Origin of the sequence: Sphingomonas sp. CFBP 13603 (genome assembly GCF_014892665.1) — a bacterium.
Taxonomy (GTDB): domain Bacteria; phylum Pseudomonadota; class Alphaproteobacteria; order Sphingomonadales; family Sphingomonadaceae; genus Sphingomonas.
Window position 1 is genome coordinate 345,368 of the sequence record NZ_JADBIA010000004.1, and the last position, 57,671, is coordinate 403,038.

A 57,671-nucleotide genomic window follows, 5' to 3' on the forward strand; every position below is an offset into this window, starting at 1 on the left:
GCCTTCTACGCCGACCTCAAGGATCGCGCAGCACGGCACGGCCGCGATCCGGACGCCCTCGTCATCCTGCCCGGCTTCACGATCACGATCGGCGACACGGACGAGGACGCACGCGAGATCCAGCGCGCGCATCGACGCGCCGACCAGAGCTTCGACCAGGCGCTGGGAGAATTCGGTCGCGCGTTCGGCTGGCATGATTTCCGCCAGTACGACCTCGATGCGCCGTTTCCGGCGGCGGCGCTCGATCATGCGAAGACCAGCTTCTTCACGCAGGCCAAGCGCATCACCGAGATCGCGGTCGCGCGCGGTTTCTCGTTGCGGGACACGATCGAGTTCGTCCGCGATCAGCACACAGGGCCGTTCGTCGGATCGGCCGAAACGGTGGCCGCCGAGATCGCCCGCTGGTTCGAGGGGCGGGCATTCGACGGGATCAACGTTCATGCCGGTCACCCCAGCCAGTTCAGGCGGTTCACCCAGGAGGTCGTACCGCTCCTGCAACGGCGCGGACTGTTCCGTACGCAGTACGAAGACACGACGCTGCGCGGCAATCTTGGTCTTCCCGCGCCGACGCTCAGCGCTTGACCCGTGCCGCCATCGGGGAATTGCCCTGATCGGCCGCCACCGAACTTGCCGACCGACCGGCGGCATCCTGGATCGTGCGGTCGGCGCCGGCCGCCAGCAGCATGTCGACCTGGCGCGTCCGGTTGAAGAGCGAGGCCATCATCAAGGCCGTCTGCCCGGCATTGTTGCGGGCGTTGACGTCGCACCCTGCCTTCAGCAGGCGCGTGGCGATCGCGTCCTCACCCTTGAACGCCACGCCCATCTGCGCAGTATTGCCCTGGTCGCGATCCGGGCGGCACGCGTTCGCGCCCTTGGCGATCAGCGCATCGACCGTCGAGAGCTGCCCGTTATACGCGGCCAGGATCAACGGCGTGAAACCGCGATCGTCATAGGCATTGATGTCGGCGCCGGCCTTGAGCAGCGGATCGATCATGTCGGTTCGGCCAAGTCGGGCCGCGTCGAACAGCAATTGCTGGCGGCGTTCCGGCGATGGCGCGGCAACCGGAGGCGATGCGGGGCGATTGGCAGGCGCCGCTTGTGGCGCTGCAACGGCGGCGATCGCCGCGAGAAATGTCAGCATCGTCAGTCTCGTTTCTTGAGAGGCATGCGGCAGGGGGCACGGATCACGCCGCGCCCCCTGCCCCGCGTTCAGCGACGTGTCGTCTGCGCCGGGTTGGCTGCGCGGTATTCCGCGGCGGCGCGCGACACGTCCGCCATCGGTACGTTGACCGCGGTTGCGAGGCGCGTGCCGAAGTCCTGGTCGGCCTGGTAGAAGTAGCTGACCATGATCGTCTTCGTGCGCGCCGAGGTCACGACGTTCAGGTCGCCCGCCAGGTTGGTGACGAGATCGGTCCGGTCCTGCGGCTTCAGCGCACGGTAGAACGCGCCGGCCTGCGCGAAGTTGTCGGTCTTCGAGATCGGCTTGGCATCGACCACCGCATCGACCTTGTAGGTCGACTGGCGATACCCGGCCGCAGTCGTCTTCGCCGCGGTCTGCGCCGGAAAGTAGTTCACGTCCGAAGACCGCGTGCCGTGATCGAGCGTGCCGTCCTGGTAGTTGTTCACCACCGGCGCGCGCGGCCGGTTGACCGGCAGCTGGAGCGCGTTGGCGCCAAGCCGGTAGCGCTGCGTATCGGCATACGAGAACAGCCGCCCCTGCAGCATCCGGTCGGGCGAAGCCTCGATCCCCGGCACCATGTTCGACGGTGCGAACGCCGACTGCTCGGTCCATTCGAAGAAATTGTCGGGCACCTTGTTCAGCACCATCTCGCCGACCTTCTTGAACGGCACGTCGAGCCATTCCTTGGTGTCGTCGAACGGGTTGTACGACAGCTTGGCGAACTCCGACGCCTTCATCGTCTGCACCATCAGGTCCCAGGTCGGGAAATTGCCCTTGGCGATCTCGCCGTACAGGTCGTCGGTGAGGTAGTTCCACGATGCGGTCGCGACCTGTGCGCCGTTGAGGTTCTTCACCCCCTGGCGGCTGATCCAGCGAAACTTGGCGAAGATCGTCTCGCCCTGTGCATTGACCAGCTTGAACGCATGGACGCCGTTGCCGTCCATCGTCCGGTACGACGCGGGCGTGCCGAGGTTCGAATAGACATGCGCGAGCATGTTGGTCGCCTCGGGCGTCGCCGAGAAGAAGTCGAACAGGCGGTTCGGATCCTGCTTGTTGGTGATCGGCGAGGGCTTGAGCGAATGGATCATGTCCGGAAACTGGATCGCGTCGCGGATGAAGAAGATCGGCAGGTTGTTGCCGACCAGATCCCAATTGCCCTGGTCGGTGTAGAACTTGGTGGCGAAACCGCGTGGGTCGCGCATGCCCTCGGGGCTGCCCGACGGGTGGATCACGGTCGAGAAGCGGACAAACACCGGGGTCTGCTTGCCGGGCACGAACAGCGACGCGCTGGTGATGTCGGCGATGCTCGCGGTCGCGGTGAACTGGCCGAGTGCACCGGTGCCGCGCGCGTGGACGACGCGCTCGGGGATACGCTCACGGTCGAACCGGGCGAGCTTCTCGATCAGCGTGGTGTCCTCGAGCACGACCGGGCCGAGATCGCCGGCCGCCTTCGAGTGACGGTTCTCGCCGATCGGCGCACCGTTGTCGCGCGTCATCTGCGGTGCCGCCGTGCTGCCGGCATTGCCCTTCGCGTCGACGGTGCCGGCGACGCCGGCCTGTGCGAGCGGGGGCTTGCCTGCCGACACCGGTGCGGCGGCGGTCGTCATGCGGGTTTCGGCCTGCGTCTCGGACGGTGCCACCTGCGCCGCAGCCGGCAGCGCGATCGCGTTTGCCGAAACGGCGGCAAGCAAAATCGCGACCGCAGCCGTGCGGCTTTCAAAACTCTTCATCGGAACCCCTTGTTTATGCCCGCGACATTCGCCGGCACGACCGTGCAGACGGCGCGTTGCGAGGCTCATGGTCGAGCGGCCCAGCCCGGCCAAACAGGGATTTGTGATCACACCCATCGAGCCCCTCACTCGATCCCGTTTTCCGATCTACCTGCACTGCGCGAAGTGACCGGGGTCTCCCACGGATCCTTGGTCGGTCGTCGGGTGCCATATCCAGTTCGGCCTTGCTGCACTGCCGCACGTCGCTTACGCTGCGACTGTGACTGCCCACCGTTCCAGGACCGCCTTCATGGCGACTCTGCTGGCGTTTCTTGCCGTGCTGGGGATGAGTGCGCTCGGCGGATGGCATGCCGCTACGTTCCATAGCGACGAGACGGAACTGACGATCTCCGCGGACCATGTTCACGTCGCGGACGTGATGGACGATCACGACGACAACGTCGTGCATGTCGCCGCGCATGCCGTCAGCCATGCATTCGGAATTCCCGCCAATACCGCGCCGTCGGTCCAGCTCGCCCGCGTCGTTCTGGCATGGCGGACGATCGACAGTATCCTGCCTGCGGGAACCGGCCCGACGTCACCGTTACGCCCCCCACGAGTCTGAGCCTCGCGCGCCAGGATGCGTGCCAGGTTTCACTCGTGCAGGATGACAATGGATGAACGATATTATCGGCCGGTGGCGCATGCGTGCGCTTGCCGGTTCGTTCGCGGCGCTCAGCGCTGCGGGCATGGCGGGGACGGGTGTGGCATGCGCCGATCCCGCGCCTCCCTTCGCGGTGCTTCTGCGCCAGACTGCGGCCTCGCCGAGGGTCGCGATCCTCGACGCCGGAGTCGAGCAGGCCGAGGGGCTCGCCGAACAGGCGCGCGCGCGACCCAACCCATCGATCAGCGTGTATGGCGAGAACTTCGGCGGCTCGTCGCCCTATGGCGGGTTCGGCCGGACCGAGACGACGCTGCAATACAACCACCCGTTCGAGCTGGGCGGCAAACGTGCCTCGCGGATCGAGGCAGGACGAGCCGGTATCGCCGCAGCGCACGCGCGCGGCGTCGAAGGGCGTGTCGCCTATGCCTATGAGCTGGCCCGCGCCTATGCCGGCGCCGAAATCGCCGATCGCCGGATCGCGCTGGCCGAGGACGAGGTCGAGGAAGCCACCGCCGACCTGAAGGTGGCGAGAGCACTGGTCGCGGCCGGCAAGGAAGCACGGCTTCGCCAGCTCCGCGCCGAGACCGAACTGAACGCGCTCCAATCCGACCTGGAGGCGGCAAAGGCCGGGCGGACCGTGGCGTTCGCGCAGCTATCGGCACTGGCGGGGATCGAGACGCCCTATACGAGCCTGTCGGAATCGCTGCTCGACCGGCTTGCGGCCCGCCCCTCGACCGGCCCGATCGATCCGCTCGCCACCGTCTCGGTTCGGGCCGCGCAGGCCGACCGCGATGCGGCGGAACGGCGGATCGTCGTCGAACGCAAGCGCGCTTTACCCGACGTGACCGCGCAGATCGGGGTGCGTCGGCTCGAGATCGACAATGCGACCGCGGTCGTTGCGGGCATCTCGTTGCCGCTCGCCATCTTCGATCGCAACCGCGGCAACATCGCCGCCGCCGAAGCCGAACTCCGCGGTGCCGAGGCCCGTGCCCAGGTCGTGCGGCTCGATGCGCGCGCGGCCGCCGGTTCGGCTCAAGCGCTGATCGACTCGGCGGACCGTCGTGCCACCGCCGCCGACCGCACGCTGGCGACCGCCGAGGAGACATACCGGCTGGCCCGGATCGCGTACGAGGCGGGCAAATCGCCGCTGATCGAACTGCTCGCCGCCCGCCACGGGCTGGGCGTGGCGCGGGGCGTCATCCTCGACGCCGCCGCCGCACGCCTCGACGCCCGCGCCGGATACGCCCGCCTGTCGGGCCGGACCATCACTGGAGACTTGCTCCCATGACCAAGACCCGTCTCTACGCCGGTACCGCCCTCGCCTTGGCGGTTGCCGCCGGGCTGGGGTTCGGCGCCGCACGCCTGACCACGCCGGCTCCCACGGCGCCTCCGACCGAAGCTGCCGCAACGCCGCCTGCGTCCGTCGATGCCGTACCGATCACCGCGGAAGCGATCCGCATCTCCGAGATCGGCGTCGCCCCCGCCGCATCGGGCGAGCTCGATGCCGCGATCCCCGCGTCGGCCACCGTCGAGGCGACACCGGATGCCGAGGCGATACTGACCGCACGGGCGGCGGGCACCGTCACGCGGATCCTTAAGCGGATCGGCGATCCGGTGCGCGCGGGCGAAACGGTCGCGCTGGTCGAAAGCCGCGAGGCGTCGTCGATCGCCGCCGACCGCAGCGCCGCGTCGGCACGCGTGACGCTCGCCGGTCGGCAGTTGGTGCGCGAGCGATCGTTGCTCGCCCAGGGCGTCAGCCCGCGTGCGGACTATGAATCAGCAGAAGCCAACCTCGCCGTCGCGCAGGCCGATGCGCGGCGCGCAAGCGCAGCGGCGGGTGCCGCGCGTGTCACCGGCGATGGACGATCGGTCGCCGTCATCAGCCCGATCACCGGCCGGATCACCGCCGCTCCCGCCAGTCTCGGCCAGTATGTCGCGGCCGAAACCGCGCTGTTCCGCGTCGCCGATCCGCGACGTCTGCAGATCACCGCCAACGTTCCGCCCGCCGACGCGGGTCGCGTTCGCAGCGGCGACCGCGTGGAACTCACCACCAACGATGGGCAGACGATCGCGGGACGGGTCCGCTCGGATACCGGCGTCGTCGATCCCGAGACGCGCGCCGCGACGATCGTCATCGTACCGACGGCCGTCATTGCACCGACTGGGGGCGGCGCGACGCTCGTGCCGGGGCAACTCATCCAGGCGCGGATTTTCGCGAGCGGCGATGCTACGCGGAGCGGCGTGATGGTGCCGCAGGATGCGGTCCAGACGATCGGCAACCGGACGGTGGTGTTCGTCAGGACCCCCGCCGGCTTCAAGGCGCAGACGGTCCAGGTCGGCGCACGCAGCGGCGGGCTGGTCGCGATCGTATCCGGGCTCGCCGCGGGCACGCCGATCGCGACGAGCAACGCGTTCCTGCTGAAGGCCGAACTCGGCAAGAACGAGGGGGGCGAGGAATGATCGCGCGCATCCTCGACCTGTCGGTCCGCGGCCGCTGGTTCGTCGCGTTCCTGACCGCGCTCGTCGTCGCGTTCGGCGCATGGCAGATCACGAAGCTGCCGATCGACGCGGTGCCGGACGTCACCAACCGGCAGGTCCAGATCAGCACGTTCGCGCCCACGCTGGGGCCCGTAGACATCGAGAAACAGGTCACCTTCCCGGTCGAAACCGCGCTGGCAGGGATTCCGGGGCTCGAAATGACCCGGTCGATCAGCCGCAACGGGTTCAGCCAGATCACCGCCGTGTTCACCGACGCGACCGACATCTATTTCGCCCGGGCGCAGGTGACCGAGCGGCTGGCGCAGGCGCGCGACAGTCTTCCCGCGACCATTCAGCCACGGCTCAGCCCGCTCGCCACCGGGCTCGGCGAGATCTTCATGTATTCGGTCGCGTATAATCACCCCGACGGCAAGGGGGACGAACACCGTGCAGGCAAACCGGGGTGGCAACCCGGTGGCGCGTATCTCACCCCCGAGGGCGAGCGGCTCACCACCGAACTCGAAAAGGCGGCGTATCTGCGCACCGTGCAGGACTGGATCATCCGTCCGCAGATGCGCGGCGTGGCGGGTGTCGCGGGTGTCGATTCGAACGGCGGCTATGTGAAGCAATATGTCGTCGAGCCGAACCTCAATGCGCTGTCGACGTATGGCCTGTCGGTCACCGCACTCGCCGACGCGCTCGAACGTGCCAACGTCTCGGCCGGTTCGAACTACATCCGTCGCGCCGGCGAGAGCTTCCTCGTCCGTGCCGACGCCCGGCTGAAATCGGTCGCCGATATCGAGGATGCGGTGGTCGCGACGCGTGGCGGCAACCCGGTCCGCGTCCGCGACGTCGGCCAGGTCGTGATCGGCGGCGCAGTGCGCACCGGATCGGGCAGCCTGATGGGCTCCGAAGCGGTCATCTCGACGATCCTGATGCTGACCGGCGAGAACAGCCGCGTCGTCGCGACCCGCGTTGCCGACAAGCTGGTCGCGATCAACCGCGTCCTGCCACCCGACGTCACCGCGCAGCCGGTCTACAACCGATCGAAGCTGGTCAACGCGACGATCGCGACCGTCGAGAAGAACCTGATCGAAGGCGCGCTGCTCGTCATCGTCATCCTGTTCCTGCTGCTCGGCAATGTCCGCGCTGCGCTGATCACCGCAGCGGTCATCCCGATCACGATGCTGATGACCGCGGCGGGGATGAACGGCCTCGGTGTCTCGGGCAACCTGATGAGTCTGGGCGCGCTCGACTTCGGGCTCATCGTCGACGGTGCGGTGATCATCGTCGAGAACGCGTTGCGCCGCCTCGCCGAGCGGCAGGAGCATGAAGGACGCCTGCTGAGCCGCGACGAGCGGATGGAGGAAACGACGCTCGCCGCGCAGGAGATGGTCAAGCCGACCGTGTACGGCCAGGCGATCATCTTCCTCGTGTTCGTGCCGCTGCTCACCTTCCAGGGAGTCGAGGGCAAGACCTTCGCACCGATGGCGATCACGCTGATGGTCGCGCTGGCGTCGGCGTTCATACTGTCGCTGACGTTCGTGCCGGCGATGATCGCGCTGGTCGTGACCGGCAAGGTCAGCGAGACCGAAGTCGGGCCGATCCGCTGGTTCAAGGCCAGATACGCGCCGATCCTGGAGAAGGCGGTCGCCCGCCCCGTGCCGTTCGTGCTGGGCGGCGTCGGCGTGTTCGTCGCCGCGGTGCTGATGTTCGGGATGCTCGGCGAGGAGTTCATGCCGCAGCTCGACGAGAAGGACATCACCGTCACGAACTTCCGCGTGCCCTCCGCCTCGATCGACCAGTCGACGCAGATGCAGCTGCGGATCGAGGATGCGCTGAAATCGCTGCCGGAAGTGGCGCTGGTGTTCTCGAAGAACGGCAACGCCGATCTCGGCACCGATCCGATGCCGCCCAACGCGTCCGACACGTACGTCATTCCCAAGCCGCAGCGCGAATGGCCCGAGGGCGTGACCAGCAAGGCCGACATCCTCGCGCGGATCGAGGCGAAGATGAAGCCGCTGATCGGCAACCGCACGGAGATCCAGATGCCGATCCAGATGCGCTTCAACGAACTGATCGCGGGCGTCCGCTCCGATGTCGCGGTCAAGCTGTACGGCGACGATCTGGAGGCGATGACCGAACAGGGGGCAAGGATCGCCGCGGCGCTGCGGACGATCCCGGGAGCGGCGGACGTCCAGGCCGAACAGACAGACGGTGCGCCGACCTTCGATATCCAGGTCGATCGCCAGGCGGCCGGGCGCTATGGCCTGCCCGTCGAGGAGGTCGCGAACACCGTTGCCGCGGCGCTCGGTGGGCGCGAGGCGGGCGTGCTGTTCGAAGGCGATCGGCGGTTCGACGTCGTCGTCCGCCTGCCCGATGCCCAACGCGATGACATCGAGACGCTGGGATCGATCCCGGTGATGCTGCCGGCGGTGGACGGCCAGTCGGCACGCTCGATCCCGCTGCGTGAGGTCGCGCGGTTCCGCTATACCGAGGGACTGAACCAGATCAGCCGCGAGAACGGCAAGCGGATGGTCGTCATCCAGGCGAATGTCCGCGGCCGCGATCTGGGTGGGTTCGTAACCGAGGCGCAGGGCAAGGTGGCCGCCATCGCCCTGCCGCCCGGCATGTACACGCAGTGGGGTGGAACCTTCGAAAGCCTGCAATCCGCACGGCTCAGGTTGGCGATCGTCGTGCCGATCTGCTTCGTGCTGATCTATGCGCTGCTCTACATGGCGCTGGGCGGTTTCGTCCCAGCAGCGATCGTGTTCAGCGCGGTGCCGATGGCGTTGGCGGGCGGCGTGTTCGCGCTGCTGCTGCGCGGCATCCCGTTCTCGATCACCGCGGCGGTCGGGTTCATCGCGCTGTCTGGCGTCGCAGTGCTCAACGGCCTCGTGATGATGAGCGCGATCCGCAAACGACGTGATGATGGCGAAAGCGACGACGCGGCAGTCGTCGGCGGCGCCATGGAGCGCGTCCGCCCGGTATTGATGACCGCGCTCGTGGCGAGTCTCGGCTTCGTACCGATGGCGCTGGCGACCGGCACCGGCGCGGAGGTGCAGCGACCGCTCGCGACCGTCGTCATCGGCGGGCTCGTCACCTCCACCATCCTGACGCTGCTCGTGCTCCCGGCCATCACCGTGCTGGCGGCGAGACTGGTTCGACGAAGGGGCAGGCTCGCCGAGGCGTGATAGCGCCCGATCCGACGAGCCGGGCACCTATCGAGCGAGATACGACGTGGCGTCCGGTCCCCCTGCACCCGGCGGAAATCGCGCACGCAGCGCTTCCCTCGATCGGGCGATCGGCAATTCGGTGCTTCCAGAAGGTCTCCCTGCACAATACGGCGTATCGCTGCCGCGAGCCGCGGTGATTTCCGGGTGGTCCGGTTTGGAGGCGGGCATGGCGAGCTTGGCAGGCGAGACGACGGCGGCCGTATCCGCAACCACGCGCGGCGCCGCCGCCGCCCCCGCTGCGACTGCGACTGCGACTGCGACTGCGACTGCGATTGGGCGGTTGATGAGCATCGACGCGCTGCGTGGGCTCGTCATGCTGCTCATGCTGCTCGATCACCTGCGCGAGACGTGGGTCCTGTACATGCCCGTCAGCGATCCGGTCGATGCCCGGACGGTCATGCCCGCGCTCTTCTTCACACGCATCACCAGCACGTTGTGCGCCCCGGTCTTCGTCGCGCTGACCGGGCTGTCGGCGTATCTATACGGCCAGAAGCACACGCCGGCCGAAACATCCGCGTTCCTGCTAAAACGCGGGCTGTTCCTGATGATTCTCGAACTCACCTTCGTGAACTTCTCGTGGCGCGCCGAACTGCCGTTCCAGTTCGTGTTCCTTCAGGTCATCTGGGCGATTGCGCTGTGCATGATCGCGCTCGCCGCACTGCTGCATCTTCCACGCAAGGCGATCCTGATACTGGGGCTGGCCATAGTCGGTGCGCACAACCTGCTCGACGGGATCGTCCTGCCGCCCGATCATCCGCTCTACGTGCCGTGGGGCGTCGTTCACGAGCGTTCGGTGACGCAGTTCCTCGGCATGACCATCAAGATCAACTATCCGGTGCTACCCTGGATCGGCGTGATCTGCCTCGGCTGGTCGATCGGTCCCTGGTTCACGATCCTCGCCGCGGACGAACGGCGGCGGCGGCTGAGGATACTCGGCATCGCGATGGTCGTCGGGTTCACGCTTTTGCGGCTGTTCAACGTCTACGGCGATACGCCGTGGTTCGTGGTGCCGGGCGATCGCCTGCGCACTCTCATGAGCTTTCTGGCACTGACCAAATATCCGCCTTCGCTGCTGTTCCTGTTGCCGACTCTCGGGATCGGCGCGATCCTGCTCGGTGTCTTCGAAAGGCTGGAAGGCCGGCGTGTATCGCATTGGCTGTCGGTACTCGGCGGTGCGCCGATGTTCTTCTACCTCTTCCACCTCTATCTGCTGCGGATTCTCTATCTGTCCGCACTGGCGATCTTCGGACCCAATCACGGCGCGATCTTCGGGTTCGATTCGCTCGCCTGGGTATGGGTCTGTTTCGCGGCACTGATCGTGCCGCTCTATTTTCCGACCCGCTGGTTTTCCGACCTGAAGCGGCGCCGCAAGGATATCTGGTGGCTGAAATACCTGTGAGCCCGCGTGGCGGGCCAGACGGTCCCGGCCTGCGCACCCGCTTCGATTGCGTGAGGGTTTGCCGCCTGCCCCGCGTATGACAGGGAAAGATCCGGAGCATGCCATGAAAGATCCTGTCGACGCCTGCCTAGCCTCGATGGCCGCCACGCCGATCCCGGCCCGGTTGTCGTCGATCGAGACCGATGTGTTTGCCGCGATCGACAACGCGGCACGCGACGATGCCGGACGACGCAGCATCGGCAGGCTCTCGATCGGTGCAGCACTCGCACTCGGCCTGGTCGGAGGCGGCGTGGTCGGCGGCACCGTGCAGCCCGCCATCGCCGGCCCGATGAGCACCGACTCGCTGGCCCCGTCGACCTTGTTGCTCGGCCGATGACGGCGGCCGTGCGGCGCAATCTGCTGACGATGTTGCTCGCATTGCTGGCGGCACTCGCGGGTGTCGTGATCGGTTGCCGGATCATGCTGCCGCACGGCCATCGCGGGTCGGAGATCCACGCGCTGATCCACGCGAACATCGAACTCGATGCGCGGCAGGACGCCGCGATCGACGCGCTCGAAGCCGATTTCTCGGTCACCCGGCAACGCTACGAATCGCAGCTTCGCGCCGACAACGCGCACTTGGCGTCCGCGATCGCCGAAGAGCATGGCAACGGGCCGAAGGTCGCCGCCGCGATCGATCGGTCGCATCACGACATGGGGGAGCTGCAGAAGGCGACACTCGCGCATGTCTTTGCGATGCGCCGCGTCCTCCGTCCGGACCAGGCCGCGACCTTCGACACAGTCGTCGTACGGGCGCTGACCTCGGCCCCGTGAGCGCCGACCTCGATGCACTGGCGGATCCTGACCTCGTCTCGCTGTATCTGGCGACGCGCGCGCAACGCGTGTTCGCGACGATCGTCATGCGACACAAGCAGCCGCTCTACCGGTTGATCGTCGCGCAGGTCCGTGACGCCGACGAGGCCCTCGATCTGGTCCAGGAGACGTTCGTCGCCGCGCATGGTGCGCTGGCTCGGTTCGATACGACGCGGTCGCTTCGCGCGTGGCTTGCCCGGATCGCGATCAACAAATGTCGCGACTGGGCGCGGCGGCGGCGCGTCCGGAACTTCCTGTCACACATCCTGCCGCTGCACGCGACGCGCGATGTCGTGGACGACACCGTGAACGTCGAAACCGCGGCAATCGGTCGCGACACGCTGGCGCGGACGCTGGATGCGATCGGTCGGCTGCCCGCGGCGCTACGCGAACCGCTGCTGCTGTGCACGGTCGAGGACCTGAGCCAGGCCGAGGCGGCGGAGGTGCTGGGGATCAGCGTGAAGGCGGTCGAAACGCGGGTCCGGCGTGCGCGCGCTGCACTTTCGACGTCCGCTTGAGGGCAGCGGAGCCGGGCCGCGTATACTCAGCATGAAACTCTCGCGTAAGGCCCAGCATGATTGACCAAGATCGCCGCCGCTTTCTTCGGAACGCGGGATGTGGTGTCGGCGCGCTTGCGGTGCCGTGGCTGCCGGCCTGGGCGCAACCGGTGACGGCCGGCACGACCACGCCGCTGCCGACCGTCTCCGGCGACACGATCGCGCTGAAGGTCGCGCACCAGATGATGACGATCGACGGCAAGCCCGCGCACGGAATCGGTATCAACGGCACCGTGCCGGGTCCGCTGATCCGCCTGCGCGAAGGCCAGACGGTAAAGCTCGCGGTCACCAACGATCTCGACGAGGAAACCTCGTTCCACTGGCACGGCCTGCTGGTGCCGTTCCAGATGGACGGCGTGCCGGGGATCAGCTTTCCCGGCATCGCCGCGCGCACGACGTTCACGTACGAGTTCCCGCTGATCCAGTCCGGCACCTACTGGTATCACAGCCACTCGGGATTGCAGGAGCAGATGGGCCATTACGGTCCGATCGTCGTCGATCCCGCGGGCACCGATTCGATCGCGTCGGACCGCGAGCACGTCATCCTGCTGTCCGATCACAGTCCGCTGCATCCGCACGCGATCTTCAAGAAACTGAAGCAGCAGGGTGGCTATTTCAATTACCAGAAGCAGACGCTCGCCGGGTTGCTGAGTGGCAAGGATCAGCCGCTGAAGGACCGCACGATGTGGGGCGGGATGCGAATGGACCCGACCGACGTGTCCGACGTCACCGGATCGACCTACACCTACCTCGTCAACGGGCACGGCCCCGCGGATAACTGGACCGCGCTGTTCCAGCCTGGCGAGCGTGTCCGGCTGCGGATCGTCAACGCGTCGGCGATGACGATCTTCAACGTGCGTATTCCCGGTCTCAAGCTGACGATCGTTCAAGCCGACGGTCAGAACGTGAAACCGGTCGCGGTCGACGAGTTCCAGATCGCGGTCGCCGAAACCTACGACGTGATCGTCGAGCCGGCCGCACCGATCGCCTATACGCTGGTTGCCGAGGCTTGGGACCGGTCGGGCTTGGCACGCGCCACGCTGGCACCACGCGTGGGAATGATCGCCGCCGTCCCCGCGCTGCGTACGCGACCGCTCGCGACCATGAAGGACATGGGCATGGGCGATATGCCGGGCATGTCAGGGATGGAGGGCATGTCCGGGATGAAGGGTATGGAACACCACGCGGCACCCGCCAGTACGCCAGCCGCGAAGTGCCTGCCCGAACATGCGGCGATGGGGCACTGCACGCCCGACGAACCGATGGGCGAAGGTGGGATGGCCGGCATGAGTCACTCTATGCGCGATTTCTCCAACGCACCCGGGTTGCCGAAAACGCCGACCGTCCAGACGGTGGCGCCGATGCCGATGGATCGCACCGGTGAACCGCCCCAGGGACTTGGCGACGTCGGCCATACGGTGCTGGTCTACAGGGATCTGGTCGCGCTGGAGCGCAATCCCGATCTGCGCGCGCCGTCGCGGCAGATGCGGATCCACCTGACCGGCAACATGGAGCGCTATATGTGGGCGTTCGACGGCGTGAAGCTGAACGAGGTCAAGGCACCGATCCCGTTCCGTGCGGGCGAGCGCGTCCGCGTGACGCTGGTCAACGACACGATGATGGCGCACCCGATCCACCTCCACGGGCATTTCTTCGAACTGGTGACCGGACACGGCGACCATGCGCCGCGCAAGCATACGATCAACGTCGCCCCCGGCGGCACCGCGACGTTCGATCTTACCGCGGACGCGATCGGCGACTGGGCGTTCCACTGTCATTTTCTCTATCATATGCACGCCGGGATGATGCAGGTCGTCACGGTTCGAGCCGACGACGCACCGGGAGCAGCGGCATGAAGACGCTCCTGCTGACCGTGCCGATCCTTATGGTCGCAACGCCCGCAGCGGCGCAGATGCACGACATGGCCGGGATGAAGATGCCCGGCATGACGATGCCCGCGAAGGGGCCAGCAAAACCGGATGTAAAACCGCACGCGGAGCCGAAGGCGGCCGCGAAGGCCAGGGCGGTTGTGAAGGCGAAACCCTCGGAAAAACCGAAGCCCATACCGAGAAAGACTCACGCCGAGGTCGCCAAGCCGATGGCAATGCCCGGCATGGACATGACGGCGCCGGCGGGACCACCGAGTTCGACATCGGCAGCGCCCCTGTCCAACGCATGCCCGCCTGAACACGCAGCGATGGGGCATTGCACGCCTGCGGCACCGTCATCCGAGCCGGCACCGGTAGCGCCCTCCGGTACCGATCAGGCCGCCGGCGACGCCCCGCCCCCCGCCCCGCCCACAACGCTTGCCGCCGCACGGTTCTACGATCCCGCGACGATGGCGACGGCCAACCGACTGATGCGCGACGAGCATGGCGGCATGCGGCTCAGCCAGGTCATTTTCAACCTCGCCGAGGTGCAGGTCCGGAACGGCCGCGACGGCTATCGCTGGGACGGCGAAGGCTGGTTCGGTGGCGACATCCACCGCCTGGTGGTCAAGACCGAAGGCGAGGGCAGCTTTGCCGACAGGGTCGACAACGCGGAAGTGCAGGTGCTCTATTCGAAGGCGCTGGATCCCTATTGGAACCTCCAGGCCGGCGTCCGCCAGGATCTTGGCGCAGGTGCGAAACGGACCTATGCCGTGGTCGGCGTGGAGGGACTCGCGCCGTACTGGTTCGATGTCGAAGGTACGGTCTTCCTGTCGGACAAGGGTGACGTGCTCGCGCGAGGCGAGGCATGGTACGACCAGCGCATCACGCAACGCGCGATCCTCCAGCCGCGCGTCGAAATGAACTTCGCCGCGCAGGACATGCCGGGCAGCCGGATCGGCGCTGGGCTATCGACCGCCGAAGTCGGTCTCCGCCTCCGCTACGAGATCAAACGCGAGTTCGCGCCCTATGTTGGCGTATCGTGGGAGCGTCGCTACGGCGCGACGGCACGCTTCGCTCGTGCCGATGGCGACGACACCGGCGGCATCGCGCTCGCGCTGGGGGTTCGTGCATGGTTTTAAGCGCGGCGGCGTTTCGGTTTCGAAGATTCGAGCATCGGACCCGCACGCGAACGTCGAACAGCTATCTCCCATGCGGAACAGCGAGCACTCAACCACTACATAAAACGCAGTAGTGCCGGGCAAACCTTGCCGCGCACTCACTCCTAGTCTGGATACGGCCCCTTCCCGCCTTCCGCGATCAGTTGGTCCGTGCGCGCTTCGATGACCGGAACCGGCACCGATCCCATTTCGAGCATCGCGTCGTGGAACGCGCGGATGTTGAACTTCGCGCCGAGCTTGTCCTGCGCCTTTTTCCGCGCCGCCTGGAACGCCATCTGCCCCATGTAATAGGACAGCGCCTGCCCCGGCCACGCGATGTAGCGATCGACCTCGGTCTCGATCTCGTGGTTGGACAGCGCGGTATTGTCGTGCAGATAGTCCTGCGCCTGCTTCCGGCTCCAGCCCTTGGCATGGATGCCGGTATCGACCACCAGCCGTGCCGCGCGCCATGCCTGATAGCTCAGCATCCCGAACAGGTCGTACGGCGTCTCGTACATCCCCATGTCCTCGCCGAGCGTTTCGCAATACAGCGCCCAGCCCTCGCCATAGACCGACAGATACGTGTCGCGCCGGAACGCCGGCAGGGCCTTGTTTTCGGAAGCGAGCGGCATCTGGAACGCATGCCCCGGTGCGCTCTCGTGCAGCGTCAGCGCGACCTGCGAATAGAACGGCCGCGACGGCAGGGCATAGGTATTGACCAGATAGATGCCCGGCCCACCACGCCCGCCGGTGTAGAACGGCGCGATGTCCGCGGGCACCGGCTTGATCGCGAACCGGCTGCGCGGCAGGTGGCCGAACCACGACGACGCCTTGCCGTCGAACGTCTTGGCGATCCACGCCGCGCGGTACAGCAGGTCGTTCGGCGTCTTGGGATAGAATTGCGGATCGGTGCGCAGGTGATTGAAGAACGCCTGCAGGTCGCCCTGGAACTTCACGCTCCGCATGACACCATCCATCCGCGCGCGGATCTTGGCGATCTCGGCGAGCCCGAGCGTATGGATCTGCTCCGGCGTGAGGTCCTGCGTGGTGTATTCGTGGACCTTCGACTGGTAATAGGCCTTGCCGTCGGGGAGGTCGTACGCCGCCAGCCCCTCGCGGGCATGCGGGATGTAGTCGGTGCGCAGGAACTTCAGCAGCGTCGCATAGGCCGGCACGACCGCCTGCGAGATCGCCGCCGCGCCCTCGGCCCTCAGCGCAGCCTGGTCGGCGGCAGGGATCGTCGAGGGGAATGTCTTGAACGGCTCGTAGAACGGCGACTCCAGCGGCGTCTTCGCCTCCGCGACCTGCGCAACGCCGATATCGCGCCCCGTTAGAGTCACTCGCGCCGGCGTGAACCCGCGCGCGAGCCCGGCGCGCATGTTGCCGGTCTGCTGTTCGAAATAGCGCGGGATTTGCCGCATCATCGCGATGTAATCGCGATAGTCCTTCACCGACTTGAAATTGCCACGCGCGCCCTCGGCGACATCGCCCCAGAAGCTCGTGTCCGCGGTCAGCGGCTTTTCGTAGTCGCGGTAACGTTGCTCGGCGAGCAGGGCTTCGATCTGTTGCGCATAGACGGCGTAATTGACACGGTTGGCCGGCGAGAGGCTGACGGGGGCGATCGCCGCCAGTTGGCGCGACACGTCGGTCCAGCGCGCGAGGCGGTCGGCCTGCGCCTTGGGGCCGACGTCCGGCAGGCGGGGTGCGGCGTTCGGGTTGTCCTCGCCCTGCGCAAACTGAAGTTGCCGCCATGCATATTCCGACGTGTAGAGTGCCTTGAACCGCGCATCCGCAGACGTCGCCGCCGCAGCCGCCTTTGGAGCCTTGGCCGGCTTGGCCGGCTTGGCCGGCTTGGCCGGCTTGGCCGGCATCGCCGCCCCCGCCGTGGAGCCTAGCGCAAGCAACAGGATCAGTGCCTTCATCGTCATTCTCCTGGAACCAGCGCCATGATGTCGCGGTACAGCGCAGCCGGTATCACCACGCCCTCGGTCAGACTCCGCGCCCGCGCCGCGTAACGCCGCTGCGACGGCAGGCGCGCGCCCTGCTCTTCGATCGCGCCGAACATCGCTTCCGCACGCGCGAGATGCTCGGTCACGGCACTGCCGAGGAACCCGGCGGGATCGATCGCGATGATCAGTTCGCCGCCGATCGGCGACCCGCCACGTGCCGCGTCCGCCTTCAGCGACTCCCGGCTGGTCATGTCGCCGATCAGCGGCCCCGCAAGCAATTCCACCATCGCCGCCAGCGCCGAGCCCTTGTGCCCGCCGAACGTCCGCATCGCGCCGTTCAGCACCGCCGCCGCCTCGGTGGTCGGCTGCCCATCTGCATCATAGCCCCAGTCGTCGGGCACTGCCTTCCCCGCGCGCCGATGCAGTTCGATCTCGCCGCGGGCGACCGCACTCGTCGCAAAGTCGAACACGAACGGTTCGCGCCCCGGCCGCGGCCAGCCGAACGCGATCGGATTGGTCCCGAAGACCGGCTGCGTGCCCCCCGCCGGCGCTACCCAGGCATGGCTCGGCGTGACCGCTATTACAACGAGGCCATCCTGCGCGAGCGCCTCGACCTCGGGCCACAACGCCGCGAAATGCACCACGTTGTTGAGTGCCAGCGCGGCGATCCCGTACCCTTGCGCCTTCTTCGCCAGCAGCGGTCGGCCGCGCTCGAACGCGAGTTGCGCGAACCCGCCGTCGCCATCGACGCGGACCAGGGCTGGCGCCGGTTCGCTCACCACCGGATCGGCATCGACCGCGACGACGCCCTTCGCGATGCTGTTCGCCGCGACCAGCAGGCGGTAGATGCCGTGGCTCGCGCAGCCATCGCGCTCGCCGGCGACCATCGTCTCCGCCACCGCCTCGGCATGCGCGCGTGACAGCCCTGCCCCGAGCAGGACTTTGCACGCCAGTGCCCGCACCTCGTCGAGCGTCATCCGCACGTCTTCGCTCATGCGGCGGCACCCGGCTTGGCGGTCACGATCCGCACACCGAACACGGGCCCGGCGGACGATCGATCATGCGGCACGAACCGCACCTTCACGCTCGCCTTGCCGTTCGTCATTCCGACCGGCAGCGGATAATCCACATCGAAGAACTTGCCCGGCTTGTCCGCCTCGAGATGCTGGGTCGCGACCTTCACATTGTCGACCAGAATATCGAAATCGCGCGCGCGTTCGTCGCCCCAATAGGTCGCCTGCAACACCAGCGGCCCTGCGCGGGTCTTCATCGCGAACTCGAAGAATCCGCCCGACCGCGCATCGCGCCCATTCCGCCCGCGATAGCTGACCGGATACGAAATCTCCGACGTCAGCGCATGATCGCGCTCGGGCTGCATCTCGCCCAGATGCATCACGTCGACCGACCGTGCGGCGATATCCTTCAACCGCGCCTGTTCGGTCAGGAACGCCGCCTCCTCGGTCTTCCACGCGGTCTCGCTGAACCGCTTGAAATACACCGCGCTGCGCCGGTCGTACTGGCTGTAGAACGGGACGAAGTTCAGGTCGCCGGGCCGGATGATCCCGTGCGTCGCGTAGGTCGCGTCGCCGGTCGCGGTCGGCGTGAACGCGGCGAGCAGGTCCGCGCCGACCATCGCCGGATCGGCCTGCTCCCATTTCGCCTCGGTCGAGCCAAGATCGGCGGCCATCACCATCGGCCCACGCAGCACCGCGACCGTATCGAGATCGCCCGGCGCGCTCTCCAGCCGCAGATCGAGCGGCACGGTGATCGCGACGACATCGCCCGCCTTCCACCGCCGCTCGACGACCGCATAGCCCTTCGCGATCACCGGCACGACCGTGGTGCCGTTGACCGTCACCGTCGCGCGCCCGTTCGCCCAGCCCGGCACGCGCAACGCGATCGGAAAGCGGCCCGGCCTGCCAAGCCTGGTCAGCGTCAGTCGCGATTCCGGCTCGTAGGGATAGCGCGTGTCCAGCGTCAGCACCGCGCCGCGCGCCTTCCACTGCGCCTCCGCCGGGATGTAGAGATTGACCAGCAGCGTATCGCCGCCCTCCCAGAAGATCGCCTCGCCGTGTTTGGCATGGCTCTCCATGCCCGTACCGACGCAGCACCAGAACGCGTCGTCCGCCGGTGTCGAATACTCGCGCGCCGACCCCGTCATCAGCGGCGTCATATAGGTGAAGCCCGCATTCTTCGGGTTCTGCGCGGCCATGATATGGTTCAGATGCGCGCGCTCGTAATAGTCGAACATCGCGCCGTCCGGCGCCCAGCCGTATAGCTGCTGCGTGAGCTTCAGCATGTTGTAGCTGTTGCAGTGCTCGCACGTCTGCTCCGTGATGTGCGTGGCGATGCTGTCGGGTTCGGAGAAATACTCGCGGTCGGCATTGCCGCCAATCACATAGCTGTGGTGCTGCGTGACGGTATTCCAGAAGAACCGCGCGGCATTCGCAGGCGCGGGCTTGCCGGTCAGTTCGTGGATCCGCGCCAGGCCGATTAGCTTCGGCACCTGCGTGTTGGCATGGAAATTGGCCAGCTTGTCCTCACCCGCGACCATCGGATCGAGCATTTTCCGATCGTAGAGCCGTTCCGCGACATCGAGCCAGCGACGATCCCCGGTCCGCGCCGACAACTCGGCGAAACTCTCGTTCAGGCCGCCATATTCGCACCCCAGCAACTGCTGCATCTGCGCATCGTCGAGGGCTGCGAACACCCTTGCGAAATACGCGCCGAGTCCGGTCGCGACAGCCAGCGCCTGCGTGTTGCCCCACGCCGCGTGCACGTCGAGCAACCCCGCAAACACCTTGTGCACCGTATACAAAGGCGACCACGAGCCGTTGAGATCGAACCCGCCCGACTTGATCTCACCGCGCATCACCTCGGGGAAGATCTCCTCCCCATCGACGACCGTCCCGTCCTTACGCTTGCGCCCCAGCGCGCCGATATACCCCGTCCCGCGCTTGGCCTGCGCCCGTGCCAGTTCCGCGACGACGTACTCGGCCCGGACACGACATTCCGCGTCACCGGTCTGCGCATGCATCAGAACCAGCGCGGTCAGGTAATGGCCGAGCGTATGCCCGGCGATCGTATCGCTTTCCCATCCGCCGTACAGTGGCGCCTTGGCGGGCAGCCCGGCATAGACCATGAAATTGTGCAGCAGCCGATCCGCGCTCAACCGCAGCAGATACGCGCGATTGACCTCGACCGCGGTCGCGTAGACGGATGGTCGCAATCGTACCGCGGACAGCGGCAGGGGCTTGGCCCGCGGCGGCAACAGCGTCGTCGTATCCTTGCCGAACGCCTGTTCGCCCACCGACAAGAGCGCCACCGCCGTCGTCCCCATCAACACATCCCGGCGGCTCGCAAGCATAATCATCTCCATTCGGATATCGTATACTATACATTGAAGTGCGGGGTGCAAGCGCCGACTTGCCAGCTCGGGCCGAGCATAGCCCGCCTGCCGCTCTCCGTCAGCGCAGACCTCAGCCTGCCCAAACAGCATTCCACGTTGACGCAGTGCAGCATCGCACCTAACAGCCCGCGCTCGCCAATACGCTAAGCCTCACGAGGCGCAGCCTAGCTCAGCGCTGGAGGCGCCGCGTGACAATGACCATGACTTTCGCCGATCTCGCCCTTGCGCCATTTTTGCTGCAGGCGCTCACTGAAGAGGGCTATGTCAGCCCGACCCCGATCCAGGCGCAATCGATACCGATGCTTCTGCAGGGTCGCGACATGCTCGGTATGGCGCAGACCGGCACGGGCAAGACCGCAGCGTTCGCGCTGCCGCTGCTGCACCGGCTTGCTGCCGATTCTCGGCCTGCACCCAAAAATGGTGCTCGTATCCTCGTCCTGGCGCCAACGCGTGAGCTGGTGTCGCAGATCGCCGCAGGCTTCGAGAGCTTTGGCCGCCATCTGAAGCCGCGCGTGACGACGATCTTCGGTGGCGTCAGCCAGTTCCACCAGGTCAAGGCGCTCGAGGCTGGCGTCGACATCATCGTCGCGGCACCGGGCCGGCTGCTCGACCTGATCGACCAGGGCCTGTGCGACCTGTCGCAGCTCGAGGCGCTGGTGCTCGACGAGGCGGATCAGATGCTCGACATGGGCTTTGCCAAGCCGATCGAGCGGATCGTCGCGACGCTGCCGGCGGATCGCCACACCTTGTTGTTCTCGGCGACGATGCCGAAGTCGATCGCCGCGCTAGCCGAGAGCCTTCTGAGCGATCCGGCAAAGGTCGAGATCGCCCCGCCATCGACCACCGTCGACCGGATCGAGCAGTCGGTGATGTTCCTCGATGCCGGCGACAAGAAGGCCGCGCTGCTGGCCCTGTTGCAGACGCCGGACATGGGCCAGGCGGTCGTCTTCACGCTGCAGAAGAACATCGCCAACGAGGTTTGCGCCTTCATCGGCGAGGCTGGCATCACCGCTGAAGCGCTGCACGGCAACAAGTCGCAGGGCCAGCGCGAGCGTGCGCTCGACGCCTTCCGCGCCGGGACCGTGCAGGTTCTCGTGGCCACGGATATCGCCGCACGCGGGATCGACGTCGACACGGTAACGCATGTCTTCAATCACGACCTGCCCAGCCTCCCGGAAAGCTATGTCCACCGGATCGGCCGGACCGGTCGCGCAGGCCGCAGCGGTTTTGCCATCACGTTGTGCGACGCAGAACAGCGCGCCTGGCTTCACGACGTCGAGCGCGAGATCGGTCGCACCCTGACCGTTCAGGACGATCACGAATGGCATTGCGAAGTGGCGCGCCACTCGACCAAGCGCGCGCCGGTACTGGGCGGTGGCCCGGTCAAGCAGGTCAAGCCGACGAAGGAGCGCGTGCGCAAGGTCTGGACCGAGGAAGAGAAGATCGCCGCGCGCATGGCGGCGATGGCGTAATACGCTCTTCGGCGGCCATTCGAGCTGCGGCGTCTGCCGCAGCAGGTCGCTAGATCTCCACCGCGAGGCGAACCGATACGGTACGGGGTGCGCCCGGATAATTGGTCGTGCGCGCCACCGGCTGTTCGATGTAGAACGTGTCCGCGACGTTCCGGACGATCAGGCCGAGGCGGTAGCGGTCCGCGATCCGGTAGTCGGCGGTCAGGTCGACGCGCGTATAGCCCGGAATCCTGTAGGTGTTCGCAAGGTCTCCCTCGCGCTCGCCGACTCGCGTCGCACCCGCGCCCAGCATCACACCTGCCAGCGGGCCATGCGCGATCCGATAGGTGGTCCACACACTCGCGCTGAACTCGGGCACGCCGCGTAGACGGTTACCGACCGCGATCACGCTGTCGCGCGTCACCGTCGCATCGAGATAGCCGGCGCTGGCGATCATCCGCCAGCCCGGCAGAACCTCGCCGCTGAGGTCGATCTCGGCACCACGCACGCGCTGCTGCCCGGTCACAACGACGAAGCCGCTATTGTCGGGATCGGCGCTCGACACGTTGTTCTTGGTGATGTCGAACACCGCGGCGGTTGCGATCAGGCGGCCGTCCGCCGGGGTCAGCTTGATGCCGGCCTCGTATTGGCGCCCAGTTTCGGGCGGGGCAGAGCCGCCGCCGAAGATGCTGGCGCTACGTGGCCGGAACGAGGTCGACCAGTTGCCATAGATCGCGAGCACCGGGTGCGGATGCCAGACCAGACCAAGCCGCGGCGATGCGCGCCGGCCGTTCTCGACGGTGCGGGCGCCGTTGTCGACGGTCGTCTGGTCGACATCGTCCCAGCGTACGCCCGCGAGGATGTCGGTCGTGTCGCCGATGCCGATCTGATCCTGGACATAGCCTGCACGGTAGCGGGCATCGACCGCGATCGTCCTTGCCGGCACGAATGCGCCGGGTTGCGCGCCCTGCACCGGATTGGCGATGCTGATGCGGGCCAGCGTCGCACGCGCTTCGCTGGTGTCGCGGTGTGCGTCGACATACTCGAAGCCGGCGAGCAACAGATGATCCAGCGGACCGGTGCGGAAGCGGACCAGCGCCTCGCTCTGACTGGTGGTCGCGGAAACCTGCTGGACCTGCTTCACGCCGCGACGCAGGACGAACAGCCCGTCGGTGCTGAGCCCCGTGAAGTCGGCGACCGTCCGCCCGCTGTCCCCCGACTGGCGCGAGACGATCTGGCGCAGCGTCAGCCAGTCGGCGACGTCGTGCTCGATGCGACCGCGGATGGTGTGCGAGCGCCCGTAGTTCTTCGACCAGGGCTCACCGAAGCCGCGCCCGACCGGGCCCGCGACGGTGTTGCCGACGACGACCAGGCCGCGGTCGCCGGGGCTGGTCTGATAGGTGTAATCATAGTCGATATCGGCGCGCGTCTTCGTACCGGGACGCCATGCGAGCGTCGGCGCGAAGAAGACGCGGGCGCCGTCCGCCTGGTCATCGCGGAAGCTGCCGGTCTTCTGCCCTGCCATGCTGACGCGCGCAGCGAGCGTGTCGGTGAGCGGCCCGGTCACCGACAGCTGTCCCCGCCGCAAGCCGAAATCATTGGCCTGCACCGCCGCCTCGATCCCGAAATCCTGCGAAGGGCGGCGGGTGACGATGTTGATCGTGCCCCCCGGCTCGCCGCGCCCGTAGAGCACCGATGCAGGGCCCTTCAACACCTCGACCTGCGCGACGTTGGCGAGATCGCGAACCGTCTCGGTGAAGTTCTGCGCGGGGCTGAGCAGGATGCCGTCGATCGCGTAGGAATTCACCTCGAACCCGCGCACCATGAACAGCTCCGAGCGATTGCCCTGCGTGCCGCCCTGCTGGACGTTCGACACATTGGCGACAGCATCGCCCAGCCGCGTGATCTGCTGTTCGTCGATCACTTCGCGCGGGATCACCTGGATCGCCTGCGGGATATCCTCGATCCGGGTCTGCGTGCGGGTGGCGCCGGCTGCCCGCTCGGGACGGACGCTGTGGCGACGCCCGGTCACCAGGATCTCGTCGAGCAGCGAGCCGTCCTGCGCCGCGGCTGAAAGAGGTGCGAGCGCGGCAAGGAGACTCGAGGCAAGCAAGGCGTAACGGACGTGCATCAATAGATATCCCGACGGTACAAGGAGGTGGCGATCATCGTTTCGACACGATCGTCGCCGAGGATCGCCCGGAGTGCGGCATCGACTTCGCTCGCCATCCCGGCGAGACTGCCGCAGACGTAGAACGCGGCGCCGCGGTCGGCCCAGTCGACGATCCCGGACGCGTTCTCGTAGAGCAGGTGCTGGACGTACCGACCGCACCCGGCGTCGCGGGAGAACGCGCGATCGATTCGGGCGAGCGTCCCACGGCCGAGCAGCCCGTCGAGTTCGTCTGCGAACGGCCGGTCATGGCCTGCGCTGCGTTCGCCGTAGAACAGCCACGCGGCGCCGCCACCGGTCCGCGCACGGTTTCGCAGATGTGCCATCAGCCCGGCAAGGCCGGTCCCGTTGCCGATGAGTACGAGTGGCGTGGCCGGGTCTTCCGGCGCGGCGAACCCGGGGTTCGCGCGGATGCGAACCGGGATCGGATCGCCGATCGCCGCGATCTTCGTGAGCCAGCCCGAGCCGATCCCCAGCCCGCCATCCGCCGCAGGACATTGCCGCACGAGCAGCTCGACCATCCCGGACGCTGCGATCGATGCCACCGAATAATCACGGTGCGGCAGCGGTTTCAGCGCGTCGGGATCGACCATGCCATCCTCCGGCAGGATCGCGGTGGCGAGTGCGTTGCGCAACGCGGCATCGTCGGTCGCATCGCAGGCCGCGAGCACGCGGTCGATCCGCGCGGGATCGTGGCGCGGCTGGATTTCTGCGATCGCGCCCGGTGTCCAGTCGGCGTCGGCCGGCGCGGCCAGGACGACGCGGTAGACCGGCGCACCCGGGCTGCCCGGATTGACCAGCGTGCGTTCGACCAGCGGCCACGGCGCATAGGCGGCGGGCTGCCAGTCGGACTGTGCGGCATCGGCACCGATCGCGTGCAGCTGTTGCTGCCAGTGGCGCTCGCCGTCGGGATCGTCGCCGTCGAGCTCGACCAGGTCGAACAGCCGCCGCGCGCCGCTGGCATGCAGCCACGCATCGACGCGGTGGCCGAACGCGCAGAAATCGACATATTCGCGGTCGCCGAGCGCGAGCAACGCATAGTCGACGCCCGACAGATCGGCAGGCATCGCCATGACCGAGCGCTCGAACGCGTGCGCCGGATCGGGGGCATCGCCCTCGCCATAGGTCGCGACCACGAACAGCACGGTGCCGGCTGCACGCAGATCGGCCGGCGACACCGCCGCCATCGCGCGCACCGTCGCCTGCGGGAACGCGGCGGCACTCAGCCGGGCGAGCCGCTCCGCACTGCCGGTCTGCGAGGCATGGACCACGAGGACGCCCGTGCCGTCCTGCGCCTGTCCGGACGTCATGACCGCCGCCAGCGCGCGCTTGCTGCGGCGGCGCGCGAGATACAGCAGCAGCCCGGTCACCGTGAACAGCGGCATCGTCAGGCTGGTCAGGAACAGCGCGATACGCCCCGGCAGCCCGAAGAATGCCCCCGTATGGAGCGGATAGATGTTGGTCGCGATCGTCTCGCCGGTGCTCCGGTCGGCATAGCGATCCGTCTTGAGCGGCGCGCCGGTGGCGGCATCGAAGCGCAGTTCGTCGGTCATCCGGTCGAACCGCGCGCCTTGCGGCAGGACGCGCATCTTCACTGGCTTGTCCCCGGTCGGCAGCGTGACGACGACGCGGTCGTAGTGCGCGCCGTCGCTGCGCAGGAAACTCGCCCAGGCGGGTCCCATCGGCAGCGACGGGCTGGTCGGTGCATCGTCCTTGCCGCGTTCAGCGGTGCGGCGTTCGGCGGGCGCGCTCTTGCCGGTCAGCGCATACCGCACGCCTTCGCGGTACCAGCCATAAGACCACCACAGCCCGGTCAGCGCGCTGAGCAGATAGAAGGCGAGCATCCACCCGCCGATCACCGCGTGGAGCGCACGGTACAGGTTGCGCCCGGTCTTGCGCAGTTCGAGCACGAACCATGCACGCCAGTCGAGCGGATGGCGTGGCCAGCGCAGGTACAACCCCGACAACGCGAAGAAGATCAGCGCGATCGCCGAGAACCCGGTGATCTGCCGGCCGACGCCGTTGCCCGCACCCGGCAGCGCCAGCCAACGGTGCAGATCCTCGATCGTGCGGAAGACGCCGGCGCCGGTCGCCTTGCCCAACAACACCCCGGTACGCGGATCGATATAGCTGCGATCGCCCAGTCGCTGGCCCTTTTCGGGCGCGAAATGCACTGCGGCGGCACGCGTCGGATCGCGCTCGACCGTCACGTCCTGCACGCGCGCACCATCGCGCTGATAGGCAGCGGCGGCGGCCAACGCGTCGGGAGACAGAGCGTTGGCACGTCCGGTGGGCGCTGCGATTCTGACGACACCGGGACTGAGCGCCGCCATGATCTCGTCCTCGAACGCCATCCCGGCGCCCGTGACCCCCATCAGCGCGAGAACGAACCCGGCCGTGATGCCGAGGAACCAGTGAACCTGGAACAGGGCGCGCCGTACGGTCACGTCGCGGCGCACCGGTTTAGAACTACAGACTGCATACACCCCCGATTCACGAGCGGGCGTTAGCAGTTATTGATATTGGTTCTCAACCGCAGATGAAGATTTTTTCACGATCGTCCGTATCAGGGTGACGGGGTCGCAACGTTCCACCGCTCGCGAGCAAGGGTGCGCTCATTTTTGCAACGATACACGCAGTTCAATGTGGTGGATCGGTCGGTTCGAACCGGGCATCATGCCTGCAATGTCCCGTCCCACCCTCATGCCGCCCCTTCAAATCGTCTCTCGAACACCGCGAGATGGCGGATCCAGGGCGATTTCGGCACGTCTTGAGGCACATAGGCGATGACCCTGCTCTGGGTCCGGCACGTGATGCATTGCCTGTCGGGCGCGCCACGCGCCGGGCGCGCCAACACCGCGGCACTAGGGACATCGGCCGATCACGTCGACAAGGATGCGCTCGCCCTTCCCCGCACCGATGCCGAGATCTCGCTAGCGGCGGCGGGCATCGATCTGGCCATACCGGACGCGTGCATGCCCGGCGTCGTCGCGAACCTCGCCCTTCTCGACACACATGCCCGCAACTTACGCGACGGAAGCCGGGAGACCGGTCGATGATCGACGCGGTAGCAATCGCCCGCGACGTCCGTGCAGGCCTGATCACCGCGAGTGCCGTCGTCGAACGCTGTCTCGCCGATCTGGAAAGCGAGGATCGTCGCCTCGGTGCGGTCACGCGCATCCTTCATGATCGTGCGCGTCACGAGGCGCGGCAAATCGATGACGTCGTCGCGGCGGGGCGGGATCCCGGCCCGTTGGCGGGCGTGCCGTATGGCGTGAAGGACCTGTTCGACATCGCCGGCCTGCCGACGACCGCCGGTTCGACGATCTACGCTGACGCCGAACCCGCCCAAGCCGATGCCGAAGCGATCTGCCGGCTGCGCGAGGCCGGGGCCGTTCTGGTCGCGACGCTCAACATGGACGAGTTCGCTTATGGCTTCGCGACGATCAACGCGCGGCATGGGACGACGCGCAATCCACACGATCTCGATCGGCTTGCAGGGGGATCGTCGGGCGGATCGGCCGCAGTGGTCGCCGCCGGGGTCCTGCCTTTCGCGCTCGGCTCGGACACCAACGGCTCGATCCGGGTGCCGGCCAGCCTGACCGGTGTCTATGGGCTCAAACCGACGCATGACGACCTGCCAATGCGCGGCGTTTTTCCGTTTGCCGAGAGCTTCGACAATATCGGCCCGTTCACGACCTCGGTCGCCGACCTTCGTCGCGTATGGGAGGTGCTGCGGGGGAGCGCCCCCGCTGACGATCCCGACCCAGAGTTCCGCGTCGCGCAATTGGGCGGTCGCTTCCTGCAAAATGCGGATCCGGATCAACTTGCGGCGATCGCCGACATCGCGCTTGGCTCCGTCGTCCTCGACCTGCCCGACATCGCCCGAGCGCGGTCCGCGGCGTTTCTGATCACGGCCTATGAGGGCGGCACGCTGCACCGCGCGGCGCTGGCAAAGGATGCGATGGCGTTCGATCCCGCCACACGCGACCGCCTCCTCGCCGGCGCGCTCATCCCCCGCGCGCTCTACGACGCCGCGCAAAACTTTCGCAGGTCGTTCAAGGCGATGATCGTCGATCTTGTCTCGGAGTATGACGTTCTGCTCGCCCCTGCCGCGCCGTGCGTGGCGCCACTGGTCTCCGATCCGCGCATTACGATCGATGGCATGCTGAAACCCGCAAGGTCGGATCTCGGCATCCACACGCAGCCGATCAGCTTCACCGGCCTTCCCTCGCTCAGCGTGCCGTTGCGAAGGCCGGGACGATTACCGCTAGGGCTTCAGCTGATCGGGCGGCGCAATGCAGAATCGACGCTGTTCCGTTTCGCCGCCATGCTGGAAGACAGGGGGGTGATCGGAGTGTCTCCGCCGCCCGGGGTTTGGGGAAAAGACGCATGACAGCAGCAACGGGTCGGCTCGACCGGTATTTCAGCCTGACCGAACGCGGCACGTCCGCGCGCACCGAGGTGCTGGCCGGCTTCACCACCTTCCTGACGATGGCGTATATCGTGCTCGTCAATCCCGCGATCCTCGGCCAGGCGGGCATGCCGATCGCCTCGGTCGCGGCGGCGACGTGCTTTGCCGCGGCCTTCGGCTCGATCCTGATGGGCTTCGTCGCCAACACGCCGCTGGCGCTCGCGCCCGGCATGGGGCTGAACGCGTATTTCAGCTTCACCGTCGTGCAGCAGATGGGCGTGCCGTGGCCGGTCGCGCTCGGCTGCGTGTTCCTGTCGGGGGTCGCGTTCCTGATCCTGACGCTGACCGGCGTGCGACAGCTGATCGTCGCCGTCATCCCGATGCACCTGTTCGCCGCCGTCGCTGGCGGGATCGGGCTGTTCATCGGCTTCATCGGCCTGAAGAACGCGGGCATCGTCGTCGCCAACCCAGCGACCTTCGTGGCACTCGGCGACCTGAAGGCACCCGGCGCGGCGCTGGCCCTGTTCGGTCTGCTCCTGATCGCCACGCTGAGCGTGTGGAAGGTTCGCGGGGCGATGCTGATCGGGATCGTCGCGACCACGCTCGTCGCCTGGATCTTCGGCCAGGTCACCGTGACGCCCGCGCCCTACAGCCTGTCGGCGCTCACCGGCACGGCGTTCGCGCTCGACCTGCCCGGCGTGTTCGGGCTGACCGGCAGCCACGGGCTCGGACTGCTCGAGATCCTGTTCGTGTTCCTGTTCGTCGACCTGTTCGACAATATCGGGACGTTGGTCGCGGTCACCAAACGCGCCGGGCTGATGGACGCCGCGGGCCGCATCCCCGGCCTCAACCGCATCCTGATGGCCGATGCGGCGGCGACGATCGTCGGATCGATGGCAGGCACCAGCACCGTCACCAGCTATGTCGAGAGCGCGGCAGGCGTGCAGGAGGGTGGGCGCACCGGGCTGACCGCGGTCGTCACCGGCATCCTGTTCCTCCTGACGATGTTCGTCGCGCCCTATGCGCAGATCGTGCCGCTCGCGGCGACCGCGCCCGCGCTGATCATCGTCGGCGGGCTCATGCTGTTGCCGCTGACTGAGGTTCAGTGGGAGGACCCGCAGTCGGCGATCCCCGCCTTCCTGACCGTGGCGATGATCCCGCTGACCTTCTCGATCGCCAACGGCCTCGCCTTCGGGATCACCGCGCACGCCGCGCTGAAACTGTTGCGCGGCCAGGCGGAGCGGAAGGACTGGTTCCTGTTCCTGCTAGCCGGCCTGTTCGTCGTTCGCTTCGTCTGGATGAGTGCCGCCGCATGAAGATACTCTGCCTTGCCCTGCTCGCGATCGTCGCCACGCCCGCGGTTGCCGAACCGCTCGATACCACCCCGCGCACCGTCGTGATGACCGCGTTCGCGCCGGAATGGGAATCGCTCGCGCACTCCGTCGACACGCCGAAGACGTACAGGATCAACGGCCTGACGTTCCTCACCGGCACGATGGCAGGCAAGCCCGTGCTGTTGATTCAGAGCGGCGTCAGCATGGTGAACGCGGCGATGAACACGCAGCTCGTCCTCGATCGCTTCACGGTGCGGCGGATCGTGTTCTCGGGAATTGCCGGCGGAGTCGATCCGGCGCTGTCGATCGGCGACGTCGTCGTTCCCGAACACTGGGCGCAATATCTCGAAGTCTCGTTCGCCAGGAAAGCCGGCGAGGGCTGGACGCCGCCCGAGACGACCGATGCGGACGCGCCGAAGAACTACGGCATGATGTTCCCCCGCGGCGTCCGCGTCGGCAATGCGACCGAGCCGGCGCGTCGTCATTATGCCTTCCCGGTCGATCCGGCGATGCTTGCGCTGGCGCGGAAAGTCGCCGCCGGCGTCAAGTTGCGCCGTTGCGTGTCCGGGGATGCGAAAGCGCCCGGCTGTCTCGCCGAAACGCCCAAGATCGTCGTCGGCGGCACCGGGGTCAGCGCCGGCGTCTATGCCGACAACGCCGAATTCCGCACCTATCTGTCGCAGACCTACAAGGCGCCCGTGCTCGACATGGAAAGCGCTGCGGTGGCGCAGGTCGCCTATGCCAACGCCGTCCCGGTGATCGTCTTCCGCAGCCTCTCCGATCTCGCCGGCGGCGATGCGGGCGCGAACCAGATGACGGTCTTCATGGAACTTGCCGCGGTCAACTCCGCCGACGTCGTCCGCGCGTTCGTCGCGGCATTGCCCAACTGACATGCCGCTCGCCACCATCACCGGCGCGAACGGCATGGTGACCGCGCCGCATCACCTGGCGGCGGACGCGGGCCTCGGCGTGTTGCGTGACGGCGGCAACGCGGTCGAGGCGGCGGTTACGGTCGCAGCCACGCTGGCGGTGGTCTATCCGCACATGACCGGGATCGGCGGCGACGGATTCTGGCTGATCTCCGAACCGGACGGCGAGGTTCGCGCGGTCCACGGCTGCGGTGCCGCCGCGGCCAAGGCGGACCTGTCCCTCTACACCGGCCTCGACGCGGTGCCGACCCGCGGCCCGCTGGCGGCGAATACGGTCGCAGGAACGATCTCCGGATGGGCCGCGGTGCTGGAGCAGACCGGCGGCACCCTGCCGCTCGACCGCCTGCTGCGCGACGCGATCGACCATGCCGAGGCCGGCGTCGCCGTCACCACGGGCGGTGCCGCGATCGCCGCCGCGAAAGGCGACGAGCTCCGCAGACAGCCCGGTGCCTATGCCGCGATCTTCGAACCCGAAGGCCGCCCCCTTCGCGCCGGTGATCGCCTGCGCCAACCGCTGTTGGCGGAGACCCTCCGCAGCCTCTCGGCGAACGGGCTGGACGACTTCTACCGCGGCGAACTCGCCTCAAGGATCGCCGCCGACCTCGCAGCGCTCGGCAGCCCGGTCGGACTCGACGATCTCGCTAACCACCGCGCAACCCGCCCCGCCCCGCTGACCGTCAGCATCGACGGCGCGCGCCTCTACAACTCCGCGCCACCGACGCAGGGCATAGCCTCGCTGTTAATCCTGGCTCTTTTCGACCGGATCGCAGCGACGGACGGTGATGGCTTCGACCATATCCACGGCCTGATCGAGGCGACCAAGCAGGCGTTCCTCTGGCGCGACCGTCACTGCGGCGATCCCGGCTTCATGACCGACGAACCGCAGGCGTTGCTAGACGATGCCGCCGCGCTCGATGCGCTGGCCGCACGGATCGATCCGACGCGCGCGCTCGCCTGGCCGCAGCCGCCGCAATGGGGCGACACCTGCTGGTTCGGCGCTGCCGATGCCGAGGGCCGCGTGGTCAGTGCGATCCAGTCGACCTATTTCGAGTTAGGGTCAGGGCTCGTCCTGCCCGATACCGGCATCACCTGGCAGAACCGCGGGAGTTCGTTCCGCCTCGCCGAGAGCGGCTGGAACGCGCTGAGACCCGGCCGCCAGCCGTTCCACACGCTCAACCCCGCGCTCGCCCGCTTCGACGACGGCCGGACGATGGCCTACGGCACGATGGGCGGCGAAGGCCAGCCGCAGACGCAGGCCGCGCTGTTCACCCGCTACGCGCGGTACGGCAGCGATCTCCAGGCCGCGATCAACGCGCCGCGCTGGCTGCTCGGCCGCACCTGGGGCGAACAGAGCACGACGCTCAAGATCGAGGACGGCCTGCCTGACGGCCTGTACGCAGCACTCGCCGTAGCCGGCCACGACATCGAACGCGTCGGCCCGCTGACGGCAATGATGGGCCACGCGGGCGCGATCGTCCGCCACGCCCATGGCCGGCTCGAAGGCGCGACCGATCCCCGCAGCGATGGCGGCGTGGCCGCGTGGTAAGCGCCCTCGCCCCCGGCGGTGCCCGCGCCGTCGCCCGCTGCGACGAACTCGGCATCGCGCCGTATAGCGACCTGCCGGACAGCCTCTACCGCGGCTATCTCACCCCCGCCCATCGCGCCGCGCTCGACCGCGTGGGGGCATGGATGGTCGAAGCCGGCATGCGGGTCCGCATAGACCCCGCCGCCAACCTGATCGGGCGCTACGAAGCAACCGCCCCCGACGCGCCCGCGCTGATCATCGCCAGCCATATCGACAGCGTCCGCGACGGCGGGCGGTACGACGGCCCGCTCGGCATCATGCTCGGGATCGAAGCCGTCGCCGCGCTACAGGGCCGCCGCCTGCCCTTCGCGATCGAGGTGATCGCGTTCGGTGACGAGGAAGGCTCACGCTTCCCCGCCGCGATGCTGACCAGCCGCGCTGTCGCCGGCGCGCTTGACGCCTCCGCGCTCGACATGGTCGACGCGCACGGCGTCTCGGTCGCCGAAGCGCTCGCCGAGATGGGCTTGGACGTCGCCAAGTACCTCACCGCCGCCCGCGCGCCCGGCACCACGCTCGCCTATCTCGAAGCGCATATCGAACAGGGCCCGCTGCTCGAAGCCGAAGGCATCGCCGTCGGCACGGTCACCGGCATCGCCGCGCAACTCCGCTACGAGATAACCGTCGCCGGCACCGCGGGCCATGCCGGCACCACATCGATGCCGCTCCGCCGCGACGCGCTCGCCGGTGCGGCCGAGATGATCCTCGCGGTCGAAACGATCGCCGGAGCCGCGGCCTCCGACCTCGTCGCCACGGTCGGCCGGATCGAGGCATCCCCCGGCGCGGCGAACGTCATTCCTGGTAGCGTCACGTTCACGCTCGACGTTCGCGCAGGGGACGCGGCCCGACGCGACGAGGCCGCCGCAGACATCCTCGAAACCATCCGTGTGATCGCCGGCAAAGATACACCCCGCCCCTCCCCGTTCCCGTTCCCTTACCCTTCCTCGTTCCCCCGCGAAGGCGGGGCCCCAGGGTTACAGGCGATACCGTTCGTGGCTCCTGGGCCCCCGCTTTCGCGGGGGAACGGCGCGCGGGACGATGTCGCCAACCGCAACCTCGACGTAGCGATCACCCTGATCCACGACCTCCCCGCCAGCCCCTGCGACCCCGCCCTAATGGACCTGCTCGACGCCGCCACCGCCGCCGCAGGCCAGCCGATCCGCCGCCTAGTCTCCGGCGCAGGTCACGACGCGATGGTCATGGCCGCGCTCTGCCCGACGGCCATGCTCTTCATCCGCTGCCGCGGCGGGATCAGCCACAACCCCGCCGAACATGTCGACCCCGCCGATGCCCAAATCGCGCTGGCCGTCATGTCCGGATTCATCGACAGACTGGGAGCGACCATTGACCCTGCTTGACCCCCTGTTGTTCGGAGAAATCGACCCGCCGCAGCGCCTGCTGATGGGCCCCGGCCCGATCAACGCACACCCGCGCGTGCTGCGCGCGATGGCCGCGGACCTGCTCGGCCAGTTCGACCCCGAGATGACCGCCTACATGAACCAAGTCATGGCGCTCTACCGTCCGGTTTTCGGTACGAGCAACCACTGGACGATGCTGATCGACGGCACCGCGCGCGCCGGGATCGAGGCGGCACTCGTCAGCCTCGTCACGCCCGGCGACACCGTCCTCGTGGTCAATTTCGGCCGCTTCGGGCTCCTGCTGACAGAGATACTCGCCCGCATCGGCGCGGTCGTCGAGACCGTCGAAGCCCCCTGGGGCGAGACGGTTCCGCTGGACGCGATCGCAGCCGCCATCGAACGCACCGCTCCCAAGGTAGTCGCCTCGGTTCACGGCGACACCTCGACGACGATGGCGCAACCGCTCGAAGGGCTCGGCGCGCTATGCCGGACAGCCGGCGCGCTCAGCTATGTTGACGCCACCGCCACCATCGGCGGCATGGAGATCGCGACCGATCGCTGGGGCATCGACGTCGTCACCGGCGGCTTGCAAAAGTGCCTCGGCGGCCCGTCCGGCTCGGCCCCCATCACGATCTCCGACGCCGCCGCCGCGCACATCGCCGCGCGCCGCCACGTCGAGCGCGGCATCCGTCGCGACGACATCTCCGACGGCGCCGGCCCCCGCATCGGATCCAACTATTTCGACCTCGCGATGATCATGGATTACTGGTCGGACAAGCGCCTCAACCACCACACCGAAGCAACGTCGATGCTCTACGCGGCAAGGGAATGCGCAAGGCTGGCGCTCGGCGAAGGCCTCGACGCCCGCTTTGTCCGCCACGCCTCAGCCGGCCGTGCCATGACCGCCGGCCTGCGCGCGATGGGCCTGAGGATCTTCGGCGATGATGCGCACCGGATGACCAACGTGACCGGCGTCTACATCCCCGACAGCGTCGACGGCGAGCGCGTCCGCACCGCGATGCGCGAGCATTTCGAGATCGAGATCGGTACCGCATTCGGTCCGCTCCAGGGCAAGGTCTGGCGGCTCGGCGCGATGGGCTACAACGCGATGAAGCATAAGGTGCTGCTGACTCTCGCCGCACTGGAAGCGTGCCTCAAGGCCGAGGGCTACTCGCTCCCCGACGGCGAAGCGGTGAAGGCCGCGCTCGAGGCCTGGCACGCATGACTTCCGCGCGCGACCTGATCGGCTACGGCGCCACACCCCCCGATCCCCATTGGCCGGGCGGTGCGCGCGTGGCCGTGCAGTTCGTCATCAACTACGAGGAGGGCGCCGAGAACTGCGTCCTCAACGGCGACGCGGGCTCCGAGGCGTTCCTCTCCGAAATGGTCGGCGCGGCGAGCCACTCGGACCGCGCGATGGCGATGGAGAGCCTCTACGAATATGGCGCGCGAGCCGGCTTCTGGCGCCTCCACCGCCTGTTCACGGAACGCACCCTTCCCGTCACGGTCTTCGGCGTCGCCAAAGCGCTCGAGACGAACCCCGCCGCTGTCGAGGCCATGCTCGCCGCCGACTGGGAAATCGCCAGCCACGGCCTCCGCTGGATCGACTATCAGTCCGTCCCCGAAGCCGTCGAACGCGCGCACATCGCCGAAGCCATCGCGCTCCACACCCGCCTTACCGGCACCCGCCCGCTCGGCTGGTACCAGGGCCGCACCTCCCCCAACACCGCGCGGCTCGTCGCGGAAGAGGGCGGCTTCGCCTACGACGCCGACAGCTATGCCGACGATCTGCCCTACTGGGTCGGCCGGCAGTTGATCGTCCCCTACACGCTCGACGCCAACGACATGAAGTTCGTGAGCCAGAACGGGTTCACCGAGGGCGACCAGTTCTTTCGCTACCTCCGCGACACGTTCGAGCAACTGCGCGGCGAAGGCGGAAGGATGATGTCGGTCGGACTCCACGCGCGCATCGCCGGCCGCCCCGCCCGCGCGCTCGCGCTCGCCAAGTTCATCGACCACGTCATCGCCAGCGGGGATGCCTGGGTCGCGCGCCGCATCGATATCGCGCGCCACTGGATGGAGGTGCACCCGGCATGATGATCGACGATCCCGTCCTGCTCGCCGAAGTGACCCAGGCGTTCGAAGCCTATGAGCGCGCGCTGATGGCCGACGACGTCGCCGCGCTCGACGCGCTGTTCCACGCCGCGCCCACCACCAACCGCTACGGGGTCGGCGAAGTCCTGTACGGCATCGACGCGATCCGCGACTTCCGCAAAGGCCGCGGTGGCTCGCCCCAGCGCACACTCGGTCGCGTCGTGATCACCGTCTACGGCGATGCCTTCGCCACCGCCGACGCCGAATTCCACCGCGAAGGCAGCGACCGCCGCGGCCGCCAGACGCAGGCCTGGGTGAAGTTCGCCGATGGCTGGAAAGTCGTGTCCGCGCATGTCAGCCTGGAAGGGACGACGCATTGACCGCCGCGGACGCGTTCGTCGTGCGCCACGCCGCCCTGTTCGAGCATTCGCCTTGGGTCGTCGAACGCGCCGCCAAAAGGCTGCCCTTCACCGACGTGCACGCCGGACTGATGGCCGCGGTCCACGCCGCAAGCCCCGAAGACCAGCTCGCCTTGATCTGCGCGCACCCCGAACTCGCAGGCAAGGCCGCGATCGACCGCACGCTGACGGAGGCCTCGACCGCCGAACAAGCCTCTGCCGGTCTGGACCGCCTGACGCCCGCCGAGTTCGACCGCTTCCAAGCGCTCAATACAGCCTATCGCGACCGCTTCGACTTTCCGTTCATCATCTGCGTCCGGCTCACCGACAAGGCCGGCATACTCGCCGCGATGGAGCAACGCCTTAGCAACTCCCGCGATACCGAGATCGCCACCGCACTCGCGCAGATCGGCGAGATCGTCCGGCTCCGATTGAAGGACCTCGCATGATCGGCCTCCCCGCACTCGAAGCGGACCTCGCCCGCCAGTTGACCCTGATCGGTCACGGTGGCGCAGACTGGACCCGCCCCCGCGCGCATCCAGACGGCCATGTCCACGACGTCGTCATCATCGGCGGCGGCCAGAGCGGACTCGCCGTCGCGTTCGGCCTGCTCCGCGAGCGCGTCTCGAACATCCTGGTCATCGACGAGAACCCGGCCGGCTACGAAGGCCCGTGGGACACCTACGCGCGGATGATCACGCTGCGCACGCCGAAGGGCCTCAACCCGATCGACTTCGGCGTCCCCGCGCTCAGCTTCCGCGCATGGTATGAGGCGCAACACGGCACCGAAGGCTGGGACGCGCTCGACAAGATCCCCCGTGGCGACTGGATGGCGTACCTCCGCTGGTACCGCCGCGTGCTCGCACTCCCGGTCCGCAACGACGCGAAACTCGACCTGATCGAGCCGCTCGAACAGGGCCTCTACCGCCTCCACATCGCCGGCCAGGCCCCACTGCTCGCGCGCAAGGTGGTCCTGGCAACCGGCATTCAGGGCGGCGGCGAATGGCACGTTCCGCCGATGATAGCCGACGCGCTACCCCGTGCGCTCTACGCCCACACAAGCGAACCGATCGATTACGCTGCGCTGGCCGGCAAGCGGATCGGCATCCTCGGCGGTGGCGCCTCCGCGTTCGACAATGCCAATGCCGCGCTGGAGTCCGGCGTAGCGGCGGTCGACGTCTTCCTCCGTCGCAAAGTCCTGCCGCGGATCAACCCGATCCGCCACATGGAGCGCGTCGGCTTCACCGGCCGCTATCCCGCGCTCGCCGACGCCGACAAATACGCGGTGATGGCCGCGTTCCTCGGCCACAACCAGCCTCCGACCAACGACATTTTCGCACGCGCCTCCGCCAAACCCGGGTTCGCGCTGCACCTCGGCGCACCCTGGCTGTCTGTCGCGGCCGAAGACGACAAGGTCCGGGTAACGACCCCGCATGGCGAGCATGTCTTCGATTTCGTCGTGCTCTCGACCGGCCTCGTCAGCGATTCCAGCCTGCGCCCCGAACTCAGACTGGTTGCCGGGAAGATCGCACGCTGGGTCGACCGCTACACGCCGCCAGTTGGTCAGGCGAATGCGCTCATCGACGCGCATCCCTATCTCGGCACCGGCTTCGAGCTCCTCCCCCGCGACCCTGCTGATGCGCCATATCTGCACGGCCTGTTCGCCTTCAACTACGCGGCACTTGTCAGCCTCGGCCTGTCCGCTTCGGCTTTGTCAGGCCTGCGCACGGCACTTCCCCGGGTCGTGAAAGGCATCACCGACCAGCTCTTCCTCGACGACCGCGAAGCCCTGGTCGCCGATCTGCTCGCCTATGACGAAGCCGAATTCGTCTGCGAATGGCCCCCCGCTCAGGACGCAACCGCATGACGACTCTTTCCACGCACGTCCTGGACACCGCCCACGGCCGCCCCGCCGTCAATGTCGCGGTCCGCCTGTCGACCCCGGCCGGCGGGTGGCTGTTCTCGGGCATCACCAACGCGGACGGCCGCTGCCCCGGCCTGCCGACGATCGCCCCCGGCCGTTATCGCCTCGAATTCTCGGTCGCTGACTATTTCCGCAGCCTCGACGTCAGCCTGCCCGACCCGCCGTTCCTCGACATCGTCGCGATCGATTTTGGCATTGCCGACGACGCCGGCCATTATCACGTGCCGCTGCTCGTCTCCCCGTTCGCCTACTCGACCTATCGCGGCAGCTGAGATGACCGTCCGCTTCCTGCTCGACGACGCGGTCGTCGAACTCGCGGAGGTCGATCCGACCGCGACTCTGCTCGATCACCTGCGCTACCGGATGCGCAGGACCGGCACCAAGGAAGGCTGCGCGGAAGGCGATTGCGGCGCCTGCACCGTGCTCGTCGGCGAACTGGACAGCACGGAACGCGCGGTGACGTGGCGCGCAGTCAACGCCTGCATCCTCTTCCTGCCGATGCTCCACGGCAAGGCACTGCTGACCGTCGAGAGCCTCGCACAGGATGGCGTCCTCACCCCCCTCCAGACCTGCATGGCGGAAAACGGCAGCTCGCAATGCGGTTTCTGCACGCCCGGCTTCGTCATGTCGCTCCACGGCCGCAGCATCGGTGCGACCGGCCACATGTTACCGGTCGCCGACGTGATCGCCGGCAACCTCTGCCGCTGCACCGGCTATGGCCCGATCCTCGCGGCAGGCGAAATCGTCGCACCTTTCCCGCGCGATGACGCTCCGCTGGTCGCCAAGCTGAAGGCGCTTGCCGAAACCAACACCGTCGCGGGGCGCCTCGGCGACCGCCGATGGTTCATCCCGCGCACCGCGACCGCGCTCGCCGACCTGCTCGCGCAATATCCCGATGCACGCATCGTCGCAGGCGCTACCGATATCGGCCTCTGGGTCACCAAGGGCCTGCAGACGATCAACACGCTGATCTTCGTCGGCGACATCGCCGAACTCGCCCGGATCGACGAGACCCCGGACGGCCTGACGCTGGGCGCAGCCGTCCGCTACGCCGACGCGCACGACGCGTTCGCCCGCCTCCACCCCGATCTCGGCGAACTCGTCCGACGCCTCGGCGGGCTTCAGGTCCGCAACGCGGGCACGATCGGCGGCAACATCGCCAACGGCTCTCCGATCGGTGACGGGCCCCCGGCGTTCATCGCACTCGGCGCAACGCTGACGGTGCGGGGCATCGATGGGCGTAGAACTATGCCGCTCGAGGATTATTTCATCGCCTACGGCAAACAGGATCTCCGCCCCGGCGAGTTCGTCGAGAGCCTCCACATTCCCCGCCCCGGTCCCGGCGACGTCATCCACATCTCCAAACTTTCGCGCCGGTTCGACAGCGACATCACCGCGGTCTGCGGCGCGTTCAACGCGACCGTCCACGACGACCGTATCGCGCACGCCCGCGTCGCGTTCGGCGGGATGGCCGCAACCCCGAAACGCGCGGTCAAATGCGAAGCGGCGCTCATCGACCAGCCTTTCACGCTGGCGACCATGCAGGCCGCGATGGACGCACTGCGCACCGATTACGCGCCGCTCACCGACGTCCGCGGATCGGCCGTCTACCGCATAGACGCCGCCGCCAATCTCCTCCTCCGGCTCTGGTACAAGGCGCAGGGCGAGACCGTTTTCGTGCTCGATCTGGAGCCCGCCGGTGGCTGATATCGCGCCAAAGCCCTCCAACCCGCACGACAGCGCCCGCCTCCACGTCAGCGGCGCCGCGCTGTACGTCGACGACGTCGGCGAACCCGGCGACATGCTCCACCTCGCATTCGGCCAGAGCAGCGAAGCGCATGCGGGAATCGCCGCGATCGACCTCGCCGCCGTTCGCGCCGCGCCCGGCGTCGTCGCCGTCTTCACCGCTGCCGACATCCCTGGCGCCAACAACGTCAGCCCGGTCGCGAAGGACGACCTCCTGCTCGCCGACAGTGAAGTCCTGTATGTCGGCCAGCCGATATTCCTCGTCGCTGCCACCAGCCAGCGCGCCGCTCGCGCCGCAGCCCGGCTCGGCAAGATCGACTATCAACAGCGCCCCGCCCGTATGACGATCGAAGCCGCGCGCGATGCCCAGTCGTTGATCGAGCCGACCCAGCGCATGGCCCGCGGCGACGCGCGCGCCGCACTCGCCTCCGCCCCCCACAAAATCGCGGGCGGTTTCGCGATGGGCGGCCAGGATCATTTTTATCTCGAAGGGCAAGTCGCGATCGCCACCCCAGGCGAGGATGGGCAAGTCCACATCCTCAGCTCGACCCAGCATCCGAGCGAGATCCAGCACCTCGTCGCGCATATGCTAGACCGCAACTCGGCCGACATCACCGTCGAGGTCCGCCGGATGGGCGGTGCGTTCGGCGGCAAGGAAACGCAGGCCGCCGCCTTCGCTGCTGCTGCCGCGCTGGTCGCCGACAAGACCGGCCGCCCCGCCAAGTTCCGCTGCGACCGCGACGACGATATGATCATGACCGGCAAGCGGCATGATTTCGAGGTCGCCTATGACGTGGGCTTCGGCGATGACGGTCGCATACTCGCGCTCCACCTCCGGCTCGCTTCACGGTGCGGCGCCACCGTCGACCTCTCGCCCGCGATCAACGACCGCGCGATGTTCCACTGCGACAATTGCTATTGGCTGCCCGATGTCGAGATCGTCTCCGAACGACTGAAGACCAACACCGTCTCCGCCACCGCCTTTCGCGGTTTCGGAGGGCCGCAGGGCATGCTCGCGATCGAGCGCGTCATCGACGACGTCGCCGCCCGTCTCGGCCGCGATCCGCTGGAGGTGAGGCTCGCCAACTTCTACGCCCCCGGCCGAGACGTTACGCCGTACGGCATGACAGTCACCGACAACATCGCCCCGCAACTCATTGTCAAATTGCGAAAAGACGCGCGCTACGACGCGAGAAGACGCGACATCGACGCCTTCAACGCAAGCAACCGCATCATCAAGAAGGGCTTGGCACTCACCCCCGTGAAATTCGGGATCAGCTTCACCACCACGCATCTCAACCAGGCCGGCGCGCTGGTCCATGTCTATGCGGACGGCAGCATCCAGATCAATCACGGCGGCACCGAAATGGGCCAAGGTCTCTACATCAAGATCGCGCAGATCGTCGCCGACGTCTTCGCGGTGCCCGTGTCGCAAGTCCGCATCACCGCCACGCGTACCGACAAGGTCCCCAACACCTCGGCGACCGCAGCGTCGTCGGGCGCGGATCTCAACGGCATGGCGGCCTACAACGCGGCGATGACGATCCGCGACCGGCTGACGGAGTTCCTCGAGCGGACCTACGACTGTGATGACATCCGGTTCACCCTGGAAGGCGTGGCCGCCGGCACGGAACGCCTCACCTTCCGCGACCTCGCCCGGAAAGCGCACATGGCCCGCATATCGCTCTCCGCGACCGGCTATTACGCCACCCCGGGCATCGCGTATGACCGCGCCGCGCACCAGGGCCGCCCCTTCTACTATTTCGCCTACGGAGCAGCGCTCGCCGAAGTCGCGATCGACACGCTTACCGGCGAGCACAAGGTGCTGGCCGTCGACATCCTCCACGACGTCGGCCGCTCGCTCAACCCGGCGATCGACATCGGCCAGATCGAGGGTGGTTTCCTCCAGGGCCAGGGCTGGCTAACCACCGAAGAGCTCGTGTTCGACGGCAAGGGCCGGTTGCTTACGCATTCACCTGCGACCTACAAGATCCCGACCGCCTCCGACCGCCCGCGCCACCTGACCATCGCATTATGGGACGGCGAGAATCTCGAACCGACGATCGGCCGATCGAAAGCGGTCGGCGAGCCCCCCTTCATGCTCGCCATCGCCGTCTTCTCCGCGCTGAACCACGCCATCGCCGCCACCGCGCCCGACACGCGCAGCCTGCCACCGTTGAACGCGCCCGCGACGCCCGAGGCGATCCTTCGCGCGATAGCCGGTCACCGCGGATGATCGACTGGCTGACTTGGCTGCGCGACATCGCCGCGAACCAACCCGCCGCGATGATCAGCGTCCTCGCCAGCGAAGGCTCGGCGCCACGCGGTGCCGGCACCCGCATGCTGGTGACGGCCGGCGCGCTGCACGGCACGATCGGGGGCGGCCAGCTGGAATATCGCGCGGTCGATCAGGCTCGCGCCATCCTCGCGCTCCCGACCGGAAGCTGGCGCGTCCAGGATTACCCGCTTGGCCCGCTACTCGGCCAATGCTGCGGCGGCCGGGTGCGATTGCTGGTCGAGCATATCGATCCGGGCGCACTCGGCTGGATCGCCGATGCCGCGGAGGAACGCGTGCTCGTCTCGACGCTGACGCCGACTGGCATCGAGCGCCGCATAAGCCGCGACGTCTTCGCAACGCCGCTCTCGGCCAGGGGCCCCGCCCCGCTCCCCGGCACCAGCTTCGCCGAGATCGTCGGTCAGCGCCGCCGCCCGATCTACCTCTTCGGCGCCGGCCATGTCGGGCAGGCCATCGCCCGCCACGCCGTCAACCTGCCGTTCCGTCTCGCCTGGTTCGACACCCGCCCGGTCTTCGAAACGATCGAAGGCGTCTCGGTCGTCCCCGAAGCCGGAATCGCCGCGTGCGTCGCCGAGGCGCCCGACGACAGCGCGATCCTGATCCTCACGCACGACCACGCGCTCGATTACCAGCTGACCAGGGCCGCGCTCGAACGACCGCCGCCCGCGTTCGTCGGTCTGATCGGCTCCGCCACCAAGCGCGCGCGTTTCGACGCCCGGCTTGACCGCGAAGGCATCCCCGCCGAAGCCCGGGCTCGCCTTACGTCGCCCATCGGCATCGCCCGCATCCCCGGCAAGGAACCCGACGTCATCGCCATCTCGACCCTCGCGCAACTCCTGCAACTGACGAGCCACTGATGCGCAAAGCCTTTCGCAGCGAGATGCTCTCCGTCGCCCGCGATCCGCGCGACGATCCGGACGCGGTCCGCCACGAACCCGACGGGCTGCTCGTGATCGACGACGGCATCGTCATCGCCCGCGGCGACTATGCCGATCTCTCCGACGGCTTTGCCGGCGTCCCGACCGAGACGCTGCCGGGCCTCATCGTCCCCGGCTTCGTCGACGCGCACGTCCATTATCCGCAGATGGACAGCATCGCCTCGCACGGCGCGCAATTGCTCGACTGGCTCGACCGCCACATCTTCCCCGCCGAGCGCGCCTTTGCCGATCGCGCGCATGCCGATGCCGTCGCCAGCGCCTTCCTCGACGAGCTGCTCCGCAACGGCACGACCAGCGCACTGGTCTTCCCGACCGTCCACGCACATTCGGTCGACGCGCTGTTCGAAGCCGCGCTCGACAGGCGCATGCGCATCATCTCCGGCAAGATCCTGATGGACCTTGGCCCCGAAGGCCTCGCCGATACGCCAGAGACCGCGCGGACGGAGACCGAGGCGCTCATCCGGAGATGGCAGGGCCGCGGTCGTCTCGGCTATGCCGTCACACCGCGGTTCGCGCTTACCTCCTCCGACGAGCAGTTGCGCGTTGCCGGGGACCTGGTGGCGGCCCATCCCGGAGTCCTGATGCACACGCATCTGTCCGAGAACGTCCACGAATGCGCCGCCGTCGCCGCACGGTTCAGCGATGCGCGCGACTATCTCGACGTCTACGACCGGTTCGGCCTGGTCGGCGACCGTTCGGTGTTCGCGCACGGCGTCCACCTGTCCGATCGCGCCTGCACCCGCCTCGCCGAGAGCGGCGCCGGGATTGCCGTCTGCCCCAGTTCGAACCTGTTCCTGGGCTCGGGTTTCTTCGACTTTGGCCAAGCCGACGCGCATGGCATCCGCCTGGGGCTCGGCACGGACATCGGCGCGGGCACCAGCTTCTCGATGCTGCACACCGCTGGCCTCGCCTACCAGGCCGCGCTTGCTCGCGAAGACGCCCTAGACCCGTTTCGTGCGCTGTACCTTGCCACCGCCGGGAGCGCCCGCCTGCTCCACATCGAAGATCGCGTCGGTAGCCTGGAAGTCGGTCAGGAGGCGGATTTCGTCGTGCTCGACAGCGCAGCGACTCCGCTGCTGGCGCGCCGGACACGGGATGCGAGTCTCGCCGAGCGCCTGTTCGCGTTGCAGATCCTCGGCGACGACCGGGTAATTCTGCAAACCTACATCCTCGGACACTGCGCCTGGGACCGCGCGCAGGGCTTTGCGAGACCCGCCATGGAGACGACGCGATGAGACCCGACCCCGCCCACCGGATCACGCGTGCCGTCCGCACTTTTGCGCTGTGCTTCGCGATCGTCGTGGCTGGCACCGCCACCGCGCAGGAGTCCGCCAAGACCGGCGCGCAGGATGCCCGGCGAAAAGTCATCATCGACGACGAAGGGTTCGCGTTGATGCACCTGATGCTGCTCGGCGCGCCAGACGTCGACGTCGTCGGCATCACGACCGTATCCGGCAACGTCTGGGCCAATCGCGCCACGGCACTGGCTCTGCGCGGCGTCGAGATCACCGGCCGTACCGATATTCCCGTCGTGCAGGGCGCGACCTATCCGTTGCTCAATTCGGAAGCGCTGACCGATCGCTGGGAGGCACTGTACGGCAAACTCACCTGGAAGGGTGCGTGGATGAAAGCCTGGGTCCAGCCGACCCAACAAACCACGCCGCCCTATTACGGCCCGACCGATCCGGTCGTGTTGCCCGGCGGCAATGCGAAGACGAAACCGTCGCTGGAGATCGCCGCGATGTTCCTGATCCGCATGGTCCACGCGCATCCCGGCGAGATCACGATCGTCGCAGCAGGGCCGCTGACCAATCTGGCACTCGCCCAGCGGCTCGATCCGAGTTTCGCCGGGCTGGTGAAGGAACTCGTCTACATGGGAGGCAGCCTCAATCCGCGGCAGGTGCTGTCGAACCCTTCGGCCAACGAGTTCGCGCGCGAATACGTCAACACGCCGCGGCGCGAGTTCAACATCCGTTTCGATCCCGAAGCGGCCAGCATCGTGCTCCGCAGCCCCTGGAAGCGGGTGACACTCGTCCCCGTCGATCCGGCGACCGCGACACAGTTGAGCGTCGCGTTGCGCGACCGCCTCGCCAAGGTCGCCGACCCCGCCGTCGCGCGGTTCATCACCGCGATGGAACCGGGCTTTCCGTTATGGGACGAAGTGGCTGCAGCGGTCTGGCTCGATCCGACGATCGTCACGGCCAGGGAGACGCTGTTCGTCGATGCGAACACGCAGTTCGGCGCGGGGTACGGCGACCTGCTGTCCTGGGACGAAGGGTATCAACCCGGATTGGGCGAGCAGCGCGCCACGGTCGTCCGCTCCGTCGACCCGGCAAGGCTGGAGGCGTTGATGACCCGGCTGATCGCCAACGGTGGAAACCGCCGCCACCGTAAATAGCCCTCATGAGTCGGGATCGGCGGTCGTTTCCATCGATGCCGGATAGCTCAGTTGCGCAAAGCCGTTCTCGATCTCGCGCAGGACGATCCCTGCGGCATAGGACGGCGTCCGCGCCGACGACGTGCACAGCGCGAGGATCATCGGCCGCAGCACCGAATCCGAGATCTTGGTGAACGACAACAGCCCTCGGCGGACCTCCGTCGTCACGTCGATCGAGGTCAAAATACCGATTCCGACGCCTTGCAATACGAGCGACGTGATCATCTGGATATTGTCCGACGTCACAGTCTTGTCGACGACCACGCCGGTGATGCCCTCCAGCACGGCGATCTGCTGGCACACCGCCAGCGGCTCGGCGGGAACGATCAGCGCCGAGCCTGCGCAGGCCGAAAATCGCGCCTCGCGGTGCTGGCCGAGCGGGTGCCCTGCCGGCGTCAACAGGCCGAGGACGACCTCGACGAACGCTTGCACGGTGATTCCGCGAAAGGATTGCGGCTCGAAGAATATCCCGAAATCCACCTCGCCGCCCAGGATGGCGCTCCGCACGGCGTCGTTGTTCAGCACCTTGATGCCGATCGTGATGCCCGGATACTGGCTCTGGATCGCGTGGATCGTGCTCGGGATATAGCCTTTCGCCAGCGCATCGATGATCGCGATGTCGACATGCCCGCGCTTCAGCCCACGAAGGTCCTCGATCTGGGTTCGAACGTCGCCCAGTTCCTTCTGCCATTTCAGTCCGGACGCCATCATCATCTCGCCCGCCGCCGTCAGTCTCAGCCCGGTCGGCAGGCGCTCGAACAGCGGCATTCCCATATCGGCTTCGACGTTCAGGATCTGGCGATCGATCGCCGACGCCGAGACGTTGAGAACGTCGGCCGCCTTCCTGATCGAGCCCAACCGCCCGACCGCGATGAAGTAGCGCAGAAATCGTGAAAAGGCGGGCATAGACCACTCTATTTTTTGCAACGGGCTGCGGAATTCATTGCATTTGATAGCCGCAGGTCAAGCCCCTACGCAGTGTTCATAAAGATAAAGGTTCGGGGGCGGATCGACGCAACAATAGTGTCGCCAGGAAAGGCGTCGGCGCGACAGTGTTGCGACGGCACGTACGCAGAGACGCGGGGGCATCTCGCCGTTAAGTTCAGGGGGAATAGCAATAATGGTACACATTCAGGGCTCCGGCTCGTCGAACGTTGGTGTCTCGCGCAGCCATGGTCGATCGCCCCTGCTCGCGCTGGTCGCGGGCCTGCTGTCCTGTACGGCGATCACCGCGCCCGCGTTGGCGCAGACCGCGCCGCAGGCCGCGACTAAAGAAGACCCCGTCGACGAAAGCGCCGAGATCGTCATCACCGGCTCGCTCGACGCGCTGCCGAACAAGGACGTCGGCTCGATCTTCGGCTTCAACAAGACGCTGGTCGAAACCCCGCGCTCCGCCTCGACGATCAGCGGCGAGCAGATCGAGCGCTTCGGCATCACCGACATCTACGATCTCGTCGCGCAGGCACCGGGCACCTTCACCAACTCGTTCTTCGGCGTCGGCGGCGCGCTCGATATCCGTGGTACGCCGGGCGAAGTCTATTTCCGCGGCGTCCGCCGGCTCGACAATCCGGGCAACTACCCGACCCCGATCGGCGCCTCCGAACGCATCGACATCGTTCGCGGCCCAGCCTCGCCGATCTACGGCCCGTCGAAGACCGGCGGCTACATGAACTTCGTGCCAAAATCGGCGCGCGTGAAGGGCGGCGCGCTGCTCGACCATGCCGAGGGTGAGATCAGCTATACCGGCGGCAGCTGGAACCGGAACGTCCTCAAGGCCGAAGTCCGCGGGCCGGCAAAGGTCATGGGCACCGAGTTCGGCTATAGCCTGTACGCCGAGATCGAGGATTCCGGCAGCTATTACCGCAACATGGGCACCAACCAGACGATCCTGCAGGCGGCGTTCGACAACCATCTGACCGACACGCTGCGGATCGAGTTCGGCGGCATGTACCAAAAATATTCGGGCCAGCAGAACGGCGGCTGGAACCGCCTGACGCAGGATCTGGTCGACAACGGCACCTACATCACAGGCTCGGCCAAACCGCTCGATACCAATGGCGACGGCCAGCTTTCCCCCGCCGAGTTTACCGCAGTCGGCAATTTCGCGCCGTTCGGTGGCTTCGGGTGCGGCGGCAACGTCACCGCGGCATCGATCACCAACGCCTGCTTCAACACCCTTACGGCGGCGAACGGCACCGGCCCGAACAATTACCTCGCGCTCCAGAACGTCGGCACCGCCAAGCTCAGTCGCAAGGACGTGCTGACCGGCGAGGACGATTTCCTGAAGAACACGACGAAGACCGGCTATTTCGACATCATCTTCGACGGCGGCGACGGTCTGGAGATCAAGAACCAGCTATTCTACGACGGCTACAACAACGACAACAACAACGCCTACGGCTTCTCGCAATTCCACGATTCCTGGGTGATCGAGGACAAGATCGTCCTGTCGAAGGCGTTCAAGACCGATGTCGGTAAATTCTCGTTCCAGGTCTCGCCGTCGATCCGCTACACCGATTTCGTCCACGGTGACGATTTCAACTTCGAGTATTTCCACCGCGTCGATCTGACGGTGGGCTATACGCCGCTGTCCGATCGCCTGCTGTCGACCGAATGCGACTGCGATTACTCGAATTACGTGAAGGGCCATTACACCGATTACGGTCTCGCCGGCCTTGCCGATCTCGACTTCGATTTCGGCCTCGATCTGCTGCTCGGCGCGCGCTATGATATCGTCGACGCCAAATCGACCACCAACCCGACCAAGGTGCGCGTCGTTCCCGCCGTGCTGAGCGGGTCCGGCAGCACCGGCGCATGGTCGTGGACCGCGAGCGCATCCTACAAGCTCCCGTTCGGCCTAATCCCCTACGTAACCGCATCGCGCCAATCGACCGTCGTCGCGGGTCAGGGTGCGGAGATCGCCGTCGCAGACGTCGTCGGCGAGAACTTCGTCGCTGCCTCGAAGCTTTACGAAGGGGGCCTCAAGGGCAGCTTCCTCGACGACAAGCTCTACGCTGCCGTCTCGGTCTACAAGCAGAGCCGCACCGATCACAACGTCCAGTCGGCGACCGTCAACCAGTCGGTCGAAACCAAGGGTCTCGAGGCGGAAGCCCGCTGGGCGGTCGACAAGCACCTGTTCATCACCGGTGCCTATACCCGGACCAAGGTCTACAACCTGACGTTCCTCGATGCAGGCTCGACCTTCAGCTTCTTCGGCATCGGCGATCTGATCAACGTCACCGATCCGACGCTGTTCCTCGGCGGCCAGCCCGGCGGTCTCATCCCGATCGCCGACAAGGAAGCATCGCGACGTCAGGGCATTCCGACGAACCTGTATTCGGCCACTGCCAGCTACGCGTTCGACAATGGCATCGCCTTCACTGCCAGCCTCGTCCAGGTCGACTCGACGTTCTCGGGCCAGTCGCGCGTCGTCAAGCTGCCGGCCTACACATTGGTCGATCTCGGCGCGTCGTACCAGAAGGACAATTGGCTGTTTCGCGTCGTCGTGAAGAACGTCACCGACACGACCTACTTCCGCGCGAACTTCACCGAATTGTTCGGCAGCACCATCGTCCTCCCCGAGCGCCCCCGCAGCTTCCAGGGCTCGGTCATCTACAAGTTCTGACGCGAAGGGGTGGGGGTGCGGGACGCCCCCCACTCCCGTCATCCTGGGCTCGACCCCGCATCCAGAGCCAAGAACTGCATCACCGGGAGACACCGACCCCATGCCCCTCCTGACCCGCGCCGCACTCTACGCGAGCGCCGCCCTGAGCCTGCTCTCTCCGACCGCCTACGCAGCGCCCGCCAAACCCGCACCAGCTACCAGCATCGAGGCCTGCGCCCCAGGCGCACCCTGCCCGCACCCGCTCCAGATCCGCGCCGTCGTCGTCACGATGTTCGAGATCGGCAAGGACACCGGCGACGCCCCCGGCGAATTCCAGCTCTGGCGGGAACGCCATCATTTCGACGTCCGCATCCCCTTCCCGCAGGCCGATCACGACCTGTATTACGACCCGACATCGCACGTGCTCGCGGTCGTCACCGGCATGGGCACCGCGCACTCGGCCGGATCGACGATGGCGCTCGGGCTCGACCAGCGTTTCGACCTGACCCGCGCCTATTGGCTGGTCGCCGGGATCGCCGGGATCGACCCCGAGGACGCCTCGATCGGCTCGGCCGCCTGGGCACGCTACCTGGTAGACGGCGATCTCGGGCATGAGATCGACTCGCGCGAAATCCCCAAGGACTGGAAGTCGGGCTATTTCCCGCTCGACCGGAAGGGGCCGAACGATCCCCGCCCGGCGACGCCGCACGGCGAGATGTTCGAACTGAACGCCGGCCTGCGCGACTGGGCCTACACGCTGACCAAGGCGATCAAGCTTCCCGACGATCCCGCGATAACCAAGGAGCGCGCGCGCTACTCCGGCTACCCGATGGCGCAACGCCCGCCCTTCGTCATGAAGGGCGATCAGCTCGCGGCGACGACCTTCTGGCACGGCAGGATTCTCAACGACTGGGCGAACGACTGGGTGCGCTACTGGACCGCCGGCAAGGGCGAATTCGTCACCTCGGGCATGGAGGAGACCGGCACCTACCAGTCGATCCTCCAGCTCGCCAAGATGGGCCGCGTCGACAAGACCCGCGTGATGGTCCTGCGCGCCGGCAGCAACTTCACCATGCCGCCGCCGGGCGTCACCGCCGCCGACTATCTGCTGCGCGAGAACGAAGGCTTTTCCGGTATGACCGCCGCGCTCGAAAGCCTGTATCTGGTCGGCTCCCGCGTGATCGACGAACTCACCACGCACTGGGATCGCTACGAAATGACCGTCCCGAAATGACCGTCCGATTACGATGACACTGACCGTCCTCAAAAACGCCGACCATCTCGTCTGCATGGACGAAGCTCACCGCGAGATCCCCAACGCCGCGATCGCCTTCCGCGACGGCGTCATCGAAGCCGTCGGTCCGACGCACGAGCTTGCCGAACTCCTCGCCCAGGCCAGCATCGTGATCGATGCCCGAGGCTGCGTCGTCACGCCCGGCCTCGTCAACACGCACCACCACCTCTTCCAGTCGCTGACCCGCGCGGTCCCCGGCGCGACCAGTGCACCGCTGTTCGGCTGGCTCAAACGCCTCTATCCGATCTGGGCGCAGTACCGCCCGGAGGACGTCTTCGCCGCGACGCAGCTTGGCCTCGCCGAACTGGCGCTGTCCGGTTGCACGCTCAGTTCCGACCATCTCTACCTCTTCCCGAACGGCGTGACGCTCGACGACACGATCGCCGCCGCCAGCGAAATCGGCGTCCGCTTTCACCCCACGCGCGGCGCGATGAGCGTCGGCGAAAGCAAGGGCGGCCTCCCCCCGGACAGCCTCGTCGAGGACGAAGCCGCGATCCTCGCCGACACGATCCGCGTGATCGACCGCTTCCACGACCCCCGCGACGGCGCAATGGTCCGCGTCGGCGTCGCCCCCTGCTCGCCCTTCTCGGTCAGCCAGGACCTGATGCGCGACGCCGCCCTGCTCGCGCGCGAAAAGCGCGTAATGCTGCACACCCACCTCGCCGAGGACGCCGACGACGTCGCCTTCTCGCTCGCCCGGTTCGGCTGCCGTCCGGGCGAATACGCCGAACGCCTCGGCTGGACCGGCCCCGACGTCTGGCACGCGCACTGCGTCCAGCTAGACGCGCAGGAAATCGACCTCTTCGCGCGCACCCGCACCGGGATAGCGCACTGCCCGTGCTCGAACTGCCGCCTCGGCTCGGGCATCGCGCCGCTGAAGGCGATGGTCGACAAGGGCGTCCGCGTCGGCGTCGGCGTAGACGGGTCCGCGTCCAACGACAGCGGCAACCTCCTGCTCGAAGCACGCCAGGCCCTCCTGCTGCAACGCGCCGTCGGCGGCGCGGCGGCGTTCGACCCACGCGACGCGCTCTTCCTCGCAACCCGCGGCGGCGCCCAGATCCTTGGCCGCGACGATTGCGGCAGTCTCGAACCCGGCAAGCGCGCCGACATCGCGGTCTGGGATATGAGCGACATCCATTCGCTCGGCAGCTGGGATCCAGTCGCCGCCCTGATCCTCAGTCCACCCCCAGGTGCCCGCGACGTCTTCGTCGAAGGTCGCGCCGTCGTCCGGGACAATGATCTCGTCCAGGCCAGCCGCCGGGAGATTCTTCGCGCGGCGGACCGCTCGCTCGTTCGCCTGAAAGCCCTCGCATGACCAAGCTAAACGTAAATCCTCGCCCGCCAGGGGGAGGTGGCGCCGAAGGCGACGGAGGGGGAGGACACGGAGCAGAGGTTTCTCTTACCGCCTCCTCCGTCAGGCTGACGCCTGCCACCTCCCCCTGGCGGGGGAGGATTGCTCGGATCAGGACACGCCCCCGCCGCCCCAAGATGACTCCGGACCAAGCCCGCGACCCTAATCATTTTCCCGGCATGGCTGTCGCGATCCCGCTCGGCATCCAGCACGTCCTCGCGATGTTCGTCAGCAATCTCACCCCTGCGATCATCGTCGCGGGCGCGGCCGGGTTCGGGTTCGGCTCGGCCGACCCGCGCGAGCTGATCTACCTGATCCAGATGTCGATGCTGTTCGCCGGCATCGCCACGTTGCTCCAGACGATCGGCTTCGGCCCGATCGGTGCGCGCCTGCCGATCGTCCAAGGCACCAGCTTCGCGTTCCTCCCGGTGATGATCCCGATCGTCACCGGTCACGGCGTCGCGGCGATGGCCGAACTCACCACGGCCGCGCTCGTCGGTGGCCTCTTCCACACCTGCCTCAGCTTCTTCGTCGGCCGCATCCGCTTCGCGCTTCCGCCGATGGTCACCGGCCTGGTCGTGCTGATGATCGGCGTGTCGCTGATGCGGATCGGCGTGCAATATGCCGCCGGCGGCGTGCCCGCGATCGGCACGCCAGCCTATGGTGCCGGCGCGAGCTGGTTGCTCGCCGGCACCGTCGTGCTGACCACGCTCGGTCTAAGCTTCTTCGCGCGCGGTATCTGGTCGAGCGCCGCGGTGCTGCTCGGCCTGATCGCCGGTTACGCGCTCGCGGTCGCGATGGGCCGCGTGTCGATGGCGCCTGTGACGCAGGCCGGCTGGGTGATGCTACCCTCGCCGTTCCACTTCGGCTTCGCGCTGTCGGCGTCGGCGATCATCGGCTTCTGCCTGATGGGGTTCATCTCCGCGATCGAATCGATCGGCGCGGTCTCGGCGATCTGCGAGGGCACCGCGCTGCGGCCCGCCACCGACCGCGAGCTGATCGGCGCGACCTCCGCGGACGGCGTCGGCACCGCGCTTGCCGGGCTGTTCGGCGCGATGCCCAACACCTCGTTCAGCCAAAATGTCGGCCTGATCGCGATCACCGGCGTGATGAGCCGCCACGTCGTCACGGTCGGCGCGGTGTTCCTCATCCTGTGCGGCCTCGCGCCAAAGATCGGCGCGCTCGTCACGACCATCCCGATCGAGGTGCTGGGCGGCGGCGTCATCGTGATGTTCGGCATGGTCGCCTCCGCCGCGATCTCGATCCTCTCCGCGGTCGTCTGGACGCAGCGTACGATGATGATCTTCGGCGTCGCGCTGTCGCTCGGGATAGGCCTGGAACTGGAACCCGGCGCGGTCTCGCACTTGCCGGAGACGTTGCGGATATTGCTGACCTCGGGCGTGCTTCCGGCGGCGGTGATCGCGGTCGTGCTGAACCTGGCGGTACCCGGCGGCACCGCTACGCCGACCGACTAATCCCTCAGCGAGCCTCTGCCTCGAACGCCGCCAGATCCCGCTCCAACGCAACCTGACGCGCCGCCTTCCCACTACCGGCAACGAACGCCTCGCAAGCCGCAGCCCCGACCACCCGACACGCCACGACCTTTGCTCCACCAGCGCGGTCATCCCAAATGCTAGCCCCCGGCAGGAAGCTATACTGCAACCCATCGCGCACGATCTGCTTCAGATCCGCATAGCGCAGCCCCTGCTCGGTCACCGCGCGGACATACTCGTTGGTCATGTCACTGCGCGACACACCCTCGTCGTCGGTCGACAGCACCACGGGCACCCCGGCCTCGCGGTACAGCGACAACGGATGCGCCGCGCCCTTCACGCCCAGGATGACCGCGTTGCTGGTGAGATTGATCTCCACCGCCACCCGGTCCCGCGCCATCCGCTTCAACAACCCGGCCGCGTCGCGCTCGTAGGAGATGTCGATGCCGTGCCCGATCCGCCGAGCCCCCGCGACCTCCACCGCATCGCGGATATGGAATGCAAGCTCGCGCGGCGGGACCAGCCCCAGCGTCAGCTCCCCCGCGTGCAGCGACAGCGCCACCTTCGGATACCGCGCCTTCAGGAACGCGATCATCCGCATGTGCAGTGCGTAGTCACGCACCGCCACCGGATCATGCTCGGGCGCCGCGATGTTCACGCCCACGAAGCGCGCATCCGCGGACACCAGCGCAAACCCGAACGCGAGTTGCGCAAACACCTGCGCCGCCGGCACCGTCCGGATCGCGGTATAAAGATAGCGCATCTCCACGCCGCACCCGGGCTTCGGCGTCGCGGTCGCACACCCGTCGATCCGCGCAAGCTCGGCATCGAACCCGTCATATTCCGCGCGCGCCTGCGCCACCGCGGCGGGCAGCAACGGCGTCAACCGCGCGAGCATCCCCGCAAAGTCGTTCGCATCTACGTCCCGCGTGTCCCCCAGCCGCCCGGCAAGCGTCGCCATCGCGCCCGATCCGCTGCCAAGCTCGACATAGCTCACCCGGTCCGCCGCCGCCTGCGCACGCGTCAGCGACAGCGACTTCGCCTCGTTGCCCATCGCCGCCGGCCAGAACGCCCCGAACGTCGCGAAGAACCGGTCGTACCCGGAAGTCTCCGGATCGCCGACCCCACTCTCGAACCCGCGCGTCGACAACGCGTCGATCATATGGCTGTACCGCGGATAATCCCGCTCCAGTCCGGTCGCCGGGATCCGGTTCGGCGCGTCGCACGCCTTCTGGTCCGCCGGCTTGGCCACGATCCGGTGCGTATCGGTCGCGATGCACAGCCCGTCGTCGCCCGCCCAGCGTAGGAGATCCTCCGCATAGATCGCGCCCCCGCTGTGATTGTGCAGGTCGCCCCCCTTCGGCATCCGCTGCAGGAACATCCGCAACCGTGGCGGGCTCCCCGCGATCGTATCGAGATACGCCGCGGTCCGCGCCTCGTCCGACACCGCACGCTTTGGAGCAGCCTCTGCCGCCGACGCGCACAATGCCAAGACAATGCAACTCGCAGTCCACAATGAACGCATGACCATATCTCGCAATATCAGAGCAATAAGATGCGAACCGAACACGCTGTCTCACGTCGCGATATCACTATCCGACGAAGCCGCCCCCCGCAGCCTTAGCGATAACCGGGCAACTCCGCCGCGTTCAACAGCAAACAAAGCCACGATCCATTGCCGAAATGAGCGCATCCGGAGCGTTCGACGATCCTTCCGCGCCAAGGTCAGGTGACGGAAGCGGCGAACACGCAACGGAGATTATCCCAGCGTCCTCGTCCGTCGGGCGACGCCTACCGCCTCCCCCCCTCGCGAGGGCGGATTTCCAGAGCCCGCTCATGTGGGCGGCAACTCCAGCCAGGTCTCGGCGCTCGCTCCGATATCGAAGTCAGGACGGACGAATAACCGGGCCTCGAAAGGCGGCTCAACCCACTCTTCTTCGCGAACAAGAGCGGCGCTCCTGCTACGATCGAACCAAGATGCACTGTTGCCGTCGCGTTACCGGCTTGTCTAAGAAATCCCCGACTGCAGCACCGAGTGGCCGGATCAGGATGAAGGCCGTCCGCCGACGGTCTCGCCCAGTGTGGTCGCGAGGATCTTGATGATGGCGGCACGCGCTGGGTCTGATAGGGGCGTCGCGCGATCTCCAACGAACGGCGCGACATCTAGACTTCCGCTCGCACCGCGCGAAGAGGCGCCCGCGAACATTGGAAAATGGTATCATCGCGAGCGCAACGCGAGTGGGTCCCCGGAGGTCGGGGCGAGTATGCGGCGACTGTTTAGACGCGTCGTGCAACCTGCCGCCTGCATTCAACCGACCCGCGGACGGGCGCGTCTTTTGGGTGCACCGACGCAACCCCCGACTTGATTCAGTTCGGTGCGTTTGGCCCGGACACCCCTAATACCACGCGCGGATGCATCGTTTCCACGCGGCAATCAACGTGCGTACCGACGGCATCGTTGCATGGGTACGGATGCCGGGAGTGCCCGGCAAGAAACTCGTCAGGATTGCGTGCCAGCGTTCCTGCCATGATCTGGAAAGACACACCATGCCCCTCCCCTCGAAATTGAGCGTCGCCCAGGCGATGATCGTCACCGCAGCGACTGCCTTCAGCACGACGTTGTGCCTGCTGGCGGTCGTCGGTCCCGTCTACGAACGATCTGCGCACATGGCCTTGAGCAGCCCGCACATGCGCCCCAGCGCGCTTGCCTAGCCCAGCGTCAACGGTGCCGAAAGGAATTGCCGGACATGCGCCACGAACGCCAGCGATGCGGGCTCTCGTCCGAGCAGAAGGTGGTTATCGCTGTCGAGCGTGACGAACTCGGCGCCCGGTATCTCGGCGGCCAGCTCGCCACCGGTCGCCAGCGGAATACGACGATCACCCCTCGCGTGCATTACGAGCGTCGGCGCCTGCACATCCTTCAGGATCGGGCGCACGTCTATGTCGGCGAACACTTCGAGGTAGCGCGCGGCGTTCTCGGCGGAGACCGTCTGGCGCTGGAAAAGGTTGAACCAGTCGAGTTCCTCGGTGGTCGCGCTCGGCATGAAGGTCGCCGTCACGACCTGTCGATAAGCGGCATCCGTACGGCCCCAACCCTGCCGGACGAGCGTGATGATCGCCTCGCGTTCCTCGATCACGTCCGGCGTCGCATCGATCCGCCACCCCGCGGCATACCCGCCCCACAGGATCAGATGACTGACGCGTTCGGGATGCCGCACCGCGTAGGCGATCGCGACCGCGCAGCCTTGAGACAGTCCCAATAGCGGGAAGCGATCGATCCCGGCGGCGTCGACCACGGCCTCCAGATCGCAGACGAACGACTCGAAATCGATGTCCGCCACGCATCCTTCCGACATGCCGTTGCCGCGCTCGTCATAGCGCACGAACATATGGTCGCGCGCGAGTTCCTGGAACAGCGGTGCCCAGATCGGCGCGTCCCAGTCGAGCTCGAGATGGTTGAGCCAGTTCGCCGCCTTGACCAGCGGTGGGCCCTCCCCGACGCAGGCATAGGCCAGTCGAACGCCGTCGCGTGCCTTGCAGAACTGGATCTTCTGTCGCTGGAGCATGTCGTGCGGCAGGAGCGCGGCGATCGGCGGTTCGTGCGCTGCCGCCGACGGCGGTGGCAGGCCGGCTTCGCTTACCGCATCGGCGAAGCTGCGCCTGGCCACTTTTGCGTCGTCCTGTCGCCCGAGCTGTTGCAGCGTCTCCTGCAGCCGAATTGCCGCGTCGGCGTTGAACGGATCGGCATCGAGCCATTCGCGTGCCCAGGGAAGCCGATCCTCGGGCGACAGCGCGATCGACACGACGAGGCGGTGAAGCAGTGATCGACGCAGGCGCTCCGCAGCCGCGCGTTCGGCCGCGAGCCAGATCGCGAACCGCTCATGCCGCGACATGTCGAGCCCCGCGAGCAGCGGTTCGCGCAGGGCGACCAACGCGGCGAGCAGTTCGCTCGCCACCGGAGGCTCCGCATCGAGCGCCTGGTGCGCGCGCTGAAGATCGACGACGATGTCCTCGCGGTCGATCGCGACCGTCTCGCGATCGGCGATCAGGCGGCGGCGACCGCGGTCGACGACCGGTCGCAACTTGCTCAGCGACCAGCGCAGCGCGCCACGCGGATCGTCTGGCCCTTCGTCCCACAGCAGATCGCACAAGTGTTCGCGCCGCTGCGGGCGATCCGTCAGGAGAATATAGGCAAGCAAAGCACGTGTCTTGCGCGACGCTGGCAGATCAACGGCCAGCGATTCGGACGATATCGCCAGAGAACCCAGTACGTTGACGACCAGATTGGGCAAATGATCGATCGATACGGCCTCTCGACGTGAGAAATCATTTACCACGCCATCCTCGCCAATGTCCACGCAGGCTCAATCGCTGATCTCCACGCTGTTGGGCGAGTG

44 protein-coding genes (1 of these 44 cut by a window edge) are annotated in these 57,671 nt (G+C 67.1%); 34 read left to right on the plus strand and 10 right to left on the minus strand.

Going from position 1 to position 57,671, the window contains the following annotated elements:
- Window positions 1-582 carry the 3' portion of an LLM class flavin-dependent oxidoreductase gene (locus IFR23_RS09275; RefSeq protein WP_192975610.1) on the plus strand. Its footprint begins 738 nt before the window's first position, so 582 of the gene's 1,320 nt are visible here — the last part of the coding sequence; its start codon lies off the left edge, out of view; it ends in the stop codon at window positions 580-582.
- Here the strand turns inward: IFR23_RS09275 and IFR23_RS09280 are convergent.
- Window positions 572-1,141, minus strand: a complete 570-nt coding sequence (locus IFR23_RS09280) for an ankyrin repeat domain-containing protein (RefSeq protein WP_192975611.1) — start codon at window positions 1,139-1,141, stop codon at window positions 572-574. The genes IFR23_RS09275 and IFR23_RS09280 overlap by 11 nt on opposite strands.
- Before the next feature lie 68 nt (window positions 1,142-1,209).
- Entirely contained in the window at window positions 1,210-2,910 is a 1,701-nt protein-coding gene (locus IFR23_RS09285; RefSeq protein ID WP_274599172.1) for a catalase, read from the minus strand.
- A gap of 289 nt (window positions 2,911-3,199) precedes the next feature.
- Between IFR23_RS09285 and IFR23_RS09290 the strand changes: the two genes are divergently transcribed.
- The 10 genes from IFR23_RS09290 (at window position 3,200) to IFR23_RS09335 (ending at window position 15,085) form a co-directional block, all read left to right on the plus strand.
- Window positions 3,200-3,514, plus strand: coding sequence for a hypothetical protein (locus IFR23_RS09290; protein ID WP_192975612.1), 315 nt, complete (start codon window positions 3,200-3,202; stop codon window positions 3,512-3,514).
- Between the two features lie 52 nt (window positions 3,515-3,566).
- Window positions 3,567-4,841: a TolC family protein gene (locus IFR23_RS09295; RefSeq protein ID WP_192975613.1), complete on the plus strand. Its 1,275-nt coding sequence runs from the start codon at window positions 3,567-3,569 to the stop codon at window positions 4,839-4,841.
- The gene (locus IFR23_RS09300) at window positions 4,838-6,013 is read left to right on the plus strand and encodes an efflux RND transporter periplasmic adaptor subunit (RefSeq protein ID WP_192975614.1); all 1,176 of its coding nucleotides are present in this window, start codon (window positions 4,838-4,840) and stop codon (window positions 6,011-6,013) included. The genes IFR23_RS09295 and IFR23_RS09300 overlap by 4 nt, the downstream gene beginning before the upstream one ends.
- Window positions 6,010-9,225 (plus strand): efflux RND transporter permease subunit, encoded by a 3,216-nt coding sequence (locus IFR23_RS09305; protein WP_192975615.1) that lies wholly within the window; start codon window positions 6,010-6,012, stop codon window positions 9,223-9,225. Before IFR23_RS09300 ends, IFR23_RS09305 begins: the two co-directional genes overlap by 4 nt.
- Window positions 9,226-9,433: 208 nt before the next feature.
- Window positions 9,434-10,666: a DUF1624 domain-containing protein gene (locus IFR23_RS09310; protein WP_192975616.1), complete on the plus strand. Its 1,233-nt coding sequence runs from the start codon at window positions 9,434-9,436 to the stop codon at window positions 10,664-10,666.
- 103 nt (window positions 10,667-10,769) lie between these two features.
- Window positions 10,770-11,042, plus strand: a complete 273-nt coding sequence (locus tag IFR23_RS09315) for a hypothetical protein (RefSeq protein WP_192975617.1) — start codon at window positions 10,770-10,772, stop codon at window positions 11,040-11,042.
- Window positions 11,039-11,479, plus strand: a complete 441-nt coding sequence (locus IFR23_RS09320; protein WP_192975618.1) for a periplasmic heavy metal sensor — start codon at window positions 11,039-11,041, stop codon at window positions 11,477-11,479. Before IFR23_RS09315 ends, IFR23_RS09320 begins: the two co-directional genes overlap by 4 nt.
- Window positions 11,476-12,036, plus strand: a complete 561-nt coding sequence (locus IFR23_RS09325; protein ID WP_192975619.1) for a sigma-70 family RNA polymerase sigma factor — start codon at window positions 11,476-11,478, stop codon at window positions 12,034-12,036. The genes IFR23_RS09320 and IFR23_RS09325 overlap by 4 nt, the downstream gene beginning before the upstream one ends.
- A gap of 56 nt (window positions 12,037-12,092) precedes the next feature.
- Complete coding sequence (locus tag IFR23_RS09330; RefSeq protein WP_192975620.1) at window positions 12,093-13,931, plus strand: copper resistance system multicopper oxidase; 1,839 nt, start codon at window positions 12,093-12,095, stop codon at window positions 13,929-13,931.
- Window positions 13,928-15,085, plus strand: a complete 1,158-nt coding sequence (locus tag IFR23_RS09335) for a copper resistance protein B (protein ID WP_192975621.1) — start codon at window positions 13,928-13,930, stop codon at window positions 15,083-15,085. Before IFR23_RS09330 ends, IFR23_RS09335 begins: the two co-directional genes overlap by 4 nt.
- Window positions 15,086-15,228: 143 nt before the next feature.
- Here IFR23_RS09335 and IFR23_RS09340 read toward each other — a convergent pair whose 3' ends face one another.
- The 3 genes from IFR23_RS09340 to IFR23_RS09350 are packed head-to-tail and all read right to left on the minus strand — an operon-like array spanning window position 15,229 to window position 20,425.
- Entirely contained in the window at window positions 15,229-17,025 is a 1,797-nt protein-coding gene (locus IFR23_RS09340) for a DUF885 domain-containing protein (protein ID WP_192975622.1), read from the minus strand.
- A gap of 2 nt (window positions 17,026-17,027) precedes the next feature.
- The gene (locus IFR23_RS09345) at window positions 17,028-18,047 is read right to left on the minus strand and encodes an Ldh family oxidoreductase (protein ID WP_192975623.1); all 1,020 of its coding nucleotides are present in this window, start codon (window positions 18,045-18,047) and stop codon (window positions 17,028-17,030) included.
- Window positions 18,044-20,425 (minus strand): glycoside hydrolase family 127 protein, encoded by a 2,382-nt coding sequence (locus tag IFR23_RS09350; RefSeq protein WP_244655544.1) that lies wholly within the window; start codon window positions 20,423-20,425, stop codon window positions 18,044-18,046. The genes IFR23_RS09345 and IFR23_RS09350 overlap by 4 nt, the downstream gene beginning before the upstream one ends.
- Before the next feature lie 230 nt (window positions 20,426-20,655).
- Here IFR23_RS09350 and IFR23_RS09355 point away from each other — a divergent pair, with 230 nt between their 5' ends.
- Complete coding sequence (locus IFR23_RS09355) at window positions 20,656-21,933, plus strand: DEAD/DEAH box helicase (RefSeq protein WP_192975624.1); 1,278 nt, start codon at window positions 20,656-20,658, stop codon at window positions 21,931-21,933.
- 49 nt (window positions 21,934-21,982) lie between these two features.
- Here the strand turns inward: IFR23_RS09355 and IFR23_RS09360 are convergent, their stop codons facing one another.
- On the minus strand, window positions 21,983-24,043 hold the full coding sequence (locus tag IFR23_RS09360; RefSeq protein WP_192975625.1) for a TonB-dependent siderophore receptor: 2,061 nt from the start codon (window positions 24,041-24,043) through the stop codon (window positions 21,983-21,985).
- Complete coding sequence (locus IFR23_RS09365) at window positions 24,043-26,529, minus strand: sulfite reductase flavoprotein subunit alpha (RefSeq protein WP_342344917.1); 2,487 nt, start codon at window positions 26,527-26,529, stop codon at window positions 24,043-24,045. The genes IFR23_RS09360 and IFR23_RS09365 overlap by 1 nt, the downstream gene beginning before the upstream one ends.
- A 339-nt stretch (window positions 26,530-26,868) precedes the next feature.
- Here IFR23_RS09365 and IFR23_RS09370 point away from each other — a divergent pair, with 339 nt between their 5' ends.
- Genes IFR23_RS09370 through IFR23_RS09450 form a run of 17 tightly spaced genes read left to right on the plus strand, consistent with a single transcriptional unit; the run spans window position 26,869 to window position 45,493 of the window.
- Window positions 26,869-27,141, plus strand: coding sequence for a hypothetical protein (locus IFR23_RS09370; protein WP_192975626.1), 273 nt, complete (start codon window positions 26,869-26,871; stop codon window positions 27,139-27,141).
- Window positions 27,138-28,478: an AtzE family amidohydrolase gene (locus IFR23_RS09375; protein ID WP_192975627.1), complete on the plus strand. Its 1,341-nt coding sequence runs from the start codon at window positions 27,138-27,140 to the stop codon at window positions 28,476-28,478. Before IFR23_RS09370 ends, IFR23_RS09375 begins: the two co-directional genes overlap by 4 nt.
- Window positions 28,475-29,812 carry an NCS2 family permease gene (locus IFR23_RS09380; RefSeq protein WP_192975628.1) on the plus strand — a complete coding sequence of 446 codons (1,338 nt, stop codon included), beginning with the start codon at window positions 28,475-28,477 and terminating at the stop codon, window positions 29,810-29,812. The genes IFR23_RS09375 and IFR23_RS09380 overlap by 4 nt, the downstream gene beginning before the upstream one ends.
- A complete protein-coding gene (locus IFR23_RS09385; protein ID WP_192975629.1) occupies window positions 29,809-30,720 on the plus strand; it encodes a 5'-methylthioadenosine/S-adenosylhomocysteine nucleosidase in 912 nt (303 codons plus the stop codon). Before IFR23_RS09380 ends, IFR23_RS09385 begins: the two co-directional genes overlap by 4 nt.
- A 1-nt stretch (window position 30,721) precedes the next feature.
- A complete protein-coding gene (locus tag IFR23_RS09390) occupies window positions 30,722-32,305 on the plus strand; it encodes a gamma-glutamyltransferase family protein (RefSeq protein ID WP_192975630.1) in 1,584 nt (527 codons plus the stop codon).
- Window positions 32,299-33,699, plus strand: a complete 1,401-nt coding sequence (locus IFR23_RS09395) for a hydantoinase/carbamoylase family amidase (protein ID WP_192975631.1) — start codon at window positions 32,299-32,301, stop codon at window positions 33,697-33,699. Before IFR23_RS09390 ends, IFR23_RS09395 begins: the two co-directional genes overlap by 7 nt.
- Window positions 33,700-33,742: 43 nt before the next feature.
- A complete protein-coding gene (locus tag IFR23_RS09400; RefSeq protein WP_197978378.1) occupies window positions 33,743-34,924 on the plus strand; it encodes a pyridoxal-phosphate-dependent aminotransferase family protein in 1,182 nt (393 codons plus the stop codon).
- Window positions 34,921-35,796 (plus strand): allantoinase PuuE, encoded by an 876-nt coding sequence (gene puuE / locus IFR23_RS09405; protein WP_192975632.1) that lies wholly within the window; start codon window positions 34,921-34,923, stop codon window positions 35,794-35,796. Before IFR23_RS09400 ends, puuE begins: the two co-directional genes overlap by 4 nt.
- Entirely contained in the window at window positions 35,793-36,173 is a 381-nt protein-coding gene (gene hpxZ / locus IFR23_RS09410; protein ID WP_192975633.1) for an oxalurate catabolism protein HpxZ, read from the plus strand. The genes puuE and hpxZ overlap by 4 nt, the downstream gene beginning before the upstream one ends.
- Entirely contained in the window at window positions 36,170-36,640 is a 471-nt protein-coding gene (uraD, locus tag IFR23_RS09415; protein ID WP_192975634.1) for a 2-oxo-4-hydroxy-4-carboxy-5-ureidoimidazoline decarboxylase, read from the plus strand. Before hpxZ ends, uraD begins: the two co-directional genes overlap by 4 nt.
- Window positions 36,637-38,058, plus strand: coding sequence for an FAD/NAD(P)-binding protein (locus IFR23_RS09420; protein ID WP_192975635.1), 1,422 nt, complete (start codon window positions 36,637-36,639; stop codon window positions 38,056-38,058). Before uraD ends, IFR23_RS09420 begins: the two co-directional genes overlap by 4 nt.
- A complete protein-coding gene (gene uraH / locus IFR23_RS09425; protein ID WP_192975636.1) occupies window positions 38,055-38,387 on the plus strand; it encodes a hydroxyisourate hydrolase in 333 nt (110 codons plus the stop codon). Before IFR23_RS09420 ends, uraH begins: the two co-directional genes overlap by 4 nt.
- Window position 38,388: 1 nt before the next feature.
- The gene (gene xdhA, locus IFR23_RS09430; RefSeq protein ID WP_192975637.1) at window positions 38,389-39,822 is read left to right on the plus strand and encodes a xanthine dehydrogenase small subunit; all 1,434 of its coding nucleotides are present in this window, start codon (window positions 38,389-38,391) and stop codon (window positions 39,820-39,822) included.
- A complete protein-coding gene (gene xdhB, locus IFR23_RS09435) occupies window positions 39,815-42,097 on the plus strand; it encodes a xanthine dehydrogenase molybdopterin binding subunit (protein ID WP_342344918.1) in 2,283 nt (760 codons plus the stop codon). The genes xdhA and xdhB overlap by 8 nt, the downstream gene beginning before the upstream one ends.
- Window positions 42,094-43,014 carry a xanthine dehydrogenase accessory protein XdhC gene (gene xdhC, locus IFR23_RS09440; RefSeq protein WP_192975638.1) on the plus strand — a complete coding sequence of 307 codons (921 nt, stop codon included), beginning with the start codon at window positions 42,094-42,096 and terminating at the stop codon, window positions 43,012-43,014. Before xdhB ends, xdhC begins: the two co-directional genes overlap by 4 nt.
- Entirely contained in the window at window positions 43,014-44,330 is a 1,317-nt protein-coding gene (gene guaD / locus IFR23_RS09445) for a guanine deaminase (protein WP_192975639.1), read from the plus strand. Before xdhC ends, guaD begins: the two co-directional genes overlap by 1 nt.
- Window positions 44,327-45,493, plus strand: coding sequence for a nucleoside hydrolase (locus IFR23_RS09450; RefSeq protein ID WP_192975640.1), 1,167 nt, complete (start codon window positions 44,327-44,329; stop codon window positions 45,491-45,493). The genes guaD and IFR23_RS09450 overlap by 4 nt, the downstream gene beginning before the upstream one ends.
- Window positions 45,494-45,496: 3 nt before the next feature.
- On the opposite strand, the gene IFR23_RS09455 is transcribed toward IFR23_RS09450, so the two are convergent.
- The gene (locus tag IFR23_RS09455) at window positions 45,497-46,438 is read right to left on the minus strand and encodes a LysR family transcriptional regulator (RefSeq protein ID WP_192975641.1); all 942 of its coding nucleotides are present in this window, start codon (window positions 46,436-46,438) and stop codon (window positions 45,497-45,499) included.
- A 214-nt stretch (window positions 46,439-46,652) separates the two neighbouring features.
- Here IFR23_RS09455 and IFR23_RS09460 point away from each other — a divergent pair, with 214 nt between their 5' ends.
- The 4 genes from IFR23_RS09460 to IFR23_RS09475 all read left to right on the plus strand — a co-directional run bounded on the left by IFR23_RS09460 (window position 46,653) and on the right by IFR23_RS09475 (window position 53,256).
- Window positions 46,653-49,157, plus strand: a complete 2,505-nt coding sequence (locus IFR23_RS09460) for a TonB-dependent siderophore receptor (protein ID WP_192975642.1) — start codon at window positions 46,653-46,655, stop codon at window positions 49,155-49,157.
- A gap of 100 nt (window positions 49,158-49,257) precedes the next feature.
- Window positions 49,258-50,370, plus strand: a complete 1,113-nt coding sequence (locus tag IFR23_RS09465) for a purine nucleoside permease (RefSeq protein ID WP_192975643.1) — start codon at window positions 49,258-49,260, stop codon at window positions 50,368-50,370.
- 13 nt (window positions 50,371-50,383) lie between these two features.
- The gene (locus IFR23_RS09470) at window positions 50,384-51,745 is read left to right on the plus strand and encodes an 8-oxoguanine deaminase (RefSeq protein WP_192975644.1); all 1,362 of its coding nucleotides are present in this window, start codon (window positions 50,384-50,386) and stop codon (window positions 51,743-51,745) included.
- A 215-nt stretch (window positions 51,746-51,960) separates the two neighbouring features.
- Entirely contained in the window at window positions 51,961-53,256 is a 1,296-nt protein-coding gene (locus IFR23_RS09475) for a nucleobase:cation symporter-2 family protein (protein WP_244655546.1), read from the plus strand.
- Between the two features lie 4 nt (window positions 53,257-53,260).
- Here the strand turns inward: IFR23_RS09475 and IFR23_RS09480 are convergent, their stop codons facing one another.
- Complete coding sequence (locus IFR23_RS09480) at window positions 53,261-54,805, minus strand: adenosine deaminase family protein (protein ID WP_244655547.1); 1,545 nt, start codon at window positions 54,803-54,805, stop codon at window positions 53,261-53,263.
- A gap of 881 nt (window positions 54,806-55,686) precedes the next feature.
- Here IFR23_RS09480 and IFR23_RS09485 point away from each other — a divergent pair.
- The gene (locus tag IFR23_RS09485) at window positions 55,687-55,986 is read left to right on the plus strand and encodes a hypothetical protein (RefSeq protein ID WP_192975646.1); all 300 of its coding nucleotides are present in this window, start codon (window positions 55,687-55,689) and stop codon (window positions 55,984-55,986) included.
- Here IFR23_RS09485 and IFR23_RS20535 read toward each other — a convergent pair.
- Window positions 55,983-57,632, minus strand: a complete 1,650-nt coding sequence (locus IFR23_RS20535) for an alpha/beta fold hydrolase (RefSeq protein WP_197978358.1) — start codon at window positions 57,630-57,632, stop codon at window positions 55,983-55,985. The two genes, IFR23_RS09485 and IFR23_RS20535, sit on opposite strands and share 4 nt — an antisense overlap.
- Window positions 57,633-57,671 lie beyond the last annotated feature (39 nt).

Coding starts and splice junctions, on each gene's coding strand:
- IFR23_RS09280 (WP_192975611.1), bottom strand. CDS start 1,141: ATGCTGACATTTCTCGCGGCGATCGCCGCCGTTGCAGCGCCACAAGCG.
- IFR23_RS09285 (WP_274599172.1), bottom strand. CDS start 2,910: ATGAAGAGTTTTGAAAGCCGCACGGCTGCGGTCGCGATTTTGCTTGCC.
- IFR23_RS09290 (WP_192975612.1), top strand. CDS start 3,200: ATGGCGACTCTGCTGGCGTTTCTTGCCGTGCTGGGGATGAGTGCGCTC.
- IFR23_RS09295 (WP_192975613.1), top strand. CDS start 3,567: ATGAACGATATTATCGGCCGGTGGCGCATGCGTGCGCTTGCCGGTTCG.
- IFR23_RS09300 (WP_192975614.1), top strand. CDS start 4,838: ATGACCAAGACCCGTCTCTACGCCGGTACCGCCCTCGCCTTGGCGGTT.
- IFR23_RS09305 (WP_192975615.1), top strand. CDS start 6,010: ATGATCGCGCGCATCCTCGACCTGTCGGTCCGCGGCCGCTGGTTCGTC.
- IFR23_RS09310 (WP_192975616.1), top strand. CDS start 9,434: ATGGCGAGCTTGGCAGGCGAGACGACGGCGGCCGTATCCGCAACCACG.
- IFR23_RS09315 (WP_192975617.1), top strand. CDS start 10,770: ATGAAAGATCCTGTCGACGCCTGCCTAGCCTCGATGGCCGCCACGCCG.
- IFR23_RS09320 (WP_192975618.1), top strand. CDS start 11,039: ATGACGGCGGCCGTGCGGCGCAATCTGCTGACGATGTTGCTCGCATTG.
- IFR23_RS09330 (WP_192975620.1), top strand. CDS start 12,093: ATGATTGACCAAGATCGCCGCCGCTTTCTTCGGAACGCGGGATGTGGT.
- IFR23_RS09335 (WP_192975621.1), top strand. CDS start 13,928: ATGAAGACGCTCCTGCTGACCGTGCCGATCCTTATGGTCGCAACGCCC.
- IFR23_RS09340 (WP_192975622.1), bottom strand. CDS start 17,025: ATGAAGGCACTGATCCTGTTGCTTGCGCTAGGCTCCACGGCGGGGGCG.
- IFR23_RS09345 (WP_192975623.1), bottom strand. CDS start 18,047: ATGAGCGAAGACGTGCGGATGACGCTCGACGAGGTGCGGGCACTGGCG.
- IFR23_RS09350 (WP_244655544.1), bottom strand. CDS start 20,425: ATGATTATGCTTGCGAGCCGCCGGGATGTGTTGATGGGGACGACGGCG.
- IFR23_RS09355 (WP_192975624.1), top strand. CDS start 20,656: ATGACCATGACTTTCGCCGATCTCGCCCTTGCGCCATTTTTGCTGCAG.
- IFR23_RS09360 (WP_192975625.1), bottom strand. CDS start 24,043: ATGCACGTCCGTTACGCCTTGCTTGCCTCGAGTCTCCTTGCCGCGCTC.
- IFR23_RS09370 (WP_192975626.1), top strand. CDS start 26,869: ATGACCCTGCTCTGGGTCCGGCACGTGATGCATTGCCTGTCGGGCGCG.
- IFR23_RS09375 (WP_192975627.1), top strand. CDS start 27,138: ATGATCGACGCGGTAGCAATCGCCCGCGACGTCCGTGCAGGCCTGATC.
- IFR23_RS09380 (WP_192975628.1), top strand. CDS start 28,475: ATGACAGCAGCAACGGGTCGGCTCGACCGGTATTTCAGCCTGACCGAA.
- IFR23_RS09385 (WP_192975629.1), top strand. CDS start 29,809: ATGAAGATACTCTGCCTTGCCCTGCTCGCGATCGTCGCCACGCCCGCG.
- IFR23_RS09390 (WP_192975630.1), top strand. CDS start 30,722: ATGCCGCTCGCCACCATCACCGGCGCGAACGGCATGGTGACCGCGCCG.
- IFR23_RS09400 (WP_197978378.1), top strand. CDS start 33,743: ATGGGCCCCGGCCCGATCAACGCACACCCGCGCGTGCTGCGCGCGATG.
- puuE (WP_192975632.1), top strand. CDS start 34,921: ATGACTTCCGCGCGCGACCTGATCGGCTACGGCGCCACACCCCCCGAT.
- hpxZ (WP_192975633.1), top strand. CDS start 35,793: ATGATGATCGACGATCCCGTCCTGCTCGCCGAAGTGACCCAGGCGTTC.
- IFR23_RS09420 (WP_192975635.1), top strand. CDS start 36,637: ATGATCGGCCTCCCCGCACTCGAAGCGGACCTCGCCCGCCAGTTGACC.
- uraH (WP_192975636.1), top strand. CDS start 38,055: ATGACGACTCTTTCCACGCACGTCCTGGACACCGCCCACGGCCGCCCC.
- xdhA (WP_192975637.1), top strand. CDS start 38,389: ATGACCGTCCGCTTCCTGCTCGACGACGCGGTCGTCGAACTCGCGGAG.
- xdhC (WP_192975638.1), top strand. CDS start 42,094: ATGATCGACTGGCTGACTTGGCTGCGCGACATCGCCGCGAACCAACCC.
- guaD (WP_192975639.1), top strand. CDS start 43,014: ATGCGCAAAGCCTTTCGCAGCGAGATGCTCTCCGTCGCCCGCGATCCG.
- IFR23_RS09450 (WP_192975640.1), top strand. CDS start 44,327: ATGAGACCCGACCCCGCCCACCGGATCACGCGTGCCGTCCGCACTTTT.
- IFR23_RS09455 (WP_192975641.1), bottom strand. CDS start 46,438: ATGCCCGCCTTTTCACGATTTCTGCGCTACTTCATCGCGGTCGGGCGG.
- IFR23_RS09460 (WP_192975642.1), top strand. CDS start 46,653: ATGGTACACATTCAGGGCTCCGGCTCGTCGAACGTTGGTGTCTCGCGC.
- IFR23_RS09465 (WP_192975643.1), top strand. CDS start 49,258: ATGCCCCTCCTGACCCGCGCCGCACTCTACGCGAGCGCCGCCCTGAGC.
- IFR23_RS09470 (WP_192975644.1), top strand. CDS start 50,384: ATGACACTGACCGTCCTCAAAAACGCCGACCATCTCGTCTGCATGGAC.
- IFR23_RS09475 (WP_244655546.1), top strand. CDS start 51,961: ATGGCTGTCGCGATCCCGCTCGGCATCCAGCACGTCCTCGCGATGTTC.
- IFR23_RS09480 (WP_244655547.1), bottom strand. CDS start 54,805: ATGGTCATGCGTTCATTGTGGACTGCGAGTTGCATTGTCTTGGCATTG.
- IFR23_RS09485 (WP_192975646.1), top strand. CDS start 55,687: ATGCATCGTTTCCACGCGGCAATCAACGTGCGTACCGACGGCATCGTT.